The organism is Micromonospora sp. DT68, from assembly GCF_049847245.1.
Taxonomy (GTDB): domain Bacteria; phylum Actinomycetota; class Actinomycetes; order Mycobacteriales; family Micromonosporaceae; genus Micromonospora; species Micromonospora profundi.
The window spans coordinates 73,255-121,494 of the sequence record NZ_JBNCNZ010000018.1 but is presented as its reverse complement, the minus strand read 5'-3'; the positions used below and the strand labels follow the sequence as shown (position 1 = coordinate 121,494).

The following is a 48,240-nucleotide window of genomic DNA, read 5'->3' as shown; positions in this document are numbered from 1 at the left end:
CCGCCTACCCGGACGCCTACGCCCAGTGGGAGCAGCAGGCCGCCGACCTCGTCGCCCAGCACTGGAACAGCTGACCCCACCCGCATGACGCACTGACTGATGGCCGGCACCCCCCAACACGAGGGGTGCCGGCCATCGGCATACGTGAACCGAGAGCGCAGCGCCAGAATCCGAGCGCTGAGCGTGCCTGCCTCCGAAGCTGAGGCCGTACCCCGAAGGGGCCGACCTCACCGCGGTCAGAAGAGGACGGTGGCGAGCGTGCCGATGGGTTGGAAGCCGCAGCGCTCGTAGACCCGGCGGGCCGGCAGGTTGAAGTCGTTGACGTACAGGCTGACTGTCGGGGCGACCCGCAGCAGCGCGTCGCGGACGACGGCGGCCATGGCGGCGGCGGCGATGCCCCGGCCGCGCCACTCCGGTGCCACCCAGACGCCCTGGACTTGGGCGGTCCGCTTGGTCACGACTGCCAGTTCGGCCTTGAACACGACAGTGCCGTCGACGAACCGGGCGTAAGCGCGGCCGGAGCGGACCAGGTCGTTGACCCTGCGGCGGTAGCTGCGGCCGGCGTCGTCGGCAAGTGGCGAGACTCCGACCTCCTCGGTGTACATGGCCACGGCTGCCGGAAAGAGTTTGTCGACCTCGCCGGAGCGGACCTGGCGTACCTCTGGGTCGGCGGGGATGGTCGGCAGCGTCTCGGTGGCCAACAGCGGCTGGTTGGGGCGCACGTCGCGGGCGGGGCCCCACGTGCCGGACAGGCGGTCCCAGAGACCGAGGACGGCGTCGGCGCGCCCGACGATGGATGAGCAGAGCCGTTCCTCGCCGGCGAGCAGGTCGGCGAAGGCCGCCACGGCGGCGTCGTTGGCGAGCACGGGGGTGAGGTTGCCGCCGAGCCAGCAGAGTGATTCGAGGTTGCGTCGCGCGCCGTACCCCAGAATTCTGCCCTCGGCCCGCCACCAGGACAGCCCGCGCGCGGATATCCGCTCGGCGACCTGCGCGCCCGCGAACGGGTCGCGGTCGAGCAGGCGTTCGACCGCGCGGCGTTCCGATTCTCCCAGTTGCCGTACCGGCACCGTCAGCACGACCACCAGCCTGCCAGATCAACCTGCCACCTCGCCGGCCGAGTGGCGAGGCCGAGCAGGAGACGGTCACCAGCCGGGCGGGTCGGACCCTCAGACGGCCACCGTCTCGCCCGAAGGGACGGTCGTGCGGGTGCGTGCGGCCCACCGGACAACCGGGGGTACCAGGGCGCCGAGGAGGAGGAACAGCCCACCGAGCGCAACCCATCCCGGCACGCCCCAACCGAGGGCGAGGCTGGTCACCACGACCGGCGCGAGCATCTTTCCCAGTTCGTAGCCCATGCCGTACGTGCCCTGGTACTGCCCCTGCGCGTCGGCCGGAGCGAGACCGAAGGAGATGCCCCAGCCGGCGGCGGAGTGCCACAGCTCGCCGGTGCCGTGCACCAGCGACCCGCAGCAGAGCAGTCCGATGGCGCCGGCCGCGGGTAGGGCGCCGCTGGCGGCGAAGAGCAGGCAGGCCAGCGCGATGGCCACGCCGGCTCGGCGGGAGGAGCGGGCGGCGCCGAGCAGAGTGTCGGCGCCGCGTGCGGCGCGCACCTGAAGGAGCACCACAAGCGCCGTGTTGACAAGCGTCAACACGGAGATCATCCACAGGGATGCGCGTGTGTGCCCGGCGATCCAGAGCGGCAGCGCGATGGTGAGCAGGCTGAAGTGCATGGACATCAGTCCGTCGAGCAGGGTGAATACGAGGAACGGGCGGTCCCGCAGGGCGATCAGACGGGGCCCGTGTGTCGGTGCGGCGACGGGGGCGACGGTGGGCAGCCGGAGGAGGACGGCCGCCGCGACCAGCGATGCCGCCGCCGCCGTGAGGATCAGTGCGACGTATCCGGTGTGGGTGTCGCTGGCGATGGCGAAGCCGCCGAGGACGGCACCGACGGAGATGCCGACGTTTGTGGTGGCCCGCAGGTACGCGCGGGTCTGGACCCGCTGGTCGGCGGGGACCGTGCCGGCGATCAGCGCGCCGCGGGCACCGCGCTCGACCGCGTCGGCGAGTGCCGTGGCGGCACCCACCACCAGGAATGCGGGAAACGACCGAACGGCGATCAGGCCCGTGGTGAGAGTGCCGGCGGCGACAAGTGCCCCGACCTGCATGCCCCGTGGCCCGACCCGATCGGCCAGGTAGCCGCTCGGGGCGCTGGCCAGGACGCCGACAAGCGCCGAGATGGTCAGTCCGATACCCACCTGGGTGGGCGAGAGCCCGACGGAGCGGGTGAGGAAGAGCGCGCTGGAGACCAGCCAGAGGCCCCGCCCGATCGTCTTGACCAGGGTGCCCAGGGTGAGCGTCCGGGCCGGACCGGACGGTGGAAGCAGCCGCATGCCGATACCGTAACAAGACGTACGTACGGTTTGCAGCCCCGTTCTTGTCGGCGATGAACGCGCTACGTCAGGTGATGATGAACGGCACCGACGACCAGCGTGAGCGGGCCGCACAGGTGGGCCGGCATGCAGAAAGAGCGGCCGCTCCCGTGGGGGAACGGCCGCTCTTTCCCAAATGGAAAGTCAGTGCACGGTGACGGTCGGGCCGGTGACCAGGCCGCGCAACTCCTCGGGAAGCTCGGCGCCCATCTCGTCGGCGATGCGCAGCGCCTCCTCGATCAGGGTCTCCACGATCTGCGCCTCGGGCACCGTCTTGACGACCTGCCCCTTGACGAAGATCTGGCCCTTGCCGTTGCCGGAGGCGACGCCGAGGTCGGCCTCGCGGGCCTCGCCGGGGCCGTTGACGACACAGCCCATGACGGCGACCCGCAGCGGCACGGGCAGCCCCTCCAGGCCGGCGGTGACCTCCTCGGCCAGCTTGTAGACGTCCACCTGGGCGCGCCCGCAGGACGGGCAGGAGACGATCTCCAGGCCGCGCTCGCGCAGACCCAGCGACTCAAGGATCTGGTTGCCGACCTTGATCTCCTCCACCGGCGGGGCGGACAGCGACACCCGGATGGTGTCGCCGATCCCCTCGGCCAGCAGCGCGCCGAAGGCGACAGCCGACTTGATGGTGCCCTGGAACGCCGGGCCGGCCTCGGTGACACCAAGGTGCAGCGGGTAGTCGCACTGCTCGGCCAACTGCCGGTACGCGCGGATCATCACGACCGGGTCGTTGTGCTTGACCGAGATCTTGATGTCGCGGAAGCCGTGCTCCTCGAACAGCGAGCACTCCCACAGCGCCGACTCGACGAGCGCCTCGGCGGTGGCCTTGCCGTACTTGGCCAGCAGCCGCTTGTCCAGTGAGCCGGCGTTGACGCCGATCCGGATCGGCACCCCCGCCGCCCTCGCGGCACGGGCGATCTCCTTGACCTTGTCGTCGAACTGGCGGATGTTGCCCGGGTTGACCCGGACGGCCGCGCAGCCGGCGTCGATGGCGGCGAAGACGTACTTCGGCTGGAAGTGAATGTCGGCGATCACCGGGATCTGCGACTTCTTGGCGATCGCGGGCAGCGCCTCGACGTCGTCCTGCGAGGGCACCGCCACCCGGACGATCTGGCAGCCGGACGCCGTCAGCTCGGCGATCTGCTGGAGGGTCGCGTTGACGTCGGAGGTGAGGGTGGTGGTCATCGACTGCACGGAAACCGGCGCGCCGCCGCCGACGGGGACCGGACCGACCATGATCTGACGGCTGGCCCGGCGAGGAGCGAGCGGCGGGGGCGGTACGGCGGGCATACCGAGACTGATTGCTGTCACTTCAGGCACTCACCTTGAGAAGAGCGTGATCGGGTTGACGACATCCGCGGCGATTGTCAGCAGCGTGAACGCGCCACCGATGAGGATCACCGCGTACGTGAAGGGCATCAGTTTCAGGTAGTCGACCCGACCGGGGTCGGCCCGGCCGATCCGAGCGTAGACCCAGGAGCGGGCACGCTCGAACCAGGCGACGGCGATGTGGCCGCCGTCCACAGGCAGCAGCGGCAGCAGGTTGAACACGCCGATGAAGAAGTTCAGCGACACGAAGAGCATGAAGAAGACCAGCCAGGCGTTGTTCTCCACGGCCTCGCCCCCGAGCCGGCTGGCGCCGACCACGCTGATCGGGGTGTCGATGTCCCGCTCGCCGCCGGTGAGGGCGGTCCACAGGGCGGGGACCTTCTGCGGCAGGCGTTGCAGGGCCTGGGCGGTGCCGACGGCCAACTGGCCGGTGAAGTCGGCGGTGGCTCCGAAGGCGCCGACCGGCCCGTACGTCACGCGGGTGGGGGTGCTGGGAACGAGGCCGACGCCGAGCGCGGCCACCGGCCCGGCGGCACCGGTCGGGTTGTCCAGCGGTGGACGCTGGGTCTGCGCGAGCACGGTGCTGGTGTTGCCCTGCTGCCCGTCACGCACGTACTGGATCTGCGCGGTGTCACCAGGCTTGAGGCTGCGCAGCGTGGTGAGCATGTCCCCGTAGTTGTTGATCGGGGTGCCGTTGATCGAGGTGATCCGGTCGCCGTCGCGCAGTTGCGCCTGAGCTGCCGGGCTTGCGGCGTCGGCCGGGGTGCACGCCCGCACCGCGTTCTCCGGCACCACGCAGTCGCTGAGCTGGATGACAGCGGGCTCCTGGCGGGCCTGCGCGTCGGTGGTCGGGAAGTCCGGGTTGGGCAGGCCGGCGGAGACCGCGAGGATCCAGATGGTGATCAGGGCGAGCGCGAAGTGTGTGACCGACCCGGCGGCCATGACGATGGTCCGCTTCCAGACGGGGTAGCGCCACATCACCCGCGACTCGTCGCCGGGCTCGACGTCGTCGTCCTGCGGGGTCATTCCGACGATCTTGCAGAAGCCGCCGAGTGGGATGCCCTTGAGGCCGTACTCGGTTTCACCCCGCTTGAACGACCAGATGGTGGGGCCGAAGCCGACGAAGTACTTGGTGACCTTCATCCCGAATGCCTTGGCGGTGAGCAGGTGCCCCGCCTCGTGCAGACTCACCGAGATGAGGATGGCCAGGGCGAAGAGAACCACCCCGAGCAGGTACGACATCAAGCTCCTTCCACCGAACCCGCGATGATCTCCTGCGCGTGCGCGCGTGCCCACGACTCGGCGGCGAGCACGTCCTCGACGGTACCTGGTTCGGCGAAGTCAGGAGCGTCCTCCAACACGCGCTCGAGGGTGTCGACGATGCCGAGGAAGGGCAGTCGGCCGGCCACGAAGGCCGCAACGCACTCCTCGTTCGCCGCGTTGTAGATCGCCGGACGGCAGCGCCCGGTCTCCCCCGCGGCCTTCGCGAGGGCGACGGCCGGAAACGCCGCGTCGTCCAGCGGCGCGAACTCCCAGGTGTGCGCGGTCGTCCAGTCGACAGCGGCGGCTGCCTCGGGCACCCGGTCCGGCCAGCCGATGCCCAACGCGATGGGCAGCCGCATGTCCGGTGGGCTGGCCTGGGCGATCGTCGAGCCGTCGACGAACTCGACCATCGAGTGGATCACCGACTGGGGGTGCACCATCACTGTGATGTCGGCGTACGGCACGTCGAACAGCTCGTGCGCCTCGATCACTTCAAGGGCCTTGTTGACCATGGTGGCGGAGTTGATCGTGACGACCGGGCCCATGTTCCAGGTCGGGTGCGCGAGAGCCTGCTCGGGTGTGACCTGCGTCAACTCGTCGCGGCCCCGACCCCGGAACGGGCCGCCGCTGGCCGTGACGATCAACCGGCGTACCTCGCCGCGCGTCCCCGACCGCAGGCACTGGGCCAGCGCCGAATGCTCCGAGTCGACTGGCACGATCTGCCCCGGCCGCGTCACAGCGGCCTTGACCAGCGGGCCGCCGGCCACGAGTGACTCCTTGTTGGCCAGGGCGAGAGTACGGCCGCAGCGCAGCGCGGCAAGCGTAGGAGCGAGGCCCAGCGAGCCGACCACACCGTTGAGCACGATGTCGCACGGCCACTGCGCCAACTCGGTCATCGCATCCGGGCCGGCCACGATCTTGGGAAGCTTGAAGTCGCCGGTGGCCCAGCCGCGCCGGCTCGCCTCGGCATAGAACGCGAGCTGGAGGTCCTGCGCGGCGGACGCCTTCGCCACCCCTACCGCATCGACACCCAACTCCAGTGCCTGGGCGGCGAGCAGTTCGACGTTGCCGCCGCCCGCACCCACCGCGACCACCCGGAACCGGTCCGGGTTGCGCCGAACGATGTCGATGGCCTGCGTGCCGATCGAACCGGTTGACCCGAGCAGGACAAGGTCGCGGGGGGAAGTCACGGGACCATTCTTCCCCACCCCCGCTGCGCGCCCGCTGGGAGCCTCAACCCCTGCCCGCCCGACGTCCCCACCTCGTCATGATCGGCTCGCCGGCACGGAAATCGCGGTATCCCCACCCTTCGGACACCCCGATTTCCATGAACCCGTGTCGATCAAGCCGTGCCGTCGGCAGAGTCGGTGGCCGCCGTCTCCGGCGGTGCCTCCTCACCGAGCAGGTCGGCGGGGTCGATGGAAAACTCAAACGGTTCCCGCATGACGAATCGCGTGCCGGCAGCAGCGGCGGCGACCGGCCGGTACTCCCCCTCGGTCAACTCGTACAGCGCCAGGGTCGGAACCCGATTGCGCAGGTCGACACGGAGGAAGAAAGGCACGCCGACTGCGGCGTACTCGCGCGGCCGATCGATGATGTCCTTGCGTCGGTTCCCGGGAGAGACGATCTCACCCAACAGCACGGCATGCCTGATATCCATCGTCGTTCGGCCGCCGCCCGGCACGTCCAGAATGACGATGTCGGGGATGAAAAGATCCTCACCCGAGACGACGTTCGTCTCCAGGTAGAGCCACAGCTTGGCGCGGCGGGCTGCCTGCTTGAGGTGATACGCGAGATCCAGCTCCGCGTCCTGATGGTCGTACCCGGCATGTGGTGTCACGATCACGCTTCCGCCCAGGACCTCAACCTTGGGGCCGTTGGTCTCCGGCAACAGGTCGAGGGCGAGCTGCGCGGTCCACGGCTCGTCGTGCCACCGCAACACGTCGAACGACGGCTCGGCGTGCTCCGGCGCCGGCTGCGGCTGCGGCTGCGGCTGCGGCTGCGGCTGCGGCTCGAACGCTGCCTGGGCCATCCGGACTCACCCCCTCAGCGGACCATCCTCCTCGGCTCAGCCTAGCGACCGCAGCCCGCGAAACGCGCCATCGCACACCTGGTCCGTCCGAAGCAGTCGCGCGGCGCGGCGGACCTCGGCGAGAACAGCCGGCGCCCGCGAGACGAGCCCGACGCCCACAGCCGGCGCCGGCAGCGACGATCAACTCGGGTTCGTGGAAATCGGGGTGTCCGCAGCGCGCGGACACCCCGATTTCCATGAAGGCGTGTGGATCAGGGAGTGATGACGAACTGCGAGCCCGGCTGGACGACGATGTTGCCGTCGGCCGAGTTCGTGATTGTCACGTTCGTCAGGTTGGCGTTGCCGCGCGCGCCGCTCATCGCGAGGATGCCGGCGCCGTTGTTGGACCTGTCGATCCGTACGTTGGTGATGGCGACGTTCGGCATGTTGCCGCCGCCGTTCTTGAACTGGATGCCGTCGTACGTCGAATCGACGATGTCGGTGTCGCGGATCGTGACCCCGACGATGTCCCTGGTGGAGGGGAAGAGGGTGATGGCGCCGAACTCCTGGTCCTCATTCCAGAAGGCGCCGCCGGTGCGGTAGAGCCCGTTGTTGGCGATGAGCGTCGTGCCGGAGAAGGGCAGCGGGTCGTGGTCGGTCGCCAGCATGATGCCCGGGTAGTTGGCGGTGTCGTAGATCAGGTTGTTCTCGATCGAGTTGTCGTAGCCGCCGTAGATGGCGATGCCGTTGGCCCGCCAGGGCAACTGGATGGTGTTGTTGACGAAGTGGTTGTCGTGGGCGATGTCGACGTTGCGGTCCTTGACGTACGGGTTGGCCCAGATCGCGAGGGCGTCGTCGCCGGTGGTACGGAATGACGAGTTGAAGACCCGGGAGTTGCGCGTGCCGTTGCTGAAGTTGATGCCGTCGGCGTAGGTGTTGCGGATCCGCATGCCGGTGAACTGCAACCCGTCGGCCGGCCCCCACAGGTCGGGGATGTTGTCGTAGTCGCGGCCCACCCAGACACCCACGTTGGCGTGCTCGATCCAGACGTTGCTGATCCGGGTGCCGGTGCCGAAGCGACCGTTGAGTCCGACGCCGCCCTCGGCGTTGCCCTCACCGCCCCGGATCCGCCCGGAGCCGAAGATGGCGATGTCGGAGATCTGGGTGTTCTTGTCGATGTCGAAGCCGAAGTTCCCCTCGTGCGGGTGGTTGATGCCACCCGCGTTCTGTGGCTCGGTGAGCGTGTAGAGCTGCGAGTGCCACATGCCGGCGCCCCGGATGGTGACGTTGCTGATGCCTACCTGGTTGTGCGTACCCCGGTTCAGCGGGTCGTCGGTGAGGATCTTCTGCTCCTGCCGCCACTGCCCGGCGGGGATCCAGACGCAGTTGATGACGCCGTTCTGGTCGTCGGTCACCGCACGCTGGATGGCCGCGGTGTCGTCGAGCCCGTCGTTGGGTACGGCGCCGTACGAGGTGATCGAGGTGCACTCGGCGGGCTGGCTCGCCGCCGGTGCCACCTGCTCCAGGTCGATCATGTCGATGACGTAGAACGAGGCGGTGTCGCCCGAGTCGCGCTGCAACTTGAACCGGGTGCCGGCCGGGTACGACTGCGCCAGCAGCGCGTTGGACTCGTCGAACAACCGTCGGGCGTCGGCCTGCGGGGTGTTCGTCAACGACTCCGGCTGGTCGGTGTTGCCGTAGAGCCAACTGTGCCGCGACGACAGGGTGAGCTTGCGGGAGAAGACGTCGTTGACGTAGAGGCTGATCGTCGCCTCGATGCCGCCGCCACCGGGCGCGTCCGGGATGGAGTTACGCACCACTATGGAGTTGGCCTGGTTGGTGGAGGTGAACTCGACGAACTGGCCGGTGCTGTTCAGGCGTACCGACTTGCGGCCCGAGGACTCGGTGGCGAAGTTGGTGTGCCCGAAGGTGCGCAGCGGGTCGGTCTCCAACAGCGTGCCCTGGTAGCGGGCGGACTCGGCCTCGTAGGAGACGTACGGGACGGCGGCCCCGCGCCCGACCACTATCGACTGGCTGAGGGCGTTGTTCGTCTCGTTGGTCTCGGTGACCACGTTCGTGGCGTCGGCGGTTGCGGTGATGGTGGCGCCGCCGCTGGTGGCGGTCCAACTGCCGGTGACGGCCACGGCGACGGTCGCGCCGGCCGCGATCGGGGCTGTGGTGGTGTTCAGCGTGGTGCCGCCCACCACCAGCCGGGTCACAGTTGTCGCGCCGGTCGCGGCGGTGCCGCGGTTGCGGACCCCCACGGTGAAGGTGACGGACGCCCCGACGGCCGGGTTCGACGGGTTGGAGGCGATGCTGAGGACCTGGAGGTCCGGGCCGAGGGCCTGCCCGACCACGAGCGGCGACGCCGCCGTGAAGCTGTTGTTGCCGTTGTTCTGCTCGACGATCGTGTTCGCCGGGTCGACCACCGCCGCGACGGCGTAGCTGCCCATCGACCGGGTCCCGGCGTTGAACGACACTGTGGTCGAGGCGCCCGCGCCAAGGGCGCCAACGGTGGCGCTGCCGACGACCCCGCCGGCAAGGCTGAAGTTCACAGTGGTCGCCCCGGCGGCGGCGGATCCGATGTTCTGCACGACGGCCGAGAGCGTGACCGGGCTGACCTCGCTCGGCGACGTGGGCGACCAGGTCACCGAGCTGACGACCAGGTCCGGGTTGGGCGCCGGGGTGCCGCACACCTCCAGTTCGGCCACCTGGCCGGACGGGGCGCCGGTGTTGCCGGTGAACCGCAACTGCACGTCCGCGGTGGTCGCGCTGACCGGGATGGCCACCGTGTTGGATCCCTGGACGAACTGGTAACCCGCCGCCGACACCAGACTGGTGTACGCCGACGAGGCCTGGTCCCGGCCGAGAACCTGGATGGTCTGGGTACGGGTGCCCCACGCCGGGTCCGGGTTGAGCTTGACTGTGACACGGGAGATGGAGTGGTTCGCGCCCAACGCCACTGTCAGGTTCTGCGGATAGCTGGCCGCGCCCTCCCAGTAGGTCGTGAGTTGTCCGTCGTTCGCCTTCTCGGGGGTGAAGGTGAAGGTGGAGCCGGTCGCCGTCATGCTCTTGCCCTGGGCCACGTTGGTGCAGGCGGGAGGTTGGGTGCCGGTCCGGGTGACGGTGTTGCTGTTGCCGGACAGGTTGCCGGCGCCGTCGCGGGCGCGCACGTGGTAGGACACCGTCGCCGTCGAGGGTTGGGTGTCCTGGTAGGTGAGGACGGTGCCCAGCGTCGCGATCAGGCTGCCGTCGCGGTAGACGTTGTAGCCGGCGAGCCCACTGCCACCGGAGTCGGTCGAGGCACCCCAGTTGAGGGTGACAGTGTTGCCTGACGTGCTCTGCGACAGAGTGCCCGGGACGCTCGGCGCGGTGGTGTCACCGCCGGTGCCGCCGTACACCTCAAGCTCGGAGAGCTGCCCTGCCGGCCAGCCGCTGTTGGCGGTGATGGTGATCCGCACGAAGCGGGCGGCGGCCGGGTTGACGTTGATCGTGACCGTGCTGCCGCTGGCCGGATTGAATGTGTACGTCTGCGACCCGACCATGTCGCTGAACGACGACCCGTTGGCGCTGCCCTGCACGCTCAACGTCTGCGTCCGGGTAGCCCAACCGGAGGTCGGCAGCTTCAGGACGACCTGGTTGACGGTCTGCGACGAGCCGAGATCGACCTGCACCCACTGGGGAAAGGAGTTGTTGACGCTCTCCCAGTAACTGCCCGGGTTGCCGTCGACGACCCTCGACGAGTCGTAGACGTCGGCGTGGCCGCTCTCCTGGGTGGGGCGGCCTTGGGCGAGGTTTGTGGCCGCCGGGGCGAAGCCGGCGCTCGACGCGGCTGTCGTGTCGGCCGGGCGTGAGGCGCCTGCCGGGTTCGCGACCACCGTCGACCCGGCCGTCGCGATCATCATGGCCGCGACTTGCGCCGCCACCATCCTGAACAGATTCGTTCGTCTCATCACTGTCCTGTCGTTGGGGGACGGTGCCGCGGCGGCTCGACACGGCGTGGGCGTGATTCGGCGCGTGACCGACCGACGCGGGCCGCCGCGCCAGCCGCGGGGGGAGTAACCCCGCCCTCGCCCGGTCGATCATGGAGTTGTGGTGCCCGTTATGAAAACGGAAGCGGCGTTTGTCACCCACCACAACTCCATGATCGACGGGGTGGGGTGGGTGGAAGGGTGGGGAAGGGCGCGGCGGGGCCCGGGCGCGGCTCTGGAAGTTGCGGCCTTATGCGAGGAATCAGGCACGTCTTTGTCGAGATTTTGCATAAGGTTGAGCAGATGTTACTGACGTGCTACGGGAGCGTCAATGCTTCGACTGCCGTGACTATTGACAGCTACCCATCTGCTCGGTGCCCGGACGACAGGAAGGCCCCCTGTCGACAAGCGTCGACAGGGGGCCTTCGCCCAGCGGGTGGTTGATCAGCCGGCCGGGGCGCTCAGCACGAACGTCTCCAACTCCTCGCCGCCGTACCAGTCGGTGCGCCGGCCCACATGCGCCATGCCGAGCCGTCGGCACACCGCCATCGACGGCTCGTTGCCCGGCGAAACGACCGCGTAGATCTCCCGCGTACCGGTGGCGAACTCCCGCGCCAGGACCGCGCGGGCCGCCTCGGTGGCATACCCGTGGCCCTGTGAATCCGGGTGCAGGTGCCAGCCCATCTCGATGTCGTCGGTACGCACCACCTCGTCCTGCCCTGGCAGCGGCTTGAGCAGTATCGTGCCCGCCACCACACCGGTGTCGCGTACCTCGATCGCCCAGGTGCCATACCGGCCGCCGTCGTCCGCGTGCCGGTCCTGCCAGATCTTCAGCCGGTCGGCAGCCTGCGCCGGGTCGGTCATCGGCAGCCCCGGCGAAACCCCCAACCAGCGGGTGATCTCGGGACGGGAGTAGATGTCGTAGATGCGGGCGAGGTCGGCCGGGGCGGCGGTCCAGTCGCGCAGGATCAGGCGTTCGGTGGTGGCAACCGTCATGGCAGGCGATCTTAATGAGTGACGCACTCCCCGCCAGGGAAAGAGATTGCGATGGGCAGCGGATGGCAGCGGGCGAAGCGGATCACCAGTGCCGCGTTCCGTCCCGTACGTGGACGGGACCTGTCGCTGCACGCCGCCGCGATCACCTTCTACGGGGCGATAGCCGTGGTGCCTGTGGCGTTGCTCGCCATCTGGCTCACCTCTCTTGTCGCCGGGGCCGATCGGGTACGCCGGCTCACCTCGTACGCCGTGGAGGCCCTGCCCACCGCGATCGGCGCGCCCCGGGCTGTGGAGGCGCTCGTCACCGCCGGGGTGGAGTTGACACCGCTCCTGGCGTTGGCGTCGCTGCTGCCCGCGTCGCTGTACGGCGAGGGCCTGCGCCGGGCGTTCATCTCGGTGGCGGCGCCCCGCACCGACGAGCACCTGGTCGGCTGGCGGGGCCGCCTGCTGCTGCTTCCACTGCTCGCGCCGGCCCCCGCGCTGCTGCTGTCGATCCTGCTGGCGCTGCCGCTCACCACCCGCCTGGTCCGGCAGGGCGGCTGGGCCGGCGCGCTGGGTGTGGTGCTGTCGTTCCTGGCGGTCTGGCTGGTGCTCACACCTGTGCTGATGTGGGTGTTCCGGGTGGTCGGGCCGGCCTCACCGGACTGGCTCTCCACGCTCGGAATCGGCTCGTTCACGGCGGCCAACCTGTCCGGCTTCATGCACGGCTTCGTGCTCTTCGCCTCGCTTCCCCTGGACCTTGGCGTGCCGTTCGGCGGCTTCGACGAGATCGGTGCCGGTGTCGCCGTTCTCCTCTGGCTCTACCTGTTCCACGTGATCGTGCTGGCTGGCTACTCCGCCACCCTGGCCCTCTCGCACTGGCGGGCCAAGCGCGCAGGGTGATCACGCCGCAGCCTGGCAGGTGGCCTGCCACGGGCGCGACCAGCAGCGGAAGGGCTCACCGAACGGATGGCTGGCGACTAGGCTGGCGCGGCATGAGCAGCGAACTTCCCGCACGCGCCGACGTCGTGATCGTCGGCGCCGGGCACAACGGCCTGGCCTCCGCCATCCTGTTGGCCCGCGCCGGCCTGGACGTCCTCGTGCTGGAGGCGGCCGACGTGATCGGCGGTGCGGCCCGCACCGAGAACCCGTTCCCGAAGGTCCCGGGCCTACGCCACTCCACAGGCTCGTACCTGCTCGGGCTGATGCCACCGGAACTGCTCGCCACCCTCGACGTGCGCATCCCGGTCATGCGACGCGACCCGCACTACTTCCTGCCCACACCGGGCGGCCTCGGCTCGCCGTACCTGCTGGCCGGCAGCGACACCGCCGCCAACCGGGCGCAGCTCGTCGAGTTCTTCTCCCCCGCCGACGTGGCCGCCGACGACGCCATGCAGGACGAGTTGGCCGCGCTGCGCGCTGACCTCGCCCCGGCGTGGCTGACCGAGCCGCTGAGCGCCGAGGAGACCGCCGAGCGGCACGTCCGCCCGGCACTGCGGCAGGTCTTCGTCGACCTGGTCCGGGGCTCGGTCGCGGACTACCTGGCCCGGTTCGAGTTCCGCTCCGAACTGCTGATCAGCATGTACGCCGTCACCGACGGCCTCTCCGGCCTCAACGCCGGCCCGGACGACCCCGGCACCGGCCACAACTTCCTTGTGCACAACATGTGCAGGCTCCCCAGCTCCGGCGGCACCTGGATGATCGTCGAAGGCGGAATGGGCACCGTCTCCGCGACGTTCGCCGGGGCCGCGCGCGCCGCCGGGGCGACGATCCTGACGGGTACGCCGGTGAGCGCCGTGACACTGGACGGTGGCGCGGTGAGCGGTGTCGTACTGGCCGACGGCCGGCAGGTCACCGCCGGCGTGGTGCTCGGCGCGTGTGACCCGTACCGGCTGATGGACCTGGTGCCCGACGGCGCGCTGCCGGCGGCGCTCGGCGAGCGGATGGCGGCGGTCCGCCGGCCCGGCACCACGTTGAAGCTCAACCTGGCGCTGACCGGACTGCCGCGGTTCGCCTGCCTGCCTGCGGACGCGCCGAGCCCGTTCGGCTCGACCATCCACCTGCTGCCCGGCTCGGCGTCGCTTGTCGGTGGGGACACCACCTCACCGATGACCGCGCTGCGCGCCATGTGGGCGGACGTGCAGGCCGGACGGCTTCCGGCGGAGCCCACTATCGAGTGGTACCTGCACACGACAGTCGACCCGTCGCTCTCCGACGCCGCCGGCCACCACTCGTCGGCGCTGTTCGTGCAGTCGGTGCCCTACGAGCTGGCCGGCACCACGTGGGACGCGGAACTGCCCGGCTACACCGACCGGCTCATCGAGATCGTCGAGCGGTACGCGCCCGGCACCGGTGACCTGATCGCCGACGCGGTGCCACTGGCGCCGCCCGGCATCGAAGCGCACTTCGGCATCACCGGCGGGCACATCCACCACGTCGACAACACCGTCTCGTTCACCGACCGGATGCCCTACGCCACAGGCGTCGACGGCCTGTACGCCGGCAGCGCCGGCTGCCACCCGGCCGGCAGCGTGATCGGCGCCGCCGGCCACAACGCAGCCCGCCGAATCCTGAAAGACCTAAACCGCTAACCCCCCGCCCTGGCCCTGGCCCTGGCCCTGGCCCTGGCCCCGGCCCCGGCCCCGGCCCCGGCCCCGGCCCCGGCCCCGTCGATCATGGAGTTGTGGTGCCCGTTGTGGGAACGAAAGCGGCGTTTGTCACCCACCACAACTCCATGATCGACGGGTACCAGCGAGGCAGCCCGGGGATCAGCGGGGTCAGCCCGAGGGCGGCCTGCGGTTAGGCCAAGGCTTCCCCTGCGGGGGCTGGGGTTTCTGCGTCTACCCGGTGGGCTCTCACCTTGTGGCCGACGCTTGTCAGGCAGCGGCCGGAGGGGAGGTCGAAGCGCCAGCCGTGCAGCTGGCAGGTGAGCTGGTCGCCCTCGACGATGCCGAACCGGGTCAGGTCGGCCTTCAGGTGCGGGCAGCGGCGCTGCACCACCCAGTCGCCCAACGTGATGTCCTCGGCGTCGGTGCTGCGCTCGTGCTCGTCGTACCAGCCCTCCGCGTACTGGAGCCGCTCCTCGGAGAGGCACTTGAAGAACGCGTAGACGAACTCGTTGTACTGGCCGATCCGGGCCGCCGAGAAGCGACAGGACAGGAACAGCGAGTTGACCCAGTCCACCTCGTCGATGAACAGCAGGTGCTCGATCAGCGCCCGCTCGGTCCGGAACCGGTAGCGGACCTTCTCGTCGGCGTACGGCCGGACCTCCTGGCCCGGGAAGTCCACCACGATGGATTCAACGGTCTCCCCGCCGGAGTCGTCGGTGCCCACCAGGTCGAAGCGCACCGGACCGCCGACCCCCTTGGCCAGGTAGATCGACTCTTCGAGCAGCGGCTCGATCCGGCTCTTCATCTGGCCGAGCACATCCACCTCGGGGTGCCGCCAGGACGCCTTCTCCGCCTCGATGATCGGGCGCTTGCGCTCCCGCATCTCCTCCAGGTGGGCGACCTTGTTCGCGAAGAACTCCTCGATCGGCACCGGGTGGGTGGTGGTCGCGCCGTCGGTGGTGACCTCCGCGACGCTGCCCGGCAGCAGCACGATCCCGTTGGTGCCGCCGACCTTCGCGTACTCCGAGAGGAAGACCGACTGGTCGGGGAAGATGTTGCCCTCGTCGCCGTGGATGTCGTTGAACTGCCACAGCGCGTCGTCGAGGAAGCACGGCGGCCCGGCGATCGGGAAGACGTGGTCGGCCTTCAGGTCGTCGATGTAGCGCCAGGTCCGGTCGAACTGCCGGTCCCGCTTCTGCTTGCCGAACGCGGTCTTCGCCGCCTGCGGCAACTCGTAGACCATCGGGTACCAGATCGCACCGGAGAACTGGAGCATGTGCGCGTGCACGTGCCCCAGCTCGGCGAACACGCTCAGGTCGGTGGGGCGGGCGTCGTTCTGGTTGAGCAGCCGCACCCCGTCGTACTCGACCCAGAGCGACGAGTCGCCGATCGGCCCGTCGGTCGGGCTGGTCAACGCCTGAATCATGATCTTCAGGCCGCCGGGAAGCTCCACCACCTGCTCGTTCGGCGCCTTCAGGAACTTGGTGAAGCCCAGCGCCCGGAACTCGTCCTCCATCTCCGAGGTGGGGAACTCGGGGAGCAGGACAGTGGCGTCCTTGGAGATGAAGTCCCGCAGGTGCTTCGCGTCGAAGTGGTCCCGGTGCAGGTGGGAGACGTACAGGTAGTCGACCTGCCCCAGCGTCTCCCAGTCGAGCAGGGAGTTGTCCGGGAAGGGGAACCAGGAGGCGAAGTAGGCCGGATTGACCCATGGGTCGCACAGGATGCTGCCCGCGGCAGTGTCGATCCGCATGCTGGCGTGCCCGGTTCCGGTCACTCGCACCGCACAGTCCCCCTCAAACAGACAATCAGGTGTACGACAAACGCTACCGGAGCGAGTCTGGCCTCCGCCCCGCGACGCCCGTAGTGCCATCAGGCCCAACTGGGCCGGGCCGGACGACCAGGAAACCCCCACCGCGTCGCCCCGGGCAGGAGGCGTGCCAGACTAACCAAAGATCCGATCGCGAGGGAAGGACCGACAGTGGCAGGAAGCGAGCCGGTAACGTCGCCAGACCAGCACAAGCCCGGGCACCGGAAGTCCGGGCGAATCGGCGCGGTGGTGACCGCGCTGGCGCTGCTGGCGATGATCTGCGGCAACCACGAGGGCAGGGTCGAAGACATCTGGCTGGTCGGCCTGGCCGCGCTGCTGCTGATCATCGTGATCGGCGACGCCGTGCTGCGGCGCAACGGCCTGCGTTCCTGACCCGACCGGCCGCCGGACGACCGGCTGACGACGCCGAGGGCCCGCCCCCACCCGGGGGACGGGCCCTCGTCCGTACGCGTCGTCGGCGTCAGCGGCCGAAGAGGATGTCCTGTACGTCCTTGAGTGCGGCGTCGACCTCGGCCTCGAAGTAGCCGCCGGGCACCAGGCCGAACCGGAGCGTGTCCAGATCCTTCGGGTTGACAGGCATCTGGTTGCGGCCCTGCATTCCGCCGAGCAGGGTCTCGAAGAACCGGTCCACCTGGTCCGGGTCGTACCCGCTGCCGAACCGGCGCACCTGGAAGCTGCGGCGGATCTGGTCGACCCGATACAGGTCGCTGCCGGGCGGGCCGGCCATCGGCGGGCCACCCATCGGCGGACCGGCAACGGCGGGCGGACCGGCCATCGGCGGACCACCGATGCCCTGCTGCGGCATCGGGGGCGGACCGGCCGGGCCACGACGCATGTCGCGCAGGTCCCGCTCGGGCATCCGGATCTCAGCGGTCATGTCGGCGCGACCGTGCCGGCCTGCCTCGAAGCCGTCGAAGCGCGCCGGCTCCTCCGGCGGGTAGCCGCCCGGGCCACGCGGGTCGTCCGGAGGACCGTAGCCACCCGGGCCACGCGGGTCATCGGGAGGGCCGTAGCCACCGGGCATCCGCTGGTCATCGGGAGGGCCGTAACCGCCCGGCATCCGCTGATCGTCGGGGCCGTAGCCACCGGGGCCGGCGGGCAGGCCACGAGGCGGGACGCCATGCCCACCCATCGGGCCACCCGGGCCCAGCTGACCGGGGCCACCCGGGCCGCGCGGCGCGTCGTACCCGCCCCGGGGGTTGTCGTAACCGCCGGCGAACGCGCCGGTGGGCTCGTCGTAGCGGCCGTAGCGATCGGCGGGCGGCCCGGCCTGCACCGGCGGCATCGGTCGGGGAGGCAGGGGCTGCATGCCGCGGTCGTCGCGCATCGGCGGACCCATCCGGTCCGGCGGGCCCATCCGGTCGGGCATCCGGGGGTCGGCACCGCGCCCGGCGCTGCTGCGCTCCTCCATCTCGGCCAACTGCCGCTCGACCCGGTCCAGGTGCAGGTCGACCTGCCACTCGTCGTAGCCGTTGAACCGGACCCGGAAGACGACGTCGTGGACCTCCTGGGAGGCCACCGGCGCGCCGACCTGACGGCCGTCGAGCGTCGCCTCGACCCGGTCGAGGAAGGCGTCAACCTCGTCGACCTTGTATCCCCGGCGGAGCGCCTTGCGCCGGAAACGCTGACCCTGACTCGCCACTATGTCTCCTGGTCTCGTTCGCCACGCCCGGTCACGCCGGTGCCTCTCCGGCGCGGTCGGTGAAGGTGTCGGTGTCCTCGGCGGCGGCGAGTTGGCCACACGCACCGTCGATCTCACGACCCCGGGTGTCCCGCACGGTGGTGGACACCCCGGCGTCGCGCAACCGGCGGACGAACTCCCGCTCGACCGGCTTCGAGCTCGCGTCCCAGCGGCTGCCCGGCGTCGGATTGAGCGGAATGAGGTTCACGTGCGCCAACTTGCCGGCCAGCAGCCGTCCGAGCAGGTCAGCTCGCCACGGCTGGTCGTTCACGTCCTTGATCATCGCGTACTCGATCGACACGCGGCGGCCCGTCCGGGCGGCGTAGTCCCACGCTGCGTCCAGCACCTCGGCTACCTTCCAGCGCTGGTTTACCGGCACGAGTTCGTCGCGCAGATCATCATCGGGGGCGTGCAACGACAACGCAAGGGTCACAGAGAGGTCTTCGCTGGCCAGTCGGCGGATGGCCGGAACCAGGCCGACAGTGGAAACGGTGATGTGCCGCTGCGACAGGCCCAGCCCCTCCGGAGCAGGGCTGACCAGGCGACGGATGGCCGCGATCACCCGGTTGTAGTTGGCCAGCGGCTCGCCCATGCCCATGAAGACGACATGCGAGAGCCGCGCCGGTGAGCCGACGACCGCGCCGGAGGCCGCCACACCCGCCAGGTAGACGGCCTGGTCGACGATCTCGGCCGTGGACAGGTTGCGGGTGAGCCCGGCCTGCCCGGTGGCACAGAACGGGCAGGCCATGCCACAACCCGCCTGGCTGGAGATGCAGACAGTGACCCGGTCCGGGTAGCCCATCAGCACGCTCTCCACCAACGCGCCGTCGTGCAGCCGCCAGAGCGCCTTGCGGGTCGCGCCGTCGTCACAGGCCAGCTCGCGGACCGGATTGAGCAGCGTGGGGAGCAGTTGGCCGGCGAGCCGTTCCCGGGTGGCGGCCGGCAGGTCGGTCATCTCCTGCGGGTCGCGGACCAGTCGCCCGAAGTAGTGGTTGGAGACCTGGCGGGCGCGGAACGCGGGTTCACCAAGCTCCGTGACCAGCGCCTGGCGGCCAGCCAGGTCCAGGTCAGCGAGGTGCTGGGGCGGCATGGAGGCCCGGCGTGCGGCGGAGGCATCCGAGAGGGCGGGGATCAGCGGCAGGCTTGTCATGGCTGGTCCAGTGTGTCACGCCTTCGGCCGTGCGCACCCGGCCGGAGGTCCCGAACCCGCCCCCGCGGACGTCTCGAGAAGGTCGGACCCCCGAGATACATGCCTCACCCCACCACCGGCACGAAGATCACCAGCAACAGGTACGCCGTCGGCAGCGCGAACAGGATCGAATCCAGCCGGTCCATCAGGCCGCCGTGACCGGGCAGCAGGTTGCTCATGTCCTTGACGCCGAGATCCCGCTTGATCATCGACTCGGCCAGGTCTCCGAGGACCGCCGCGACGGAGACAGCCACCCCGAACAGGGCACCCCACCAGGGGGCCACATCGAGCAGCACCCACAGCAGCACGGCGCTACCCAGCGCTGCCGCGGTGACCGAGCCGGCGAACCCCTCCCAGGACTTCTTCGGGCTGATCGACGGCGCCATCGGACGGCGGCCGAACGAGACGCCGGCCGCGTACCCACCGGTGTCGGACAGGACCACCGCCACCAACGTGACCAGGATGCGCAGCGGCCCGTCGTCGGGGGCCGCCGCCAGTAGCGCCGCGAACCCACCGAGGAACGGCACGTAGACGGCGATCAGGGTGGCCGCTGTGAGATCACGCTGGAAGCCCGCCGGACCGTCACCCAACCGCCAGATCATCGTGCCCAGGACGGTCACCAGCAGACCCAGGCTCAACGCGTCCGGGCCGGCGAACCACGCCAGGCCGATGGTCAGCACGCCACCGGCGATCAGCGGCACCAGCGGCGGGTGCGCGCCACTGCGCCGGACCGCCCGGGCCATCTCCCAGATGCCGACGGCGACAGCGGCGGCGACCACCACGAGGAACGCCAGAGGGTAGAAGACCAGCGGCACCACGATCAGCGCGCCGAGGCTGAGCCCGACACCGATGGCCGCTGGCAGGTTCCGGCCGGCACGCCCCGTACCCACCTGGTGGGTGGCCGGTCGGTCGACGCTGGCCCGCCGCCGGCCCTTCGGCCGCCGACCGGCCGGGGGCGTCGGCTCGGTCACCGGGTCCGGCCCGAGGTCTGCGCCGATCGGCGCGAGCTGGACTGTGGGAAAGCCTGCGTCATCGTCGTGGCGAACGGGCCCGTCGCCGTTCTCGTAACGGATCGGCCCGGCGCCGTTCTCGTGACGAACCGGGCCGTCGGGCGCCGGCGGGCGGTCGTCGGGGCGGGCGGGCCGATCACGCTCGGCGTACGGTTCTGCCAGGTGCGGCTGGGCGTCCGGACGGGTACGCGGCTCGGCGTACACCTCGGGGCCTGCTGCCGGACGGCTGTTCCACTGGCCTGCCTCAAGCTCAGGCTCGGGCCAGGGCAGGGCAACCCGGCGCTCCGGCCGGTCCCAGCCGGGAGGCTCACCTGTGTAGGGGTCGGGGCGGGACATCACGCACCGCGACGCGGCACGAGAACCACCACATGACGCAAGACCACAAGCATCCCCTACAAGCGCGATGTTCCTCCGACTTGACCGCCCCGACGGTCGGTCGATTCCCGGTGTTCACCGCCTGGTGGCCGGGAATCCTGACGAGCCTACTGCACACGTGGCCGGGGCGAAGCGGACGAGGGCCCCAGCCCGCTCCCCGCTTCCGCCGAGCGCCGCGACGCCGACATCGGCTCGGGTGCCTCGCTGTCGACGACCGCGCCACGTCGACAGTCGATCCGCCGATGCCTATCCGGTCGGCAGGTGAGGCTGGTCTTCCACCAGCCGTCGGTACGACACGAGGCCCGGCCCCGGGATCGGGTCGGGCCTCACGTCGACTGCGTACCCGGCGGCGGCCGGGGATGGTCCTCAGACCTCCAGCAGTTCGGTCTCCTTGTGCTTGACCAGGTCGTCGACGCTGGCCACGTAGCGCTGGGTCAGGTCGTCCAGCTCCTTCTCGGCGCGGCGACCGTCGTCCTCGCCGGCCTCGCCGTCCTTGACGATCCGGTCCAGCTCCTCCTTGCCACGGCGGCGGACGTTACGGATGGCCACCTTGGCCTCCTCGCCCTTGTGCCGGGCCACCTTGATCATGTCGCGGCGGCGCTCCTCGGTCATCTGCGGGAGCAGGATGCGCAGCTGGTTGCCCTCGTTGTTCGGGTTGACCCCGAGGTCCGAGTCGCGGATCGCCTTCTCCATCGCGTTGATCTGCGAGTTGTCGTACGGCTTGATGATGGCCATCCGCGGCTCGGGGATCGCGACGGACGCCATCTGGGTCAGCGGCGTCGGCGTGCCGTAGTAGTCAATGATGATCTTGGAGAACATGGCGGGGTTGGCGCGGCCGGTACGGATCGCGCCGAACTCCTCCTTGGCGTGCTCAACCGCACGCTCCATCTTCTCCTCGGCTTCAAGGAGGGTGTCGTCGATCACCGGTCTCCTCGCCTCCTTCTGTGCTCGTCGTGGGCTCTGCGGAAAGTCGTCAGGGCCACCGTTGCCGGTGCCCCGGAGGGGCGGGATCAGGCGGTGATCAAGGTGCCGATCTTCTCGCCACCCACCGCGCGGATGATTGTGTCGTCACCCTGCGCACCGAAGACCAGCATCGGCAGGCCGTTCTCCATGCAGAGGCTGAACGCCGCCGCGTCGGCCACCCGCAGGTTGCGTTGCAGCACCTCGGAGAAGGTGATCGAGTCGAACTTACTGGCGGTGGGGTCGACCCGCGGGTCGGCGGTGTAGACGCCGTCCACGCCGTTCTTGCTCATCAGCACCACGTCGGCCCGGATCTCCAGCGCCCGCTGGGCGGCCACCGTGTCGGTCGAGAAGTACGGCATGCCCGCGCCCGCACCGAAGATGACCACACGGCCCTTCTCCAGGTGCCGGATCGCCCGCAGCGGGATGTACGGCTCGGCGACCTGGGCCATCGTGATCGCGGTCTGGACCCGGGTCTCGATGCCCTCCTTCTCCAGGAAATCCTGAAGGGCGAGGCAGTTCATCACGGTGCCGAGCATGCCCATGTAGTCGGCGCGGGCCCTGTCCATCCCACGCTTCTGCAACTCCGCGCCACGGAAGAAGTTGCCGCCACCGACCACCACGGAGACCTGCACGCCTCGGCGGACCACTGTGGCGATCTGCCGGGCGATCGCCTGGACGACGTCCGGGTCGACGCCGATCGCCCCGCCGCCGAACACCTCACCGGACAGCTTCAGCACCACCCGGCGTGCCCGGCCGGGCGGCGGCGCCGTCGGATCGTCCACCGCCAGCGTCCGGTCACTCACAACCTGCGTCATCCGCCCCGCCTTCCCCCACGCGCACGCCCCGTGCGTCGCGTTACCGCGAACCTGCCGCTGCCGACCCTATGCGACGAGGAGGCCGCGGTGGCTATCACGTACACCGGCGGCCTCCTCGTCAACGTCTCCTGCCCACGGGCGCCCACGGCACCCGGTGGCGGCTCAGGCCTGGCCGACCTCGAACCGCACGAACTGGGTGACCTCGATGCCGGCCTCGGCCAGCATCTGCTTCACCGACTTCTTGTTGTCGGCAACCGACGCCTGCTCGATCAGGACGTAGTCCTTGAAGAACGAGTTCACCCGACCCTCGACGATCTTCGGCAGGGCAGCCTCGGGCTTGTTCTCCTCGCGGGCGGTCTGCTCGGCGATGCGCCGCTCAGCCTCGACGACGTCGGCCGGAACCTCGTCCCGGGTGAGGTACTTCGGCCGCATCGCGGCGATCTGCATCGCGACGCCACGGGCGTCGGCGTCGCCAGCCTCGTCGGTCTTGCCGGTGTACGCCACCAGCACGCCGACGGCCGGCGGCAGGTCCTGCGCCTTGCGGTGCAGGTAGACAGCCGTGGTGCCCTCGACCCGGGCGAACCGGTTGAGCACCAGCTTCTCGCCGATCTTGGCGGACTGCTCCTGGATCAGGTCCGCGACGACCTTGCCGTCGAGCTCGGTGGCGAGCAGCTCCTCGGCGGTGCTCACGCCGGCGCGCTCGCCGTGCTCGACGAGCTGCTGGGCCAGCGCGATGAACGACTCGGTCTTGGCGACGAAGTCGGTCTCGCAGTTGAGCTCCAGAAGCGCCTTGCCGGAGTGGGCGACCAGGCCGTTGGCGGCCGTACGGCCGGCCCGCTTGCCGACGTCCTTGGCGCCCTTGACGCGCAGGATCTCGATGGCCTTGTCGAAGTCGCCCTCGGCCTCGGTCAGCGCCTTCTTGCTGTCCATCATGCCGGCGCCGGTGAGGTCGCGGAGCTTCTTGACGTCCGCGGCGGTGATTTGGGACATGGCTCTCTCTTCGATGTTGAGACGGCGTGTGGATGGTCAGAGGTGCCGGTTACCCGGATCCGGGCGGTTCGTGCCCGGCGTACCGCCGCTGCCCCGCGTCTTCCGGAAAACGGACGGCGGGGCAGCGACGGTGCGATCACTCCGCGGTCGCGGTCGCCGGCTGCTCGGTGGCGGCCTGCGCCGGCTGCTCGGCCGGAGCGGCGGGCTGCTCGGCGGCGGCAGCGGCCGGCTGCTCGGCCGGGGCGGCCGACTCGTCGGCCTTCTTCGGCTCGAGAAGCTCGCGCTCCCACTCGGTCAGCGGCTCGTCGCTCGCGACACCCTCGGGCTTCTCGTCAGCGCCCCGACGACGGCCGGAACGCGCGATCAGACCGTCCGCGACGGCGGCGGCGACGACCTTGGTCAGCAGCTCGGCCGAGCGGATCGCGTCGTCGTTACCCGGAATCGGGAAGTCGACCTCGTCCGGGTCACAGTTGGTGTCCAGCACCGCGATCACCGGGATGCCCAGCTTGCGGGCCTCGTCGACGGCGATGTGCTCCTTCTTGGTGTCGACGATCCAGACCGCGGCCGGCAGCTTCTGCATGTCCCGCAGACCACCGAGGGTGCGGGTCAGCTTGATCTTCTCGCGGGAGAGCTGCAGGGTCTCCTTCTTGGTGTAACCGGCGGCGGTGCCGCTGAGGTCACCCAGGCCCTCCAGCTCCTTCATCCGCTGGAGCCGCTTGTACACGGTCTGGAAGTTGGTCAGCATGCCACCGAGCCAGCGGTGGTTGACGTACGGCTGACCGACCCGCGTCGCCTGCTCGGCGATGGCCTCCTGGGCCTGCTTCTTGGTGCCGACGAAGAGGATGCTGCCACCCTCGGCGACGGTCCCACGCACGAACTCGTACGCCTTCTCGATGTAGTCGAGGGTCTGGCGCAGGTCGATGATGTAGATGCCGTTGCGCTCGGTCATGATGAAGCGCTTCATCTTCGGGTTCCAGCGCCGGGTCTGGTGCCCGAAGTGGACACCGCTCTCCAGCAGCTGACGCATGGTCACGACGGCCATGGTTGGGGTACTCCTCAAGGTCCCTGGTTGTCACGCCCGGCCGGTGACCGGGCGTCCTGGCGCCTGGTCGCCGGCCCATGGTGGACCCGACCAAGATCGGGACCAGGGAGGCCGTCGCTCCGCGACGATTCGTGGAGAGGGCGCGCGAGGTCGACCGCGCAAGGCGGTCGCCAGTCGACCAGTGTACGCCCCTCCCCCGCCCCCCAACCTCCGGGTGCGAGCGCCGCCCCCAGCCCCAACCTCCGGGTGCACGCGCCGCCCCGGCCCCTTGATCGCGCTACTTCATGGAAATAGTGGCCTCCGCGTCGCCGGAGGCCACTATTTCCTGGTTCTTGGGGATCACCGGTCGCCCAGTTCCTGGTTGCGGGGGATCGGCCGGCCGCTCGGAGGTCGTCGAGCGCGCGGCGGGCCGGGCGGATCAGCCCGCGGCGAGTGCGGCGGCCACGAAGAGCACCAGGCCGACGGTCAGGTAGGCAGTCGGCGGGCGCAACCAGCCCCTGCCGCTGTCGGAGAGCGCCAAACCTCCGGTTCGCAGCCCGTACAGCCCGGTTGCGAAGATCGGCAGCCCGGCGACCAGGGCGATACCCACCACCACGTTGCCGGCGTCCACGGGATCGCCTGTGACGCCCGCCAGCAGCACCCGCACCGCGGGAACCTCGAAGATCAACACCAGCAGGGCGAAGAGTACGGCCAGGGCCGGGCGGCGGGTGCGATACACGCCATCGGTGGCCGGCGGATACGTGGGCGGCTCGACTGCGGGCAGGTCCGGGCGGGGGCCGATCCCCGGCATCGGTCCGGTCGGCATCTCCAGCGGGTGCGGCTGCTCACCGCCCCGGTTCGGTTCGACGATCGGGTACCCGCCGAACGGTGCGGGACGGGCATTGTCGGCGAGCGCGGCGACCGGCGGATCCGCAGCGGGCGTCACCTGTGCGCCCTCGTCGGTGCCCGCCGCCAGCGGGGAACCCGTCCCGGTCGACTCCCGGGCGACCCGACGTCCGGGTAGCTCGCCGGAGACCTCCGAAGGGTCCCGGGCAGCCCGGCGCCCGGGCAGCTCACCGGAGACCTCGGAAGGGTCCCGGCTCGCCCGACGTCCGGGCAACTCACCGGAGACCTCGGAAGGATCCCGGGCAGCCCGGCGCCCGGGCAACTCACCGGAGACCTCCGAGGGGTCCCGGTCCGCCCGCCATGACCGGCTGGCCCGGTAACCGTCCGGATCCGGCCGGGTCTCACCCAGCGGATCGACCGATGCGGTACGCCCGGAATCGGCCTCGATCGCGCCGAACCGCCCGGGTTGGGCGTCGACGGCACCGAAGCGTCCCGAGTCTGGCTCGGTCGAGGCGAACCGGGCGTTCTCCACAGCACCGAAGCGGCCGGAGTCCGGCTCGGTCGAGGCGAAACGCGCGATATTCACCGCGCCGAAACGGCCGGAGTCCGGCTCGGTCGTGCCGAACCGCGCGGCATCCACAGCGCCGAAACGCCCGGAGTCCGGCTCGCCGACCCGGTCCGGTACGGCAGCGAATCGACCAGACTCGCTCTCGCCGAGGCTGTCCTTCTCGGCGCCCCGCTGCTCGGGAACGTTGTCGTCCCGGTACCGCGGCTCACCCGTGCCACGCCAGTCCGACTCGCCGTAGGCGCGACCGCGCTCGTCGGAATACCAGCGCGGCTCCTGGTCTTCGGGAAAACTCCGTCGTCCGTCCACGTCCGGCACCGTATTCGACCGGCTGCGTCGACGCCATTCCAGGCCGGCGCGTTGAGTGGTCGCCCACCTCACCTGGGCACCTGCACCGCATCGAGGTTCGCCTAGCACACCGCAGGCATGATCGTTCGGCTGTCCACAGGACACCCGTTGTCCACAGGCGCGGGCATTCGGGGTCGCGGCGGTCGGGTCCGGGCAGGCACCGTGCCGCCCATGACGAAGCGGAACCAGGCGGTCGGCGCGTACGGCGAACGGTGCGCCGCCCGACACCTGACCGAGGCGGGGTTGCGGCCCATCGCCCGGAACTGGCGCTGTCCCGACGGGGAGATCGACATCATCGCCTGGGACGGGCCGGTCCTCGCCTTCTGCGAGGTGAAGACCCGCCGGGGCGACGCCTTCGGCACCCCGGCGGAGGCGGTCGTGCCGGCCAAGGCCCGCCGGCTGCGCGGACTCGCCGCGCGCTGGCTGGCCGAGACCGGTACGACAGCCGACGAGGTGCGGTTCGACGTTCTCTCGGTGCGGCTGCCCGACACCGGCGCGGCCCAGGTCGACCACCTCAAGGGTGCGTTCTGAGATGCGCGCCGTCCGGGGCCGGGCCGGCGGTGACGTGCCGTGAGCTACGCGAAGGTGCTGTGCGTGGGGCTGGTCGGGGTCACCGGCCACCTCGTCGAGGTCGAGGCCGACCTGGCCGCCGGACTACCGGCGGTGGTGATCTCCGGGCTGCCGGACACCGCTCTGCACGAGGCCCGGGACCGGGTCCGCGCCGCTGTGGTCAACTCCGGCCAGCGCTGGCCCAACCGGCGGATCACGCTGAACCTGCTGCCGGCCACGCTGCCGAAGTTCGGCTCGGCGTTCGACCTGGCCATCGCCGCCGCGCTGCTGGGCGGTTCCGGCGAACTGCCGCTGCTTCCCCTGGAGGGGGTGGTGGTCCTCGGGGAGCTGGGGCTGGACGGGACGGTCCGACCGGTGCGTGGAGTCCTGCCGATGGTCGCGGCAGCAGCCAAGGCCGGTGTCGGCCGGGTGATCGTCCCCGTCGGCAACGCCACCGAGGCAGCGGTCATCCCCGGCGTACGGGTGCGGGCCGTGGACACACTGCACCGGCTGGTCGCCTTCGTCCGCGACGGCAGCCCTCTGATCGACCCCCCGGCGGCCATCCCGGCACCGAGCACCGGCGGCCCGGATCTCGCCGACGTCGCCGGGCAGCAGATGGGTCGGCGCGCGCTTGAGGTAGCCGCCGCAGGCGGGCACCACGTGGCGCTGCTCGGCCCGCCGGGAGCCGGCAAGACGATGCTCGCCGAACGACTGCCGTCGATCCTTCCCGAGTTGGAGGACGACGAGGCGCTGGAGGTGACGGCGCTGCACTCGGTCGCCGGGCTGCTGCCACCGGGCGGCCGGCTGCTGCGCCGCCCACCGTTCCAGGCCCCGCACCACACCGCCACGGTCCCGTCCCTGGTCGGCGGTGGTTCGGGGTTGGCCCGTCCCGGGGCGGTGTCGCTCGCCCACCGGGGGGTGCTGTTTCTGGACGAAGCTCCCGAATTCAGCAAGGGCGCCCTGGAGGCGCTGCGGCAGCCGCTGGAGAGCGGCCAGGTGCAGTTGAGCCGCAGCGGAGGCGGCACCGTCTACCCGGCCCGGACCCAGCTGGTGTTGGCGGCCAATCCTTGCCCGTGCGCGAAACCGGCAGGCGACGCGTACTGCGAATGCTCGCCGCTGGCCCGTCGCCGCTACCTGGGTCGGCTCTCCGGGCCGCTGCTCGACCGCATCGACGTGCAGGTGCGGCTCATGCCGTTGCGGGCCGCGGAGCTGATGGCGGCCGAGGGCGACGCCGAGTCCTCGGCGACGGTCGCCGCCCGGGTGGCGGCGGCCCGGCAGGCGGCGGCCAAACGCTGGGCCGTCCTCGGGCGGCGGCTCAACGCCGAGGTGGAAGGCCCGCACCTGCGCCGGCCGCCGTGGCGGTTGCCGGCGCAGGCCACCACCGAGCTACGCAAACGGCTCGACTCCGGCTCGCTGTCGGCGCGTGGCTTCGACCGGGTGATCCGGATGGCGTGGACGATCGCGGATCTGGACGGCCGGGAGCGGCCGGACCGCGATGACGTACGGGAGGCGATTCAACTACGGACGGGGGAGCACGCATGAGCGGCACCGATGAGGAGCGCAGGCTGGCCCGGGTGGCACTGACCTGGCTTGCCGAACCAGGCACCCGGGCCGTGTACCACCTGGTCGACCGACTGGGCCCGGTGGCGGCGCTGGACCTGCTGCTCGACGGCGGCAGTCCGGACGCCCAGCTGAACAGCACTGTGGCGGCCCGATCGGCGGCCGGCGACGCGCGGGCGGTGGCTGCCGAAGCCCTCGCCCGGGCCGACCGGCTCGGCGCCCGGCTGGTCACCCCCGACGACGACGAGTGGCCTGCCCGGGTAGCCGGGCTGGCCACCCTGCGCCTACCGGACGCCGGCCGCCGGGTGGACGTCGAGACCGCCCCACCACTCTGCTTCTGGGTACGCGGGGGTTGGCCGCTCGGCGAAGCGCTGGACCGCTCGGTGGCAGTGGTCGGGGCACGGGCCGCCACCGGTTACGGGCAGCACGTCGCCACCGAGTTGGGGTACGGGCTGGCCGAGCGGGACTGGACTGTCGTCTCCGGTGGGGCGTTCGGCATCGACGCGGCCGCCCACCGGGGCGCCCTCAACGCCGGCGGTGTGACAGTGGCGGTGCTGGCCTGCGGGGTGGACCGGCCGTACCCGGTCGGCAACACCGCGCTCTTCGACCGGATCGCCGACACCGGCCTGTTGGTCAGCGAGTGGCCGCCCGGCGCCGAGCCGCTGCGGCCCCGGTTCCTGATCCGCAACCGGGTCATCGCCGGAGGCACCGTCGGCACCGTTGTGGTCGAGGCGTCGGCGCGCAGCGGCGCAACGCAGACCGCGCGACGGGCCATCTACACCGGCCGGGTGGCGATGGTGGTCCCCGGGCCGGTGACCTCGGCGATGTCCGTCGGCGCGCACGAACTGCTCCGCGAGCAGCCGAAGGCGCGGCTGGTCACCGGCGTGGCACACGTCCTGGAGGAGGTGGGCCGGATCGGCGCCGACCTCGCCCCGCTCGCCCGAGGTCCGCAGCGGCCCGCCGACACCCTCGACGACGACGCGCGGTCCCTGTTGGAGGCGCTGCCCCGCCGAGGCGTACGGGGTGTGGACGCCCTCGCTGCCCGCGCCGGTGTCGACCTGCGAACCGCGTTGCGCAAACTGTCGCTGTTGGAGGAGTTGGCCCTCGTGGTGCGCCGCGAGGAGGGCTACGCCCTCGCCCCACCCGCCAACCCGAAGCGCGGGACGCGGGCACCAACGGAGACGGAAGCCCTCAGGTCGTCCTAGGTCCCCTGTCCACGGCCCAGAACACCTACCATCGCCGGCATGGCAACGCGGCTCGTACAGATCAACATGAAGGCTCGGGACCACTCCGCGCTCGGCGCATTCTGGGCGGCGGCGCTGGGCTGGGAGATGTCCAGCGAGGGACCCGGCGTGACAAACCTCGAACCGGCGGGCTTCGTCTATCCCGATCCCACGGCCGTCTGCATCGACCTCGTCGGCTACCCCGAGGTCAAGACGGTGAAGAACCGTGTGCACGTCGACCTCGCCACCGATTCGGCGGCCCAACACGCGGAGTTGGTCACGCGCCTGATGGACCTCGGCGCGACACCCGCCGACGTAGGCCAGGGTGACGTCCCCTGGACGGTCCTTGCCGATCCGGAGGGCAACGAGTTCTGCGTGCTGGACTGGCGCGACCCGATCCGGGACACCGGACCGATCGCCACTGTCGTGGTCGACTGCGCCGACCCGCGGGCGATGGCCGAGTTCTGGGGCAAGGCCACGGACTGGACCGTGCACAAGGTGACCGACCACAACGCCGTGCTGCGGTCCGCAAAGGACGTCGGCCCGTATCTGCAGTTCCTCCGCACGCCTGACGTGAAGACCGGCTGGAACCGCGTCCACCTCGACGTCCGCCCGTACCCGGATGACGACGTGGAAACCGAGGCGGCCAGATTGCGCGCTCTCGGGGCCACAGTCATCGACCTGGGCCCGGACGTCCCGTGGACGGTCCTCGCCGATCCGGAAGGCAACGAGTTCTGCCTCCTCTCCCCAGCCTGATACCGACCCTCGTCAGCCACGCAGGACGCCACAACGGTCCGGCTCGACCGTAGGCTGGCCCCGTGTGCGCAGTCACTGAGGACGCCCGGCCCGAGCGACGGGCCCGCGTGACCGCGGGATCGGCACGGCCGTGCCAGTCGGCGCAGTCGGCTCGGTCGGTGCGGTCAGTGCGGTCGGTGCGGCCGCGATGAGCCGGACCGACCGGGGCAGCCGGGCCATGCACCAGGCTCTACCACCGCCGCTGCGCGACGCCGTCGACGACTTCGCCGAGCACCTGTCCCGGGTGCGTAACCGTTCGGCGCACACCGTCCGCGCGTACGTCACGGATCTCGTCTCGCTGCTCGACCACGCCGTACGGATGGGGTGCGTCGACCTGGCCGAGCTGGACCTGTCCGTGCTGCGCAGCTGGTTGGCGCGGCAGCGAACCACAGGCGCGGCCCGCACCTCGTTGGCGCGGCGGGCCGCTTCGGCGCGGGCGTTCAGCGCATGGGCGCACCGGGCCGGGCTACTCCCCTCCGACGTGGGTGCCGCACTGGCCAGCCCTCGCGCGCACCGGGAGCTGCCCACCGTCCTGCGCGCCGACCAGGCCGCCGCCCTGGTCGAGGCGCCGGCCCGACCGGCGCCGCCGGCAGCCGGGCCACCATCGGATCCGACAGAAACCGCGGCGGCCGAGGCGGTGCCGCTGCGCGACCGGGTTCTGCTGGAACTGCTCTACGCCACCGGCGTGCGGATCAGTGAGGCCTGCGGCCTGGACATCGGGGATGTCGACCACGGACGTCGGGTGATCCGGGTGTTCGGCAAGGGCGGACGGGAGCGGTCGGTGCCGTACGGGGTGCCGGCGCAGCGTGCCCTGGACGACTGGCTGCGCCGGGGCCGCCCGGCACTTGTCGGCGACCACTCGGGTGACGCGCTGCTGCTCGGCGCGCGGGGTGGACGGCTCAACCCCACCACGGCGCGGCAGGTCGTCGGCGCGTACGCCGAAGCAGCCGGCCTCCCCCGGACCAGCCCGCACGGCCTGCGTCACTCCGCAGCCACCCACCTGCTGGAGGGCGGTGCGGACCTGCGTGCCGTGCAGGAGTTGCTCGGCCACTCGTCGCTTGCCAGCACCCAGATCTACACGCACGTCTCGGTGGAGCGGCTGCGCGCCGCGTACCGGCAGGCGCACCCCCGCGCCTGATCAACGGGCAGAGGACGAAAGACCCCGGCGGTTACGATCATCAAGTGAGCGTCCCGCAGCCTCCTGAGCCGATCCCGGGCGCCCGCCTGCTCTTCTCCCTGGACCCGGCGGTCAGCCACCTCAACCACGGCTCGTTCGGCGCCGTACCGATCGCCGTGCAGCGAGCCCAGCAGCGGTTGCGCGACGAGATGGAGTCCAACCCGCTGCGGTTCTTCACCCAGGGGCTCGTCGACCGGATCGCGCACACCCGCCGGCACCTCGCCGGGTTCCTGGGTGCCGACCCCGACGGCAGCGCCCTTGTGGGCAACACGACCACAGGCGTCGCCGTGGTGCTCCAGTCGGTGGGCCTGCAACCCGGTGACGAGGTGGTCAGCACCGATCACGGGTACGGGGCGGTGAGCCTTGGCATCCAGCGCGAGTGCCGGCGCACCGGTGCGGTCAGCAGGGTCCTGCAGATCCCGTTGGACGCCACTGACGAGCAGATCGTGCAGACAATCCGCGCCGGCCTGCGCCCGGGACGTACCCGGCTGCTCGTCGTCGACCAGCTCACCTCGGCCACGGCCAAGCTCTTCCCGACCGCCGCCATCGTCGGGGTTGCCCGCGAACATGGCGTGCCGGTCCTGGTGGACGCCGCGCACGCCCCGGGCATGCTGGCGACAACTGTGGCCAGCATCGGCGCAGACTTCTGGGCCGGCAACATGCACAAGTGGGCGTACGCCCCACGGGGGACCGCAGTACTGGCTGTGGCACCCCAGTGGCGGGACCGGATCGAGCCGCTAGTGGTCTCCTGGGAGCAGGATTCGGGCTTTCCGGCCCGGGTCGAGTGGCAGGCGACTCTCGACTACACCTCCTGGTTGGCAGCCCCGGCTGGTCTGTTCACGATGCGCAGTCTCGGCGTGGACCGGGTACGGGCGCACAATGCCGCGCTCGCCGCGTACGGCCAGCGGGTGGTGGGGGACGCTCTGGGAGTGCGCCCCGCCGACCTGCCCGAGCCCGGCGGGCCGGGGGTGTCCCTGCGCCTCATTCCGCTGCCGGCCGGCACGGCAACCACCATCGACGCGGCGCGGGCGTTGCAGACGCGGATCAGCGAACGCCTCGCCACCGAGGTGGCGGTGATGAGCTGGAGCAACAGGGGGTGGCTGCGGCTCACCGGCCAGGTCTACAACACGGCCGACGAGTACGAGCGGCTGGCCGTGCGCCTGCCGGCCCTGCTCGCCCAACGCTGACCCGCTCTACCCACCAGGCACCACCCCGTTAAGCCGGGCACCACCCCGTGAGACCGGGCACTACCCCGTGAGACCGGGCACTACCCCGTGAAATAGGCGGCGCTCTCCGGATCTGCCGGGTAGTAGGACTCGATAGCGATCTCGTCGATAGCGATGTCCATCGGGGTGCCGAATGTGGTGATGGTCGAGAACAGCCGCAGCTCTCGTCCGCCGATCCGGAGGATCATCGGGATGACCACGTCGGCGTCGACGTGTTGGCCCGACGGATCCTCGGGCAGCGGGTTCAGCAGTTCTTCGTAGAGTGCGGCGAGTTCCGCGTCGGGAGCGGCGGCGAGTTGGCGCGAGATCCGGCTGCGGAACACCGCACGCACGTCTGCCAGGTTGACGACCAGGGGCGCGAGCCCGCGCGGGTCCAGGCCCAGCCGAACGAGGTTCACCGGGGGCCGCAACAGATCCGGAGCGACGTGCGCGAAGAACGGGTCGACCGCGCGGTTGGTCATCACGATGTTCCACCTGCGGTCGAAGACCAGCGCCGGATAAGGCTCGTGCGCCTGGAGGACCCTGCGGACCGCGTCGAGGGCAGCCGACAGGGCGGTGTCGTCGAGCGGACGCTCCGCGTACCGGGGCGCGAAGCCTGCGGCGAGCAGAAGCCGGTTGCGGTCACGCAGCGGCACGTGGAGCTGATCGGCAAGCCGGAGGATCATGGCCGCGCTCGGCGTGGACTTACCGGTCTCGACCAGGCTGACGTGACGAGCCGAGACGTCCGCGGCGATCGCCAGGTCGAGTTGGCTGATCCCCCGGCGCCGCCGCCACTGCCGCAGGAGTTCCCCGACCGTATACACGATCATGAGCGTACTCATCGTCGCGCCGGATGCCATGAAGTGCGAGTTCATCGACAGTCGGACGGGCCGGGGAAACACTTGGGCCCATGACCACCGAGAACAAGAGCATCGTCAAGCGTGCGTTGGCGGGGCTGGTCGAGACGGGCGACGTCGACACGCTCGCCTCGTTCCTCAGCGACGACTTCGTCCACCACCGGCCGGATTCGACCTCGACCAGGGCGGAATGGCTCGCCGCTGTCCACGCCGCGTTGGGCCCGACCGCCGGCATGCAGGTCGACATCCTTCACCTGCTGGCCGACGGTGACCACGTGGTTGTGCACTCGCGACGCCGGCTACCCGACGGCGGATCGGAGATCGTGGTCGTCGACGTCCTCCGTATCGCCGACGGGTCCATCGCAGAGGCCTGGGAGATCATCGAGCCGGTGGCCCACGCTGCCGCCAATGTGACGTGGTGGGAGTCCGCTCCGCGCTGACCGGGGGCGGCCAGCCCAGGACGCTGGTGTGCCCGGCTGCCCGGAACGGCAGGTTGGATAACAGCGCCGAGCGGAAGCAGCCGCACCCGGCCGAGGCCGAGCAGTGCCAGCGGGTCCAGATATTCCGTGCCCCGGCGCAACCCCCAGTGCAGGCACGCTGCGGCTGGGCAACCCAGGTGCCCGGGGAGCAGCTCACCCAGAGGCGCACCGGCGGCGACCGGCTGGCCGGGGCGTACGGCCGGTTGGACCGGTTCGTAGGTGCTCCGCAGCCCGTCGGCATGCCCCACGGTGATCACCGGGCGGCCGGCCACCATACCGGCGAAGAGCACGGTGCCCGAACCGGCGCTGCGGACCACCGCTTTGGCCGGGGCGGCCAGATCGACACCTCGATGTCCGGGAAGCCACGGCCGGGGCGGCGGATCGAAGCGACGCACCGGACGAGGTGGCCCGTCGACAGGCCAACGGAACCGTTGAGGGCCGGTGTCCACCGAGGCCGCCATCGCCACCGCGAGCGGCACGGCAGGCGCCGGTGATTGGCCGGGCACCGCCGCTACCAGCACGGCCAGCCCGCAGAGCTGGGCGGTCAGCGCGAGCGGCAACGCGGTGCAGAGCAGGGCGATGCGGCGGATCGAGCCGACGCACGGGGCGGATGGCTGTCGCATGACGGCAGCCTGCGGTTGAGGCTGGGTGATCCGCCAGCCCGGCCGACCGATCTGTGGACGACGGGAGCACCTGTGGACGACCACCCGACGACGTCGATGATCTGCTATGTCCGGGTTGGTGGACGCTGCCCACGTCGTCGGGGGGGCCTAGGCTGGGCCGCGTGCGGCGGGTGCCGCCGTACGGACCGGGGAGGCCGCATGACCACTGTCGATGACCGGACGCCGACGGTGGCCGACGTGAGTGACCCGTCCCGACTCGCCGAGCCGGACGAGGCGATCAGTGCCGAGGAGTTGCAGCTTGCCACGCGCAACCACGGCATCCCGCTGGAGGCGCTGCGCTACGACGTCACGCCGGCCGGGCTGCACTACCTGCTGATCCACTACGACATCCCGGACGTGGATCCTGCCGATCACGTGCTGACCGTCGGTGGCGCGGTGGACCGGCCGTTGGCCGTCACCCTGGCGGAGCTACGCGAGCGGCCCCGGGTCACGCACCAGGTCACCCTGGAGTGCGCCGGTAACGGTCGGGCGCTGTTGCATCCCCGGCCGGTGAGCCAGCCCTGGCTGGTCGAGGCGGTCGGCAACGCCGAGTGGACCGGGACACCGCTGGCGCCGCTGCTGCGCGAGGCGGGTCTCGGGCCGGACGCTGTGGACGTGGTATTCACCGGCGCGGATCACGGTGTCGAGCGTGGGGTGGAGCAGGACTACCAGCGGGGCCTGCCGGTCGCCGACGCGCTGCGCGAGGAGGTGCTGCTGGCGTACGAGATGAACGGCTCTCCCCTGCTGCCGCAGCACGGCGCGCCGCTGCGGCTCATCGTGCCGGGCTGGTACGGCATGGCGCACGTGAAGTGGCTACGGTCGGTCGAGGTCCGGACGGAGCCGTTCGAGGGCTACCAGAACGCGGTGGCCTACCGGGTGCGCCGCGACGCCGACGACCCGGGCGTGCCTGTCACCCGGATCGAGCCTCGCGCGCTGGTGCGCCCGCCTGGTTTCCCCGACTTCATGTCGCGGCGCCGGGTGGTGCGGCCGGGACCGTGCACCCTGGACGGTCGGGCCTGGTCGGGGCACGCGCCTGTGGTGTCGGTGGAGGTGACTGTCGACGGCGGGGCGACCTGGGTGCCGGCCGAGCTGGACCCGGCAGCGGGCGGGGAATTCGCCTGGCGGCGGTGGCGGCACGAGTGGACGGCGACGCCGGGCCGGTACGTGCTCAGCGCACGGGCTACCGACGCGTCGGGGCGTACCCAGCCGGTCGAGCAGCCGTGGAACCGTGGCGGTTTCGCCAACAACCTGGTGCAGCGCGTCGAGGTCGTGGTGCCGGCCGAGTGACCGGCTAAGACTGCGCCACGGGTGGGGGCCCGTGGTGCGGCCGAGTGGGTCAGCCCCCGAAGCCGGAGTCGGCAGGCAGCGAGATGTCGGGCTTCTCCAACTCTTCGACGTTGACGTCCTTGAACGTCATCACCCGGACGTTCTTGACGAAGCGGGCAGGACGGTACATGTCCCACACCCAGGCGTCGTGCATCTCGACCTCGAAGTAGACCTCGCCGTCGGAGTTACGCACGTGCAGGTCGACCTGGTTCGCCAGGTAGAACCGGCGCTCCGTCTCCACCACGTAGGAGAACTGGCGGACAATGTCGCGGTACTCCCGGTAGAGCTGCAGCTCCATCTCGGTCTCGTACTTTTCGAGATCTTCCGCGCTCATCGCACTCCGCCTTCCATGGCCACATCTTCCCCCACCGGCGCCGGAGGCCGAGGCTGCTCGCCCAACGCCACGCCGACGGTACCCCCTGACGCCCAGGAGCGCCCCATCGGCTCGTCCGAGGCCGGGCCCACGGGCCGCCGAGCGCGCGGCGGCCGACCGTCGCGGCCGGAGACGGCTGCGACATTGACGTACGAGAACCTGTGCTCGCGGCACGGCCCGTGCTCCCGCAGCGCCGCGCTGTGCTCCGGGGTGATGTAGCCCTTGTGCTCGGCGAAACCGTACGCCGGGAACACCTCGTCCATCTCCACCATGATCCGATCTCGGGTGACCTTCGCGAGCACGCTTGCCGCCGCCACGCACGCCGCCACCCGGTCGCCCTTCCACACTGCCAGCCCCGGTACGCCCAGGCCGTCCACGCCGAAGCCGTCGGTCAGGACGTACTCGGGTCGGGTGGTGAGCGAGGCCAGCGCCCGACGCATCGCCGCCAGGTTGCACACGTGCAGCCCTCTGGCGTCGACCTCCTCGGCCGGGATGATCACCACGGCGTACGCCAGCGCACGGTCCACTACCTCGGCGTACACCCGTTCCCGGCTGGCGGGGGTGAGCAGCTTGGAATCGGCAAGCCCGTCGATCTCGCCACGCCGGCCCTCGGGCAGCACCGCCGCGGCGGCGACAAGCGGGCCGGCGCACGCTCCCCGCCCGGCCTCGTCGGCGCCGGCCACCTGCCGGAAGCCGCGCCTCTGCAGGGCCCGCTCCAGGGCGTACAGGCCGGCCTCGCGGCGCACGACGGTCCGCGGCGGTGTCAGCACGACGCCTCCCCCCGGCCTGCTCCGGCAGTCGGTTGCAGCAGGCGACTCAGCAGAGCGGGCAACTCGGCCGGGTAGTACCGCTCGTCGCTGGCCGCCAACTCGGCCGGCGGCCACCAGCGGTGCTCGGCGATGCTGCGCCGCTCGACGTCGTCGAAGCCCGCGGTGTCCACCTGCCACGACGACACCCGGTGCAGGAAGAAGTCCTGATGTTGGCGGTACCAGGTGCCGTCGAACGGGAACTCGATGTCGTCGGACCAGACCGGCTCGCCCAGGTCGGACGGGGTCAGCCGCAGGCCGGTCTCCTCGGCCAACTCCCGGGCCGCGCCGGCCGCCGGCGACTCCTCCGGGGCCAGCCCGCCACCGGGGGTGAACCAGTAGTCGTGCCCCTGGCGGGCCGGGTCGAAGCCGTGGAAGAGCAGCACCCGGCCGGCCGCGTCGACGAGCAGCACGCGGGCCGCGCGTCGAAGGGTGTAGGCGGTCACCGCACCAGACTGCCAGACCGGCGACCGATCGCCCACGCCCGGTGTCGGTTACGGCTTGGGGATGCCGTCGTACTGATCCGGCACTGTCAACCAGGTGGCCCTGTTGACCGGCCAGAACACAGTGAACGCCCGACCGACCACGTCATCCTCGGGGATGGTGGCCTCCGTGATGTCCTGCCCGGACTGCTGCCAGTGCTCCAGCGAGTCACCCGAGGCCGACCGGTGGTCGCCCATCACCCACAGCCGCCCCTTCGGCACTGTGATGTCGAACTCCTGGTCGGCCGGCTTGTCGCGGACCCCCTCCATCGAGAAGATGTACGGCTCGTCGAGCGGCTTGCCGTTGATCACCAGTCGTTCCTGGGGGTCGCAGCAGACCACGTGGTCGCCGCCGACGCCGATCACCCGCTTGATGAAGTCCTCACCGTCGGGGTTGCCGCTCCACGCCGTGGGGGCCTTGAACACGACGACCTCACCGCGGTGCGGTGACCGGAAGTCGTAGACCAGTTTGTTGACCAGCACCCGGTCATCGATCTTGAGTGTGTTCTCCATGGACGGGGAGGGGATGAAGAAGGTCTGCAGCACGAAGGCGCGGACCAGCACCGCGACCAGGATCGCCACACCCAGCAGGATCGGCAGTTCCTTCCAGAAGGAGCTGCGCGGCTTGTCGGTCTGCTCGTCAATCACGCCAAGGAGCCTACGTTGCCGGACCGGACGTCACCGTCCGGAACGCGCGGGAACGCCCCAGCGCGGCCACCAGCGGGAGAATCAGCACCACACCACCCTGTTGCGTGGGACGGACCGGAGGCGCCTGCGTGGAGGCGACGGTCGGCCCGGACACGTCGTCGAACGTCGACGGCACCGGCAGAGCGCTCCAGCGCGACGACGGCCACACCACCATGAAGGCACGGCCGACGACGTTGTCGATCGGCACCGGGCCCTGGCAGCGCGCGTCCTGGGAGACCAGCCGATGGTCACCCATCACGAAGATCTGACCCGGCGGTACGACCACCTCGTCGAAGCGCCGCGAGCGGCACTCCCCCGGGTTGGGTGGCAGATCCAGCGGGGAGTCCCGCACCACGTACGGCTCGTCCAGCGGGGTGCCGTTGACGGTGACCCGGCCCTGGCTGTCGCAGCACTTGACCCGGTCGCCGGGCAGGCCGATGACCCGCTTGATGAAGTCCTTCTCGCCGGGGCGGCTCACCCCGACCAGGTCGCCGACCGTACGGGCGATCTTTCCGGTGAAGCCCGGGTCGGGCTGCTCGTCGACCTGCGGCGCCCAGCGGTCGGTGCCCCGGAACACGACGACCTCACCGCGCACCGGGTCACGCGTGTCGTAGACGACCTTGTTGACAAGCACCCGGTCGCCGATGAGGAGGGTGTCCTCCATCGACCCGGACGGGATGAAGAACGCCTGGAGCAGGAACGTGCGGATCAGCACCGCGAGGCAGAACGCGACCACAAGCAGCAGTGGAAGCTCCTGCCACAGGGGCATCTGACGGCGGCTGCGGCGGGCCCGCCTGCGCCACGGATCGACGGCGCCGTCCTCGTCAAGCGTCTGCACCACGCCACTCCCCGGTCCACAGAAACACAACCGCCCGTGGAGCCTCGACGAGGCTCCCGGGCGGTTGTGGACGGCTGCCCGCCACGAAGGCGGGGCCGCCGCCTGACTGCGCCCGTACGACCAGGGTAGTGCGGTCCGGTCGGTACGGCATACGCGCAGTTCAGGCGGCGTGGCGAGCGGAGGTCAGCTGGGCTGCTTCTCGCGCTTCTCCTTGATCTTGGCCTTCTTGCCGCGCAGCTCGCGCAGGTAGTAGAGCTTGGCGCGACGCACGGCACCGCGGGTCACGACCTCGATCCGGTCGATGCCCGGACCGTTGATCGGGTAGGTCCGCTCGACGCCGACACCGAAGCTGATCTTCCGGACCGAGAAGGTCTCGCGCAGACCGTCACCCTGGCGGCGAATCACGACGCCCTGGAAGATCTGGACACGGGACCGGTTGCCCTCGACGACCCGCGCGTGCACCTTGACGGTGTCACCGGCACGGAAGTCGGGAAGGTCGGTCCGCTTCGACTGGGCGTCAAGGGCGTCCAGGATGTTCATCGCTGCGTCCTCGTAAGGCTCACGGCGCACCGTCACTCGGTGCGCGGGTGGGTGATTCTGAACCCCGGGTGGCGGTCGGCGGGCCGATCCCGGTCGGGGCTCCTCGCAGCCGTCCACGGGCGCGGACGGATGCGGCAACCCCCCTACTTTGCCACATCTCCCGGCGGCAGCTGAAATCCGGCCCGATCCAGGGCCGCGATGTCCCGTTTGTCGAGCTGGTCGGCGGGCAACGCCGCGAGCAGATCCGGACGCTGGGCGGCGGTACGCAGCAACGCCTCCTCGCGCCGCCAGCGGGCGATCCGGCCGTGGTCGCCGGAGCGGAGCACCTCCGGGACGTCGTGGCCCCGCCAACTCGCCGGCTTCGTGTAGATCGGCGCCTCCAGCAGCCCGTGCGCGTGCGACTCCTCGTCGAGCGAGCCGGCGTTGCCCAGCACCCCCGGCAGCAGCCGGGTGACCGCCTCCAGGACGACAAGCACCGCCACCTCGCCGCCGAAGAGCACGTAGTCGCCGAGCGAGACCTCGGTGACCGGCATCCGGGTCGCGGCGTGCGTCAACACCCGCTGGTCGATCCCCTCGTACCGCCCGCATGCGAAGAGCAGGTGCGACTCGGCGGCCAGCTCGTACGCCATCGCCTGGGTGAACGGCACCCCTGCCGGCGAGGGCACCAGCAGCCGGGGCGGCGGGGCATCGGCGGGCGCGAGCGCGTCCAGCGCCGCACCCCACGGCTCGGGACGCATCACCATTCCCGGCCCGCCACCGTAGGGGGTGTCGTCGACTGTGCGGTGCACGTCGTGGGTCCAGGTCCGCAGGTCGTGCACGGCGATCTGGAGTACGCCGTTGGCACGGGCCCGCCCGATCAGCGACAGGTCCAGCGGGGCGAAGTATTCGGGAAAGATCGACACGACGTCGACGCGCATGCGGGGTGGCCCTTTAGAGATCGAGCAGACCGGCTGGCGGGTCGACGATGACGCGTCCACCGGCCAGGTCGACCTCCGGCACTATCGCCCGGACGAACGGGATCAGCGCGGTACGCCCCTCGGGACGCCGCAGCACCAGCAGGTCCGAGGACGGCGCGTGGTCGATGCGGACCACCTCGCCCAGCCGTTCGCCGGACGGGGTGACGGCGGCCAGCCCGACGAGCTGGTGGTCGTGGAACTCCTCCGGATCCTCCGGCGGGGCCACCTCGGAGCTGTCCACAACGAGCAGGGTGCCGCGCAGCGCCTCGGCACCGTCGCGGTCCAGGACACCGTCGAACGCGACGAGCATCCGACCCTGGTGCCAGCGCGCAGCCTCGATGGTCAACTTGGCCGGAACCCGGAACAACACCCCGGGCCCGTCCGCCGACTCGGGCGGCGGAACCGCCCCCGGCTCAGTGTTCATCACTGTGCCGGGGGCGAACCGTGCTTCGGGCTCGTCGGTCCGCACTTCCACGGTGACCTCACCGCGGACGCCGTGCGGCTTGCCGATCCTTCCGACGACGAGCTGCATCAGTACGAGTCGACGATGTCGACGCGTACCCCGCGCCCGCCGATGGAGCCGATCACCTGGCGCAGCGCCTTGGCGGTCCGACCGGACCGCCCGATCACAGTGCCGAGGTCCTCGGGGTGGACGCGGACTTCGAGCCGCTTGCCCCGACGGGAATCGACCATCCGCACCCGGACGTCATCCGGGTGCTCGACGATGCCCTTGACCAGGTGCTCCAACGCCGGACGCAGAGGCATGTCAGGCCTGCTCACCAGCGTCGGCGGCGGGGGCCTCGGCCGGAGCCTCGGCAGCCGGAGCCTCGGCAGCCGGAGCCTCGGCGGCGGGCGCCTCGGTCTTCGGAGCCTCGGCAGCCTTGGCGGCCTTCTTCGCCGGCTTGGCCGGGGTCTCCGGGGTCAGACCGGCAGCGGCCTTCGACTCGGCCTCGTACGCAGCCTTGCGGTCGGCCTTCTCGGGGGCGACAAGCAGCGGCGGCGGGGCCGGCAGGCCCTTGAACTTCTGCCAGTCACCGGTCAGCTCCAGCAGCCGCTGCACCGCCTCGCTCGGCTGGGCGCCGACGGACAGCCAGTACTGGACCCGCTCCGACTTGACCTCGATCACCGAAGGGTCTTCCTTCGGCTGGTACACACCGACGAACTCGATCGCACGACCGTCACGCTTGGTACGCGAGTCGGCGATGACGATGCGGTACTGCGGGTTGCGGATCTTGCCCATCCGCAGGAGCCGGATCTTTACGGCCACAGTTGTTTCGCTCCTGTTGCGATCTCACCGGCCCGTGCGGGCGGTGTGCATGGGTGAGCGCCGACCGGCACAGTGGGGTTGGGCCGGAGACAACTCGGTGGACTGGCGACGCGCCCGGGTTAGAGGGCGCCGGACGCGCGCCGGATACCAGCGACCTATTCTGCCAGATCCGTCGCCGATCGCTCACACCGGACCCGTACAGCGGGTCACCGGTGACCAGGAACACCGCCTCAGCGCACCGGCGGGCGGTCCCACCCCGGGGGCAGTTCATCCGGTACGTCCCATTCCGGCGAGGGCTGGTAGTCGCACCAGGTGCCGTCGAACGGGAATTTGCCGGCCTCGGCGAGCGCGATCACCCGTTCGCCCTCGGCGCGGACCGCCTTCTCGTCGGTCACCCAGTAGTCGTCGCCGAAGGCGAGCCGCTCGACGAACTCGCCCTCGTCCTTCCACTCCCAGCTGCGGTCCGCCCACACCACCACGTCGAGGTCCTGGTCCACCACGTCGACCCCGGCCACCGGGCCGTCGTCCCAGCGCACGCCGGGCTCCTCCAGATTGACGTACCAGTTGACGAACCGGCCGTGGGCGTCCCAGAACCACCAGACGGAGTGCGCCGCCCCGGTGGGCAGGAACTTCAACAGCGGCGGGCCGTTCCAGCGGCCGTGCGCCAGCCGGTACGTCGACGAGATCCACTCGGCGAACGGCACGGCCCGCATCCCCAGCCCGGCCTCGGTCACCTCGTGGGCCACCGGGGAGTCCCGGGCGATCCAGAGCAGCAGACCCCGCTCGTCGTCGCTTACCACCCGGCCCGGCCGGACCCATCCGATCCGGCCGTGGCGCACGTTCCGGTGCATGATCAGCCGACCCGGCGCGAAGCGCACGGCAAAACCTCCGGAGCTGTTAGCAGGGGGCCCTTCCTCTACCGCAGGCGTTAGTAGGGGGCCCTTCCTTACACCTCAGTAGGCTCGGGCGAGGATGGCGACCAGGTCCGGCTCGTCCTCCGAGTCCGGCACCGAGCCGTCGGCGCGTACCAGGCAGCGCACCGTGACGCCCTGGCCGTTGGCCTCCGCCTCACCTGCCACGCCGACCGCCGACCACGGCACCCGGGCCCAGCCGGTCGCGGCGGCCTCGATCGCCTCGGCGAGGGTGGCCACCTCCACCGTGCGGGAGTTCCGGTTGGCAAGCGCCTGGTCGTGCAGCGCCTGCTGGTCGGTCTCCAGCGCCGCCAGCACCGCGGCGACCACGTCGGCTACCGGCGTCGGGGACTTCGATCCGTCGGTACGGCGCACCACTACCGCGTTGCCCGCGGCCAGGTCACGGGGGCCGACCTCGACGCGTACCGGATAGCCCCGCAGCTCGGCGTCGACCGCCCGGCGGCCGAACGCGGTGTCGGTCCGGTCGTCGAGCGCGACTCGGACACCGGCGTCGCGCAGGGCGTCGCGCAGCTTGGCCGCCGCCTCGCCGACACCTTCGCCATCCTTGACGATCATGACGTACGCCTGGATCGGGGCCAGCCGCGGCGGCACCCGCAGACCGTTGTCGTCGCCGTGGGCCATGATCAGGCCACCGAGCATCCGCGTCGACGTGCCCCACGAGGTCGTCCAGGCGTGCTCCCGGCCACCTTCCTTGGCGGAGTAGCTGATGTCGAACGCCTTGGCGAAGTTCTGGCCCAGCTCGTGGCTGGTGCCCAACTGAAGCGCCTTGCCGTCGCCCATCATGCCTTCGCAGGTGTACGTCGCCGTCGCACCGGCAAACCGCTCCCGGGTGGTCTTCAGACCCACCACCACCGGGATGGCGAGCACGTTGACCATCAGGTCCTCGTACGCCTCGTGCAGGATCCGCCGCGCGTACGCCCGAGCGTCCTCGCGGGTGGCGTGGGCGGTGTGCCCCTCCTGCCACAGGAACTCGCTGGTACGCAGGAAGATCCGCGGGCGCAGCTCCCACCGGACCACGTTCGCCCACTGGTTGAGCAGCAGCGGCAGGTCCCGGTACGAGTCGATCCACTTGGCCATGAACTCGCCGATCACCGTCTCGCTGGTGGGGCGCACCACCACCGGCTCGGCGAGCTGCTTGCCGCCACCGTGGGTGACCACCGCCAACTCCGGCGAGAAGCCCTCGACGTGCTGTGCCTCACGCTTGAGGTAGCTCTCGGGGATGAAGAGAGGGAAGTACGCGTTCTCCGCCCCGGCCGCCTTGATTCGGGCGTCCATCTCGGCCTGCATCCGCTCCCAGATGGCGTAGCCGGCCGGTCGGATGACCATGGTCCCGCGGACCGGGCCGTTGTCGGCCAGCTTCGCCTTGGCGATCAGGTCCTGGTACCAGCGGGGGAAGTCCTCCGCACGGGGAGTGAGCACGCGTGCCATGACCGCACATCCTATGCGCCGCACGGTGAGCCACCGCGCCCGGGAGGCGCCACGCCACGCCGACCGGTGCTCCGCCAGCACCTTTGAACGGCAGCGCCGCTTCCATCTGCGCTTCGCTACAGCTGTGTCCGGCTACGGCGACGCTGGGCTGATGTGTTGGCGCGACCGTAGACTTCGATCATCATGACTGAATCGACGCATTCACCGCGCCAGCGGCTGCGGGACACGATCGTGGACGCGGCGCGGGCGCGGACCATCGCCTCCGGCTGGGATGCGGTACGGATGGGCGGGGTGGCCACCGCGGCCGGGGTGAGCCGGCAGACCGTCTACAACGAGTTCGGCAGCAAGGCCGGGCTGGCCGAGGCGCTCGCCCGACGTGAGGTAGACAGGTTCGTCGGCGACGTCCGGGCCGCACTCGTCGCGCACGGTGACGACGTTCGGGCCGGCGCGTACGCGGCGATCTCGCACACCCTCGCCACGGCTGCGGACAACCCACTGGTCAAGGCGATCCTGACCAGCTCCCGGGGAGGCTCGGACGAACTGCTGCCGTACCTCACCACCCGGGCCGAGGTGGTGCTCGGCGAGGCGTCCGGAGCGCTTATCGAGTGGGCCGACGGGCAACTGCCCGGGGCGGACCGGGCCGCGCTGACCTTCGCCGCCGACACGATCGTCCGGCTCGTGGTGAGCCACATCGTGCTCCCCGCCAACGCGATCGACCAGACCGCCACAGCCCTGACCAACCTGGCCGTACGCCTCTTCGCCGCCGCCGCCCGCCCCTACCCGTGACCCCGCAGCCCCGCCCCCCTCACCCCTGCCCCCGCCCGGTCAAGATCGCGCTCGATCCTGGATGTAGTGGCTTCGACGTCGTGCGATACCACTACATCCAGGATCATGCGTGATCTTGCGGCACGACAGACAACGCGTGGGCGCGTGGGGTCAGCGGATGACGCGACCGCGGAGGATCGTGCGGGACGGGGCACGGACGACGCGCAGGTCGCGGCGAGGATCCTCGGGGTAGACGGTCAGGTCGGCGAGGCCGCCTTCGACCAGCCCGGGGAAGCCGAGCCATTCCCGGGCGCCCCAGGAGGCGGCGGCGAGTACGTCAAGCGCCGGCATTCCGGCCTGCTCGTGCAGCAGCAACATCTCCTCGGCGGCGAGTCCGTGGTCGATGCCGCCGCCGGCGTCGGTACCGACGTAGATCGGCACGCCCGCCTCGTGGGCCGCCCGCACCACCTCGGGGAAGCGGTCGCGCAACGAGAGCATGTGATCGGCGTACTGGGGGAATTTGTCCCGCGCCTGGTCGGCGATGCCCCCGAAGGTGGCGATGTTGATCATCGTGGGCACGAGCGCGGTGCCTCTGCGGGCCATCTCGTCGATCAGGTCGAGGCTCAGCCCGGTGCCGTGCTCCACCGAGTCCACTCCGGCCCGCACCATGATCTCGACGGCGGATTCGGAGAAGGTGTGCACCGCGGCGCGTACCCCGGCGTCGTGGGCGGCCCGCACGGCGGCGGTGAGGGTGTCGGCGTCCCAGGCCGGCGCCAGGTCACCCACGCCCCGGTCGATCCAGTCGCCCACCAGTTTGACCCAGCCGTTGCCGGCCCGCGCCTGCTCGGCGACCGTCGCGGCCACGTCGGGCGCGCCGACCTCCACCCCGATGTCGCGCAGGTAGCGCTTCGGCGGCGCGACGTGCCGGCCGGCGCGGGCCAGTCGCGGCAGGTCCGGTTCGTCGCCCAACTCGGCGTACGGGTACGGCGAGCCCGCGTCGCGAATGGCCAGCACGCCGGCGTCCCGGTCGGTGCGGGCCAACGTGCGGGCCTGGTCGAGGGAGGTGATCGGGGTGCCGCCGCGCGCGATGCCGATGTGGCAGTGCGCGTCGACGAGGCCGGGGAGAACGAACCCACCGTCCACGACGGTCTCCGCGCCGGACACCGGGGTGAAGGTCACCTGGTCGTCGACCAGCCAGAGATCCCGGACCTCGTCGTCGGGGAGCAGCACACCGCGCACATGAAGAGCCATGGGCACAGTCCTACCCGATCAGCGCACATCGAGGGCGAGCAGGTCGTTCTTCCGGGCGGTCGACACCGCCGCCCGCCGTCACCGACAGGCTCAGCGGGGGCCCTTGTCGCCGCCGCCCTTGCCGAGCTTGTTGAAGTCGATCTTCGGAAGCTTGAAGCCGGGCGGGAGGCCCTGACCACCCGCGAGGTCGTTCGGGTCCATCCCCGGCGGGAGCTGCGGCATGCCGCCCGGGAAGCCACCCGGCATCCCTGCACCGGTACGCGGACGACCGCCGCCCTTGGTGCCCTTGCGCTTGTTCTTCGGCGACTTGGTGGCCTTGCGCCGGCCGGCGCCGGGCAGGCCCATCATGCCGCCCATCTGCTTCATCATCTTCTGCGCGTCGGCGAAGCGGTTGAGCAGCTGGTTGACGTCCATCACTGTGACGCCGGAGCCGTTGGCGATGCGCGCACGGCGGGACCCGTTGATGATCTTCGGGTTGGAGCGCTCGCCCGGGGTCATCGACCGGATGATCGCGGTGACCCGGTCGAAGTGGCTGTCGTCCAGCTCGGCCAGCTGGTCCTTCATCTGCCCCATGCCGGGCATCATGGCCAGCACGTTGGCGATCGGCCCCATCCGCCGTACGGCGATGAGCTGGTCGAGGAAGTCATCAAGGGTGAACTGCTCGCCGCCGACAAGCTTGGCGGTCATCTTCTCCTTCTGATCCGAGTCGAAGGCCTGCTCGGCCTGCTCGATCAGAGTGAGGACGTCGCCCATGCCGAGGATGCGGCTGGCCATCCGGTCGGGGTGGAAGACGTCGAAGTCCTCAAGCTTTTCACCAGTGGAGGCGAACAGGATCGGCTGCCCGGTCACCTCGCGCACGGACAGCGCGGCACCACCACGCGCGTCACCGTCGAGCTTGGACAGCACCACACCGGTGATGCCGACGCCGTCGCGGAACGCCTCGGCGGTGCGGACGGCGTCCTGACCGACCATCGCGTCGATGACGAAGATGACCTCGTCAGGCTGGACGGCGTCACGGATGTCGGCGGCCTGCTGCATCATCTCGGCGTCGATGCCGAGTCGACCGGCGGTGTCGACGATGACGATGTCGCGCGCCGCCCGCTTCGCGTGCTCGATCGACGCGCGGGCCACCTGCACCGGGTCGCCGGTGCCGTTGCCGGGCTCCGGGGCGTACACCTCGACGCCGGCCCGGCCACCGAGCACCTGGAGCTGCCCGACGGCGTTGGGGCGCTGGAGGTCGGCGGCGACCAGCAGCGGCTGGTGCCCCTGGCTCTTGAGCCAGCGGGCGAGCTTGCCGGCCAGTGTGGTCTTACCGGAACCCTGGAGACCGGCCAGCATGATCACGGTTGGCGGCTGCTTGGCGAACTGGAGCCGTCGCCCCTCGCCACCGAGCACGTTGATCAGCTCTTCGTTGACGATCTTGATGATCTGTTGGGCCGGGTTCAGCGCCTGGGAGACCTCTGAGCTGCGGGCACGCTCCTTGACGGCCGCGATGAAACCCTTGACCACCGGCAGCGCGACGTCCGCCTCCAGCAGCGCAAGGCGGATCTCGCGCGCGGTGGCGTCGATGTCGGCGTCGGTGAGCCGGCCCTTGCCGCGGAGCTTGGTGAAGATCCCGGACAGGCGGTCACTCAAGGTGTCAAACACGCGAACATCCCGTTTGTCAGTGTTCCGGCGGGCACAACCCGGCCGGCACTGCGGAGTCCGGCCACCGCTAGGGTAACCGGCCCACCGCACGGCCGCTGTCGCCCGGCCCGGCCTGCCTCGCCGGCCCCACGCGGGCGGGCCCTCGCCCACCCGCCTGCGCTCCCGACGGTGGTGGGTTGAGCGGCCACGGCCTGGGCCCGCCTCGGTGCTG

45 protein-coding genes and 1 pseudogene are annotated in these 48,240 nt (G+C 70.7%); 13 read left to right on the top strand and 33 right to left on the bottom strand.

Features of this window, described 5'->3' with window-relative positions; translation table 11 throughout:
- Positions 1-236 precede the first annotated feature (236 nt).
- From ACPXB1_RS26180 to ACPXB1_RS26145, 8 genes are all read right to left on the bottom strand, one after another.
- Positions 237-1,076, bottom strand: a complete 840-nt coding sequence (locus tag ACPXB1_RS26180) for a GNAT family N-acetyltransferase (RefSeq protein ID WP_355593771.1) — start codon at positions 1,074-1,076, stop codon at positions 237-239.
- A gap of 90 nt (positions 1,077-1,166) precedes the next feature.
- Entirely contained in the window at positions 1,167-2,390 is a 1,224-nt protein-coding gene (locus ACPXB1_RS26175; RefSeq protein ID WP_355593769.1) for an MFS transporter, read from the bottom strand.
- A 183-nt stretch (positions 2,391-2,573) separates the two neighbouring features.
- A complete protein-coding gene (ispG, locus tag ACPXB1_RS26170) occupies positions 2,574-3,746 on the bottom strand; it encodes a flavodoxin-dependent (E)-4-hydroxy-3-methylbut-2-enyl-diphosphate synthase (protein WP_355593767.1) in 1,173 nt (390 codons plus the stop codon).
- A gap of 9 nt (positions 3,747-3,755) precedes the next feature.
- On the bottom strand, positions 3,756-5,006 hold the full coding sequence (locus ACPXB1_RS26165) for a M50 family metallopeptidase (protein WP_355593765.1): 1,251 nt from the start codon (positions 5,004-5,006) through the stop codon (positions 3,756-3,758).
- Positions 5,006-6,217, bottom strand: coding sequence for a 1-deoxy-D-xylulose-5-phosphate reductoisomerase (gene dxr, locus ACPXB1_RS26160; protein ID WP_355593763.1), 1,212 nt, complete (start codon positions 6,215-6,217; stop codon positions 5,006-5,008). Before dxr ends, ACPXB1_RS26165 begins: the two co-directional genes overlap by 1 nt.
- 152 nt (positions 6,218-6,369) lie before the next feature.
- The gene (locus ACPXB1_RS26155; RefSeq protein WP_425735910.1) at positions 6,370-7,059 is read right to left on the bottom strand and encodes a Uma2 family endonuclease; all 690 of its coding nucleotides are present in this window, start codon (positions 7,057-7,059) and stop codon (positions 6,370-6,372) included.
- A 251-nt stretch (positions 7,060-7,310) separates the two neighbouring features.
- Positions 7,311-10,967 carry a CARDB domain-containing protein gene (locus tag ACPXB1_RS26150; protein WP_425735909.1) on the bottom strand — a complete coding sequence of 1,219 codons (3,657 nt, stop codon included), beginning with the start codon at positions 10,965-10,967 and terminating at the stop codon, positions 7,311-7,313.
- A gap of 486 nt (positions 10,968-11,453) precedes the next feature.
- Positions 11,454-12,005: a GNAT family N-acetyltransferase gene (locus ACPXB1_RS26145; RefSeq protein WP_355593757.1), complete on the bottom strand. Its 552-nt coding sequence runs from the start codon at positions 12,003-12,005 to the stop codon at positions 11,454-11,456.
- A gap of 51 nt (positions 12,006-12,056) precedes the next feature.
- Here ACPXB1_RS26145 and ACPXB1_RS26140 point away from each other — a divergent pair, with 51 nt between their 5' ends.
- Together ACPXB1_RS26140 and ACPXB1_RS26135 are read left to right on the top strand one after the other, a co-directional pair.
- Positions 12,057-12,887, top strand: a complete 831-nt coding sequence (locus ACPXB1_RS26140; protein ID WP_355593755.1) for a YhjD/YihY/BrkB family envelope integrity protein — start codon at positions 12,057-12,059, stop codon at positions 12,885-12,887.
- A gap of 92 nt (positions 12,888-12,979) precedes the next feature.
- The gene (locus tag ACPXB1_RS26135) at positions 12,980-14,575 is read left to right on the top strand and encodes a phytoene desaturase family protein (RefSeq protein WP_355593753.1); all 1,596 of its coding nucleotides are present in this window, start codon (positions 12,980-12,982) and stop codon (positions 14,573-14,575) included.
- 208 nt (positions 14,576-14,783) lie between these two features.
- On the opposite strand, the gene ACPXB1_RS26130 is transcribed toward ACPXB1_RS26135, so the two are convergent.
- Entirely contained in the window at positions 14,784-16,373 is a 1,590-nt protein-coding gene (locus ACPXB1_RS26130) for a Rieske 2Fe-2S domain-containing protein (RefSeq protein ID WP_425735908.1), read from the bottom strand.
- 198 nt (positions 16,374-16,571) lie between these two features.
- Here ACPXB1_RS26130 and ACPXB1_RS26125 point away from each other — a divergent pair, with 198 nt between their 5' ends.
- Positions 16,572-16,793, top strand: a complete 222-nt coding sequence (locus tag ACPXB1_RS26125) for a DUF2631 domain-containing protein (protein WP_082377176.1) — start codon at positions 16,572-16,574, stop codon at positions 16,791-16,793.
- An 88-nt stretch (positions 16,794-16,881) separates the two neighbouring features.
- Here ACPXB1_RS26125 and ACPXB1_RS26120 read toward each other — a convergent pair whose 3' ends face one another.
- From ACPXB1_RS26120 to ACPXB1_RS26085, 8 genes are all read right to left on the bottom strand, one after another.
- A complete protein-coding gene (locus ACPXB1_RS26120) occupies positions 16,882-18,063 on the bottom strand; it encodes a DivIVA domain-containing protein (protein WP_355593749.1) in 1,182 nt (393 codons plus the stop codon).
- A gap of 31 nt (positions 18,064-18,094) precedes the next feature.
- Positions 18,095-19,252, bottom strand: coding sequence for a 23S rRNA (adenine(2503)-C(2))-methyltransferase RlmN (rlmN, locus tag ACPXB1_RS26115; protein WP_355593747.1), 1,158 nt, complete (start codon positions 19,250-19,252; stop codon positions 18,095-18,097).
- Positions 19,253-19,356: 104 nt separating this feature from the next.
- Positions 19,357-20,637 carry a phosphatidate cytidylyltransferase gene (locus ACPXB1_RS26110; RefSeq protein WP_425735907.1) on the bottom strand — a complete coding sequence of 427 codons (1,281 nt, stop codon included), beginning with the start codon at positions 20,635-20,637 and terminating at the stop codon, positions 19,357-19,359.
- 405 nt (positions 20,638-21,042) lie between these two features.
- Positions 21,043-21,600, bottom strand: a complete 558-nt coding sequence (gene frr, locus ACPXB1_RS26105) for a ribosome recycling factor (RefSeq protein WP_053652467.1) — start codon at positions 21,598-21,600, stop codon at positions 21,043-21,045.
- Positions 21,601-21,686: 86 nt separating this feature from the next.
- Positions 21,687-22,454: a UMP kinase gene (gene pyrH / locus ACPXB1_RS26100; RefSeq protein ID WP_355593743.1), complete on the bottom strand. Its 768-nt coding sequence runs from the start codon at positions 22,452-22,454 to the stop codon at positions 21,687-21,689.
- A 162-nt stretch (positions 22,455-22,616) separates the two neighbouring features.
- Entirely contained in the window at positions 22,617-23,444 is an 828-nt protein-coding gene (gene tsf, locus ACPXB1_RS26095; protein ID WP_355593741.1) for a translation elongation factor Ts, read from the bottom strand.
- A gap of 136 nt (positions 23,445-23,580) precedes the next feature.
- Positions 23,581-24,486, bottom strand: coding sequence for a 30S ribosomal protein S2 (rpsB, locus tag ACPXB1_RS26090; protein WP_355593739.1), 906 nt, complete (start codon positions 24,484-24,486; stop codon positions 23,581-23,583).
- A 418-nt stretch (positions 24,487-24,904) separates the two neighbouring features.
- Positions 24,905-26,185 (bottom strand): hypothetical protein, encoded by a 1,281-nt coding sequence (locus tag ACPXB1_RS26085; protein ID WP_425735906.1) that lies wholly within the window; start codon positions 26,183-26,185, stop codon positions 24,905-24,907.
- A 210-nt stretch (positions 26,186-26,395) separates the two neighbouring features.
- Here ACPXB1_RS26085 and ACPXB1_RS26080 point away from each other — a divergent pair, with 210 nt between their 5' ends.
- From ACPXB1_RS26080 to ACPXB1_RS26055, 6 genes are all read left to right on the top strand, one after another.
- Positions 26,396-26,755 carry a YraN family protein gene (locus ACPXB1_RS26080; RefSeq protein WP_355593735.1) on the top strand — a complete coding sequence of 120 codons (360 nt, stop codon included), beginning with the start codon at positions 26,396-26,398 and terminating at the stop codon, positions 26,753-26,755.
- 39 nt (positions 26,756-26,794) lie between these two features.
- Positions 26,795-28,315: a YifB family Mg chelatase-like AAA ATPase gene (locus ACPXB1_RS26075; RefSeq protein ID WP_355593733.1), complete on the top strand. Its 1,521-nt coding sequence runs from the start codon at positions 26,795-26,797 to the stop codon at positions 28,313-28,315.
- On the top strand, positions 28,312-29,538 hold the full coding sequence (gene dprA, locus ACPXB1_RS26070; protein ID WP_425735905.1) for a DNA-processing protein DprA: 1,227 nt from the start codon (positions 28,312-28,314) through the stop codon (positions 29,536-29,538). The genes ACPXB1_RS26075 and dprA overlap by 4 nt, the downstream gene beginning before the upstream one ends.
- A 39-nt stretch (positions 29,539-29,577) precedes the next feature.
- Positions 29,578-30,312: a VOC family protein gene (locus ACPXB1_RS26065; protein ID WP_425735904.1), complete on the top strand. Its 735-nt coding sequence runs from the start codon at positions 29,578-29,580 to the stop codon at positions 30,310-30,312.
- A gap of 187 nt (positions 30,313-30,499) precedes the next feature.
- Positions 30,500-31,489 carry a tyrosine recombinase XerC gene (locus tag ACPXB1_RS26060; RefSeq protein ID WP_355593727.1) on the top strand — a complete coding sequence of 330 codons (990 nt, stop codon included), beginning with the start codon at positions 30,500-30,502 and terminating at the stop codon, positions 31,487-31,489.
- Between the two features lie 44 nt (positions 31,490-31,533).
- Entirely contained in the window at positions 31,534-32,715 is a 1,182-nt protein-coding gene (locus tag ACPXB1_RS26055; protein WP_355593725.1) for an aminotransferase class V-fold PLP-dependent enzyme, read from the top strand.
- Positions 32,716-32,795: 80 nt separating this feature from the next.
- Here the strand turns inward: ACPXB1_RS26055 and ACPXB1_RS26050 are convergent, their stop codons facing one another.
- Complete coding sequence (locus tag ACPXB1_RS26050; RefSeq protein WP_425735903.1) at positions 32,796-33,563, bottom strand: helix-turn-helix domain-containing protein; 768 nt, start codon at positions 33,561-33,563, stop codon at positions 32,796-32,798.
- An 80-nt stretch (positions 33,564-33,643) separates the two neighbouring features.
- Between ACPXB1_RS26050 and ACPXB1_RS26045 the strand changes: the two genes are divergently transcribed.
- Positions 33,644-34,030, top strand: coding sequence for a nuclear transport factor 2 family protein (locus ACPXB1_RS26045; protein WP_425735902.1), 387 nt, complete (start codon positions 33,644-33,646; stop codon positions 34,028-34,030).
- Between the two features lie 68 nt (positions 34,031-34,098).
- Here the strand turns inward: ACPXB1_RS26045 and ACPXB1_RS26040 are convergent.
- Positions 34,099-34,575: pseudogene (locus tag ACPXB1_RS26040) on the bottom strand (murein hydrolase activator EnvC family protein); the annotation flags it as partial.
- Between ACPXB1_RS26040 and ACPXB1_RS26035 the strand changes: the two are divergent.
- A complete protein-coding gene (locus tag ACPXB1_RS26035) occupies positions 34,511-34,711 on the top strand; it encodes a hypothetical protein (protein WP_425735913.1) in 201 nt (66 codons plus the stop codon). The pseudogene ACPXB1_RS26040 and the gene ACPXB1_RS26035 overlap by 65 nt on opposite strands.
- Before the next feature lie 179 nt (positions 34,712-34,890).
- Complete coding sequence (locus ACPXB1_RS26030) at positions 34,891-36,018, top strand: sulfite oxidase (protein WP_425735901.1); 1,128 nt, start codon at positions 34,891-34,893, stop codon at positions 36,016-36,018.
- Positions 36,019-36,067: 49 nt separating this feature from the next.
- Here the strand turns inward: ACPXB1_RS26030 and ACPXB1_RS26025 are convergent, their stop codons facing one another.
- The 12 genes from ACPXB1_RS26025 to proS form a co-directional block, all read right to left on the bottom strand.
- Entirely contained in the window at positions 36,068-36,391 is a 324-nt protein-coding gene (locus ACPXB1_RS26025; protein WP_007075222.1) for a DUF2469 domain-containing protein, read from the bottom strand.
- The gene (locus ACPXB1_RS26020; protein ID WP_355593717.1) at positions 36,388-37,200 is read right to left on the bottom strand and encodes a ribonuclease HII; all 813 of its coding nucleotides are present in this window, start codon (positions 37,198-37,200) and stop codon (positions 36,388-36,390) included. Before ACPXB1_RS26020 ends, ACPXB1_RS26025 begins: the two co-directional genes overlap by 4 nt.
- Complete coding sequence (locus tag ACPXB1_RS26015; RefSeq protein ID WP_355593715.1) at positions 37,194-37,682, bottom strand: NUDIX hydrolase; 489 nt, start codon at positions 37,680-37,682, stop codon at positions 37,194-37,196. Before ACPXB1_RS26015 ends, ACPXB1_RS26020 begins: the two co-directional genes overlap by 7 nt.
- Before the next feature lie 48 nt (positions 37,683-37,730).
- Positions 37,731-38,366: a signal peptidase I gene (gene lepB, locus ACPXB1_RS26010; protein ID WP_355593713.1), complete on the bottom strand. Its 636-nt coding sequence runs from the start codon at positions 38,364-38,366 to the stop codon at positions 37,731-37,733.
- A gap of 10 nt (positions 38,367-38,376) precedes the next feature.
- Positions 38,377-39,246 (bottom strand): signal peptidase I, encoded by an 870-nt coding sequence (lepB, locus tag ACPXB1_RS26005; RefSeq protein WP_355593711.1) that lies wholly within the window; start codon positions 39,244-39,246, stop codon positions 38,377-38,379.
- Between the two features lie 180 nt (positions 39,247-39,426).
- The gene (gene rplS / locus ACPXB1_RS26000; protein ID WP_053652452.1) at positions 39,427-39,783 is read right to left on the bottom strand and encodes a 50S ribosomal protein L19; all 357 of its coding nucleotides are present in this window, start codon (positions 39,781-39,783) and stop codon (positions 39,427-39,429) included.
- A gap of 143 nt (positions 39,784-39,926) precedes the next feature.
- On the bottom strand, positions 39,927-40,700 hold the full coding sequence (gene trmD, locus ACPXB1_RS25995; protein ID WP_425735900.1) for a tRNA (guanosine(37)-N1)-methyltransferase TrmD: 774 nt from the start codon (positions 40,698-40,700) through the stop codon (positions 39,927-39,929).
- Positions 40,701-40,713: 13 nt separating this feature from the next.
- Positions 40,714-41,271, bottom strand: a complete 558-nt coding sequence (gene rimM / locus ACPXB1_RS25990) for a ribosome maturation factor RimM (protein ID WP_355593707.1) — start codon at positions 41,269-41,271, stop codon at positions 40,714-40,716.
- Positions 41,271-41,504, bottom strand: coding sequence for an RNA-binding protein (locus ACPXB1_RS25985; RefSeq protein WP_053652449.1), 234 nt, complete (start codon positions 41,502-41,504; stop codon positions 41,271-41,273). The genes rimM and ACPXB1_RS25985 overlap by 1 nt, the downstream gene beginning before the upstream one ends.
- A gap of 1 nt (position 41,505) precedes the next feature.
- The gene (gene rpsP / locus ACPXB1_RS25980) at positions 41,506-42,006 is read right to left on the bottom strand and encodes a 30S ribosomal protein S16 (protein ID WP_355593705.1); all 501 of its coding nucleotides are present in this window, start codon (positions 42,004-42,006) and stop codon (positions 41,506-41,508) included.
- A 230-nt stretch (positions 42,007-42,236) separates the two neighbouring features.
- Complete coding sequence (locus ACPXB1_RS25975) at positions 42,237-42,884, bottom strand: DUF402 domain-containing protein (RefSeq protein ID WP_355593703.1); 648 nt, start codon at positions 42,882-42,884, stop codon at positions 42,237-42,239.
- Between the two features lie 75 nt (positions 42,885-42,959).
- Entirely contained in the window at positions 42,960-44,366 is a 1,407-nt protein-coding gene (proS, locus tag ACPXB1_RS25970) for a proline--tRNA ligase (RefSeq protein WP_425735899.1), read from the bottom strand.
- A 183-nt stretch (positions 44,367-44,549) separates the two neighbouring features.
- On the opposite strand from proS, the gene ACPXB1_RS25965 reads away from it, so the two are divergent.
- Positions 44,550-45,152: a TetR family transcriptional regulator gene (locus ACPXB1_RS25965; RefSeq protein WP_425735898.1), complete on the top strand. Its 603-nt coding sequence runs from the start codon at positions 44,550-44,552 to the stop codon at positions 45,150-45,152.
- A gap of 150 nt (positions 45,153-45,302) precedes the next feature.
- Here ACPXB1_RS25965 and ACPXB1_RS25960 read toward each other — a convergent pair whose 3' ends face one another.
- Both ACPXB1_RS25960 and ffh read right to left on the bottom strand, forming a co-directional pair.
- Positions 45,303-46,382: an amidohydrolase family protein gene (locus ACPXB1_RS25960; protein ID WP_355593697.1), complete on the bottom strand. Its 1,080-nt coding sequence runs from the start codon at positions 46,380-46,382 to the stop codon at positions 45,303-45,305.
- A 90-nt stretch (positions 46,383-46,472) separates the two neighbouring features.
- Positions 46,473-48,029: a signal recognition particle protein gene (ffh, locus tag ACPXB1_RS25955; protein ID WP_355593695.1), complete on the bottom strand. Its 1,557-nt coding sequence runs from the start codon at positions 48,027-48,029 to the stop codon at positions 46,473-46,475.
- Between the last annotated feature and the right edge of the window lie 211 nt (positions 48,030-48,240).

Bases quoted from the DNA above. Each gene is read 5' to 3' on its own strand.
- ACPXB1_RS26175 (WP_355593769.1), bottom strand. From the start codon at position 2,390: ATGCGGCTGCTTCCACCGTCCGGTCCGGCCCGGACGCTCACCCTGGGC.
- ACPXB1_RS26165 (WP_355593765.1), bottom strand. From the start codon at position 5,006: ATGTCGTACCTGCTCGGGGTGGTTCTCTTCGCCCTGGCCATCCTCATC.
- ACPXB1_RS26155 (WP_425735910.1), bottom strand. From the start codon at position 7,059: ATGGCCCAGGCAGCGTTCGAGCCGCAGCCGCAGCCGCAGCCGCAGCCG.
- ACPXB1_RS26150 (WP_425735909.1), bottom strand. From the start codon at position 10,967: ATGGTGGCGGCGCAAGTCGCGGCCATGATGATCGCGACGGCCGGGTCG.
- ACPXB1_RS26145 (WP_355593757.1), bottom strand. From the start codon at position 12,005: ATGACGGTTGCCACCACCGAACGCCTGATCCTGCGCGACTGGACCGCC.
- ACPXB1_RS26140 (WP_355593755.1), top strand. From the start codon at position 12,057: ATGGGCAGCGGATGGCAGCGGGCGAAGCGGATCACCAGTGCCGCGTTC.
- ACPXB1_RS26135 (WP_355593753.1), top strand. From the start codon at position 12,980: ATGAGCAGCGAACTTCCCGCACGCGCCGACGTCGTGATCGTCGGCGCC.
- rlmN (WP_355593747.1), bottom strand. From the start codon at position 19,252: ATGACAAGCCTGCCGCTGATCCCCGCCCTCTCGGATGCCTCCGCCGCA.
- ACPXB1_RS26110 (WP_425735907.1), bottom strand. From the start codon at position 20,637: ATGTCCCGCCCCGACCCCTACACAGGTGAGCCTCCCGGCTGGGACCGG.
- pyrH (WP_355593743.1), bottom strand. From the start codon at position 22,454: ATGACGCAGGTTGTGAGTGACCGGACGCTGGCGGTGGACGATCCGACG.
- tsf (WP_355593741.1), bottom strand. From the start codon at position 23,444: ATGTCCCAAATCACCGCCGCGGACGTCAAGAAGCTCCGCGACCTCACC.
- rpsB (WP_355593739.1), bottom strand. From the start codon at position 24,486: ATGGCCGTCGTGACCATGCGTCAGCTGCTGGAGAGCGGTGTCCACTTC.
- ACPXB1_RS26080 (WP_355593735.1), top strand. From the start codon at position 26,396: ATGACGAAGCGGAACCAGGCGGTCGGCGCGTACGGCGAACGGTGCGCC.
- dprA (WP_425735905.1), top strand. From the start codon at position 28,312: ATGAGCGGCACCGATGAGGAGCGCAGGCTGGCCCGGGTGGCACTGACC.
- ACPXB1_RS26065 (WP_425735904.1), top strand. From the start codon at position 29,578: ATGGCAACGCGGCTCGTACAGATCAACATGAAGGCTCGGGACCACTCC.
- ACPXB1_RS26060 (WP_355593727.1), top strand. From the start codon at position 30,500: ATGAGCCGGACCGACCGGGGCAGCCGGGCCATGCACCAGGCTCTACCA.
- ACPXB1_RS26050 (WP_425735903.1), bottom strand. From the start codon at position 33,563: ATGATCGTGTATACGGTCGGGGAACTCCTGCGGCAGTGGCGGCGGCGC.
- ACPXB1_RS26045 (WP_425735902.1), top strand. From the start codon at position 33,644: ATGACCACCGAGAACAAGAGCATCGTCAAGCGTGCGTTGGCGGGGCTG.
- ACPXB1_RS26030 (WP_425735901.1), top strand. From the start codon at position 34,891: ATGACCACTGTCGATGACCGGACGCCGACGGTGGCCGACGTGAGTGAC.
- ACPXB1_RS26025 (WP_007075222.1), bottom strand. From the start codon at position 36,391: ATGAGCGCGGAAGATCTCGAAAAGTACGAGACCGAGATGGAGCTGCAG.
- rplS (WP_053652452.1), bottom strand. From the start codon at position 39,783: ATGAACATCCTGGACGCCCTTGACGCCCAGTCGAAGCGGACCGACCTT.
- trmD (WP_425735900.1), bottom strand. From the start codon at position 40,700: ATGCGCGTCGACGTCGTGTCGATCTTTCCCGAATACTTCGCCCCGCTG.
- rimM (WP_355593707.1), bottom strand. From the start codon at position 41,271: ATGCAGCTCGTCGTCGGAAGGATCGGCAAGCCGCACGGCGTCCGCGGT.
- ACPXB1_RS25985 (WP_053652449.1), bottom strand. From the start codon at position 41,504: ATGCCTCTGCGTCCGGCGTTGGAGCACCTGGTCAAGGGCATCGTCGAG.
- proS (WP_425735899.1), bottom strand. From the start codon at position 44,366: ATGGCACGCGTGCTCACTCCCCGTGCGGAGGACTTCCCCCGCTGGTAC.
- ACPXB1_RS25965 (WP_425735898.1), top strand. From the start codon at position 44,550: ATGACTGAATCGACGCATTCACCGCGCCAGCGGCTGCGGGACACGATC.
- ACPXB1_RS25960 (WP_355593697.1), bottom strand. From the start codon at position 46,382: ATGGCTCTTCATGTGCGCGGTGTGCTGCTCCCCGACGACGAGGTCCGG.